Source organism: Paenirhizobium cremeum (assembly GCF_022884085.1).
In the GTDB taxonomy this organism is placed as follows: Bacteria; Pseudomonadota; Alphaproteobacteria; order Rhizobiales; family Rhizobiaceae; genus Allorhizobium; species Allorhizobium cremeum.
In genome coordinates this window covers 57,672-113,080 of sequence record NZ_JAGGCS010000007.1, presented here as the reverse complement: position 1 = coordinate 113,080, position 55,409 = coordinate 57,672, and the positions used below count along the sequence as shown (strand labels likewise).

General features: G+C 63.6%; 57 protein-coding genes and 1 pseudogene (2 of these 58 cut by a window edge). 21 read left to right on the top strand and 37 right to left on the bottom strand.

Annotated features, from left to right (window positions below; translation table 11 throughout):
• From J5N58_RS14365 to J5N58_RS14355, 3 genes and pseudogenes are all read right to left on the bottom strand, one after another.
• Positions 1-1,648, bottom strand: partial view of a sensor histidine kinase gene (locus J5N58_RS14365; RefSeq protein WP_112827090.1) — the 5' portion only. The gene continues 377 nt to the left of window position 1, outside the view; the window shows 1,648 of its 2,025 coding nt (coding positions 1-1,648); it begins with the start codon at positions 1,646-1,648; its stop codon lies beyond the left edge, outside the window.
• Positions 1,641-3,070 (bottom strand): annotated as a pseudogene (locus J5N58_RS14360) (sigma-54-dependent transcriptional regulator). Before J5N58_RS14360 ends, J5N58_RS14365 begins: the two are co-directional and overlap by 8 nt.
• Before the next feature lie 108 nt (positions 3,071-3,178).
• Positions 3,179-4,111, bottom strand: a complete 933-nt coding sequence (locus tag J5N58_RS14355) for a LysR family transcriptional regulator (protein ID WP_113487109.1) — start codon at positions 4,109-4,111, stop codon at positions 3,179-3,181.
• Between the two features lie 94 nt (positions 4,112-4,205).
• On the opposite strand from J5N58_RS14355, the gene J5N58_RS14350 reads away from it, so the two are divergent.
• From J5N58_RS14350 to J5N58_RS14305, 10 genes are all read left to right on the top strand, one after another.
• Positions 4,206-5,357, top strand: coding sequence for a muconate cycloisomerase family protein (locus tag J5N58_RS14350; protein ID WP_113466231.1), 1,152 nt, complete (start codon positions 4,206-4,208; stop codon positions 5,355-5,357).
• A gap of 4 nt (positions 5,358-5,361) precedes the next feature.
• Positions 5,362-5,652: a muconolactone Delta-isomerase gene (catC, locus tag J5N58_RS14345; protein ID WP_113487013.1), complete on the top strand. Its 291-nt coding sequence runs from the start codon at positions 5,362-5,364 to the stop codon at positions 5,650-5,652.
• Positions 5,653-5,726: 74 nt separating this feature from the next.
• Positions 5,727-6,665 carry a catechol 1,2-dioxygenase gene (catA, locus tag J5N58_RS14340; protein ID WP_112827095.1) on the top strand — a complete coding sequence of 313 codons (939 nt, stop codon included), beginning with the start codon at positions 5,727-5,729 and terminating at the stop codon, positions 6,663-6,665.
• 207 nt (positions 6,666-6,872) lie between these two features.
• Positions 6,873-8,231, top strand: coding sequence for a Rieske 2Fe-2S domain-containing protein (locus tag J5N58_RS14335; RefSeq protein WP_113487011.1), 1,359 nt, complete (start codon positions 6,873-6,875; stop codon positions 8,229-8,231).
• Positions 8,228-8,716, top strand: coding sequence for a benzoate 1,2-dioxygenase small subunit (gene benB / locus J5N58_RS14330; RefSeq protein ID WP_112827097.1), 489 nt, complete (start codon positions 8,228-8,230; stop codon positions 8,714-8,716). Before J5N58_RS14335 ends, benB begins: the two co-directional genes overlap by 4 nt.
• A gap of 41 nt (positions 8,717-8,757) precedes the next feature.
• A complete protein-coding gene (gene benC / locus J5N58_RS14325; protein WP_244711329.1) occupies positions 8,758-9,789 on the top strand; it encodes a benzoate 1,2-dioxygenase electron transfer component BenC in 1,032 nt (343 codons plus the stop codon).
• On the top strand, positions 9,786-10,574 hold the full coding sequence (gene benD / locus J5N58_RS14320; protein ID WP_113442493.1) for a benzoate diol dehydrogenase BenD: 789 nt from the start codon (positions 9,786-9,788) through the stop codon (positions 10,572-10,574). The genes benC and benD overlap by 4 nt, the downstream gene beginning before the upstream one ends.
• A gap of 41 nt (positions 10,575-10,615) precedes the next feature.
• Complete coding sequence (locus J5N58_RS14315; protein ID WP_112827100.1) at positions 10,616-11,947, top strand: MFS transporter; 1,332 nt, start codon at positions 10,616-10,618, stop codon at positions 11,945-11,947.
• A 100-nt stretch (positions 11,948-12,047) separates the two neighbouring features.
• Positions 12,048-12,902, top strand: a complete 855-nt coding sequence (gene pcaD / locus J5N58_RS14310) for a 3-oxoadipate enol-lactonase (RefSeq protein ID WP_244711326.1) — start codon at positions 12,048-12,050, stop codon at positions 12,900-12,902.
• A gap of 128 nt (positions 12,903-13,030) precedes the next feature.
• A complete protein-coding gene (locus J5N58_RS14305) occupies positions 13,031-14,446 on the top strand; it encodes an NAD(P)-dependent oxidoreductase (RefSeq protein ID WP_112827101.1) in 1,416 nt (471 codons plus the stop codon).
• A 21-nt stretch (positions 14,447-14,467) separates the two neighbouring features.
• On the opposite strand, the gene J5N58_RS14300 is transcribed toward J5N58_RS14305, so the two are convergent.
• The 3 genes from J5N58_RS14300 to J5N58_RS14290 form a co-directional block, all read right to left on the bottom strand.
• Positions 14,468-14,683, bottom strand: coding sequence for a hypothetical protein (locus tag J5N58_RS14300; protein WP_112827102.1), 216 nt, complete (start codon positions 14,681-14,683; stop codon positions 14,468-14,470).
• A 138-nt stretch (positions 14,684-14,821) separates the two neighbouring features.
• Positions 14,822-15,838 (bottom strand): Ldh family oxidoreductase, encoded by a 1,017-nt coding sequence (locus J5N58_RS14295; protein ID WP_244711450.1) that lies wholly within the window; start codon positions 15,836-15,838, stop codon positions 14,822-14,824.
• 132 nt (positions 15,839-15,970) lie between these two features.
• On the bottom strand, positions 15,971-16,600 hold the full coding sequence (locus J5N58_RS14290) for a TetR/AcrR family transcriptional regulator (RefSeq protein ID WP_113438345.1): 630 nt from the start codon (positions 16,598-16,600) through the stop codon (positions 15,971-15,973).
• Positions 16,601-16,750: 150 nt separating this feature from the next.
• Between J5N58_RS14290 and J5N58_RS14285 the strand changes: the two genes are divergently transcribed.
• Complete coding sequence (locus tag J5N58_RS14285; RefSeq protein WP_113438346.1) at positions 16,751-18,787, top strand: NADH:flavin oxidoreductase; 2,037 nt, start codon at positions 16,751-16,753, stop codon at positions 18,785-18,787.
• 115 nt (positions 18,788-18,902) lie between these two features.
• On the opposite strand, the gene J5N58_RS14280 is transcribed toward J5N58_RS14285, so the two are convergent.
• The gene (locus tag J5N58_RS14280) at positions 18,903-19,391 is read right to left on the bottom strand and encodes a DUF6428 family protein (protein ID WP_112827105.1); all 489 of its coding nucleotides are present in this window, start codon (positions 19,389-19,391) and stop codon (positions 18,903-18,905) included.
• Between the two features lie 42 nt (positions 19,392-19,433).
• Here J5N58_RS14280 and J5N58_RS14275 point away from each other — a divergent pair, with 42 nt between their 5' ends.
• Together J5N58_RS14275 and arsK are read left to right on the top strand one after the other, a co-directional pair.
• Positions 19,434-19,802, top strand: coding sequence for an ArsR/SmtB family transcription factor (locus J5N58_RS14275; RefSeq protein WP_112827106.1), 369 nt, complete (start codon positions 19,434-19,436; stop codon positions 19,800-19,802).
• Positions 19,786-21,030: an arsenite efflux MFS transporter ArsK gene (gene arsK, locus J5N58_RS14270; protein WP_244711324.1), complete on the top strand. Its 1,245-nt coding sequence runs from the start codon at positions 19,786-19,788 to the stop codon at positions 21,028-21,030. The genes J5N58_RS14275 and arsK overlap by 17 nt, the downstream gene beginning before the upstream one ends.
• A 14-nt stretch (positions 21,031-21,044) precedes the next feature.
• Here arsK and arsC read toward each other — a convergent pair whose 3' ends face one another.
• The 12 genes from arsC to J5N58_RS14210 form a co-directional block, all read right to left on the bottom strand.
• A complete protein-coding gene (gene arsC / locus J5N58_RS14265) occupies positions 21,045-21,467 on the bottom strand; it encodes an arsenate reductase (glutaredoxin) (protein ID WP_112827108.1) in 423 nt (140 codons plus the stop codon).
• A gap of 2 nt (positions 21,468-21,469) precedes the next feature.
• Positions 21,470-22,528: an ACR3 family arsenite efflux transporter gene (gene arsB, locus J5N58_RS14260; RefSeq protein ID WP_112827109.1), complete on the bottom strand. Its 1,059-nt coding sequence runs from the start codon at positions 22,526-22,528 to the stop codon at positions 21,470-21,472.
• Positions 22,528-23,055, bottom strand: a complete 528-nt coding sequence (locus J5N58_RS14255) for an arsenate reductase ArsC (RefSeq protein ID WP_244711321.1) — start codon at positions 23,053-23,055, stop codon at positions 22,528-22,530. The genes arsB and J5N58_RS14255 overlap by 1 nt, the downstream gene beginning before the upstream one ends.
• Entirely contained in the window at positions 23,036-23,515 is a 480-nt protein-coding gene (gene arsN2, locus J5N58_RS14250) for an arsenic resistance N-acetyltransferase ArsN2 (protein WP_244711319.1), read from the bottom strand. The genes J5N58_RS14255 and arsN2 overlap by 20 nt, the downstream gene beginning before the upstream one ends.
• Positions 23,512-23,865 carry an ArsR/SmtB family transcription factor gene (locus J5N58_RS14245; protein WP_244711317.1) on the bottom strand — a complete coding sequence of 118 codons (354 nt, stop codon included), beginning with the start codon at positions 23,863-23,865 and terminating at the stop codon, positions 23,512-23,514. The genes arsN2 and J5N58_RS14245 overlap by 4 nt, the downstream gene beginning before the upstream one ends.
• 211 nt (positions 23,866-24,076) lie before the next feature.
• Positions 24,077-24,421, bottom strand: a complete 345-nt coding sequence (locus J5N58_RS14240; protein ID WP_113339887.1) for a cupin domain-containing protein — start codon at positions 24,419-24,421, stop codon at positions 24,077-24,079.
• Positions 24,414-25,079: a cysteine hydrolase family protein gene (locus J5N58_RS14235; RefSeq protein ID WP_244711315.1), complete on the bottom strand. Its 666-nt coding sequence runs from the start codon at positions 25,077-25,079 to the stop codon at positions 24,414-24,416. The genes J5N58_RS14240 and J5N58_RS14235 overlap by 8 nt, the downstream gene beginning before the upstream one ends.
• Positions 25,079-26,617: an ABC transporter ATP-binding protein gene (locus J5N58_RS14230; protein ID WP_112827114.1), complete on the bottom strand. Its 1,539-nt coding sequence runs from the start codon at positions 26,615-26,617 to the stop codon at positions 25,079-25,081. Before J5N58_RS14230 ends, J5N58_RS14235 begins: the two co-directional genes overlap by 1 nt.
• Positions 26,614-27,291 carry a biuret amidohydrolase gene (gene biuH / locus J5N58_RS14225; RefSeq protein ID WP_113339890.1) on the bottom strand — a complete coding sequence of 226 codons (678 nt, stop codon included), beginning with the start codon at positions 27,289-27,291 and terminating at the stop codon, positions 26,614-26,616. Before biuH ends, J5N58_RS14230 begins: the two co-directional genes overlap by 4 nt.
• Before the next feature lie 23 nt (positions 27,292-27,314).
• Positions 27,315-28,235, bottom strand: a complete 921-nt coding sequence (locus J5N58_RS14220; RefSeq protein ID WP_112827116.1) for an ABC transporter permease — start codon at positions 28,233-28,235, stop codon at positions 27,315-27,317.
• Complete coding sequence (locus J5N58_RS14215; protein WP_244711313.1) at positions 28,236-29,345, bottom strand: ABC transporter permease; 1,110 nt, start codon at positions 29,343-29,345, stop codon at positions 28,236-28,238.
• Positions 29,346-29,422: 77 nt separating this feature from the next.
• Positions 29,423-30,547, bottom strand: coding sequence for a BMP family ABC transporter substrate-binding protein (locus J5N58_RS14210; protein WP_113339893.1), 1,125 nt, complete (start codon positions 30,545-30,547; stop codon positions 29,423-29,425).
• A gap of 186 nt (positions 30,548-30,733) precedes the next feature.
• Here J5N58_RS14210 and J5N58_RS14205 point away from each other — a divergent pair, with 186 nt between their 5' ends.
• Complete coding sequence (locus tag J5N58_RS14205) at positions 30,734-31,642, top strand: LysR family transcriptional regulator (RefSeq protein ID WP_112827119.1); 909 nt, start codon at positions 30,734-30,736, stop codon at positions 31,640-31,642.
• A gap of 65 nt (positions 31,643-31,707) precedes the next feature.
• On the opposite strand, the gene J5N58_RS14200 is transcribed toward J5N58_RS14205, so the two are convergent.
• The 5 genes from J5N58_RS14200 to J5N58_RS14180 form a co-directional block, all read right to left on the bottom strand.
• Positions 31,708-33,492, bottom strand: a complete 1,785-nt coding sequence (locus tag J5N58_RS14200; protein ID WP_112827153.1) for a chloride channel protein — start codon at positions 33,490-33,492, stop codon at positions 31,708-31,710.
• 403 nt (positions 33,493-33,895) lie between these two features.
• Positions 33,896-36,370, bottom strand: coding sequence for a TonB-dependent siderophore receptor (locus tag J5N58_RS14195; protein ID WP_244711311.1), 2,475 nt, complete (start codon positions 36,368-36,370; stop codon positions 33,896-33,898).
• Between the two features lie 99 nt (positions 36,371-36,469).
• The gene (locus J5N58_RS14190) at positions 36,470-37,402 is read right to left on the bottom strand and encodes a FecR family protein (protein WP_244711309.1); all 933 of its coding nucleotides are present in this window, start codon (positions 37,400-37,402) and stop codon (positions 36,470-36,472) included.
• Between the two features lie 68 nt (positions 37,403-37,470).
• The gene (locus tag J5N58_RS14185) at positions 37,471-37,980 is read right to left on the bottom strand and encodes an RNA polymerase sigma factor (protein WP_244711307.1); all 510 of its coding nucleotides are present in this window, start codon (positions 37,978-37,980) and stop codon (positions 37,471-37,473) included.
• A 213-nt stretch (positions 37,981-38,193) separates the two neighbouring features.
• A complete protein-coding gene (locus J5N58_RS14180) occupies positions 38,194-38,517 on the bottom strand; it encodes a helix-turn-helix domain-containing protein (protein ID WP_244711305.1) in 324 nt (107 codons plus the stop codon).
• Between the two features lie 84 nt (positions 38,518-38,601).
• Between J5N58_RS14180 and J5N58_RS14175 the strand changes: the two genes are divergently transcribed.
• Genes J5N58_RS14175 through mnhG form a run of 6 tightly spaced genes read left to right on the top strand, consistent with a single transcriptional unit; the run spans position 38,602 to position 44,635 of the window.
• A complete protein-coding gene (locus tag J5N58_RS14175; protein WP_112827123.1) occupies positions 38,602-41,523 on the top strand; it encodes a monovalent cation/H+ antiporter subunit A in 2,922 nt (973 codons plus the stop codon).
• The gene (locus J5N58_RS14170; RefSeq protein WP_112827124.1) at positions 41,523-41,861 is read left to right on the top strand and encodes a Na+/H+ antiporter subunit C; all 339 of its coding nucleotides are present in this window, start codon (positions 41,523-41,525) and stop codon (positions 41,859-41,861) included. The genes J5N58_RS14175 and J5N58_RS14170 overlap by 1 nt, the downstream gene beginning before the upstream one ends.
• On the top strand, positions 41,858-43,483 hold the full coding sequence (locus tag J5N58_RS14165) for a monovalent cation/H+ antiporter subunit D (protein WP_113339898.1): 1,626 nt from the start codon (positions 41,858-41,860) through the stop codon (positions 43,481-43,483). The genes J5N58_RS14170 and J5N58_RS14165 overlap by 4 nt, the downstream gene beginning before the upstream one ends.
• Positions 43,483-43,959 carry a Na+/H+ antiporter subunit E gene (locus J5N58_RS14160; protein ID WP_113339899.1) on the top strand — a complete coding sequence of 159 codons (477 nt, stop codon included), beginning with the start codon at positions 43,483-43,485 and terminating at the stop codon, positions 43,957-43,959. The genes J5N58_RS14165 and J5N58_RS14160 overlap by 1 nt, the downstream gene beginning before the upstream one ends.
• Positions 43,956-44,237, top strand: a complete 282-nt coding sequence (locus J5N58_RS14155) for a K+/H+ antiporter subunit F (RefSeq protein ID WP_113442519.1) — start codon at positions 43,956-43,958, stop codon at positions 44,235-44,237. The genes J5N58_RS14160 and J5N58_RS14155 overlap by 4 nt, the downstream gene beginning before the upstream one ends.
• Entirely contained in the window at positions 44,234-44,635 is a 402-nt protein-coding gene (gene mnhG, locus J5N58_RS14150) for a monovalent cation/H(+) antiporter subunit G (protein WP_244711303.1), read from the top strand. Before J5N58_RS14155 ends, mnhG begins: the two co-directional genes overlap by 4 nt.
• A gap of 124 nt (positions 44,636-44,759) precedes the next feature.
• On the opposite strand, the gene J5N58_RS14145 is transcribed toward mnhG, so the two are convergent.
• From J5N58_RS14145 to J5N58_RS14130, 4 genes are all read right to left on the bottom strand, one after another.
• Positions 44,760-45,233, bottom strand: a complete 474-nt coding sequence (locus J5N58_RS14145; RefSeq protein ID WP_113442521.1) for a hypothetical protein — start codon at positions 45,231-45,233, stop codon at positions 44,760-44,762.
• A complete protein-coding gene (locus J5N58_RS14140) occupies positions 45,223-45,645 on the bottom strand; it encodes a helix-turn-helix domain-containing protein (RefSeq protein ID WP_162757342.1) in 423 nt (140 codons plus the stop codon). Before J5N58_RS14140 ends, J5N58_RS14145 begins: the two co-directional genes overlap by 11 nt.
• Entirely contained in the window at positions 45,626-46,162 is a 537-nt protein-coding gene (locus tag J5N58_RS14135; RefSeq protein WP_162757343.1) for a hypothetical protein, read from the bottom strand. The genes J5N58_RS14140 and J5N58_RS14135 overlap by 20 nt, the downstream gene beginning before the upstream one ends.
• Before the next feature lie 207 nt (positions 46,163-46,369).
• A complete protein-coding gene (locus tag J5N58_RS14130) occupies positions 46,370-47,416 on the bottom strand; it encodes an ornithine cyclodeaminase (protein WP_113466240.1) in 1,047 nt (348 codons plus the stop codon).
• Between the two features lie 156 nt (positions 47,417-47,572).
• On the opposite strand from J5N58_RS14130, the gene J5N58_RS14125 reads away from it, so the two are divergent.
• Complete coding sequence (locus J5N58_RS14125) at positions 47,573-48,010, top strand: Lrp/AsnC family transcriptional regulator (RefSeq protein ID WP_112829590.1); 438 nt, start codon at positions 47,573-47,575, stop codon at positions 48,008-48,010.
• Between the two features lie 144 nt (positions 48,011-48,154).
• Here J5N58_RS14125 and J5N58_RS14120 read toward each other — a convergent pair whose 3' ends face one another.
• The 9 genes from J5N58_RS14120 to J5N58_RS14080 all read right to left on the bottom strand — a co-directional run.
• A complete protein-coding gene (locus J5N58_RS14120) occupies positions 48,155-48,868 on the bottom strand; it encodes a Bax inhibitor-1/YccA family protein (RefSeq protein WP_244711301.1) in 714 nt (237 codons plus the stop codon).
• Between the two features lie 20 nt (positions 48,869-48,888).
• A complete protein-coding gene (locus J5N58_RS14115; protein ID WP_113438737.1) occupies positions 48,889-49,659 on the bottom strand; it encodes an anti-sigma factor family protein in 771 nt (256 codons plus the stop codon).
• On the bottom strand, positions 49,652-50,185 hold the full coding sequence (locus tag J5N58_RS14110) for a sigma-70 family RNA polymerase sigma factor (RefSeq protein WP_113339907.1): 534 nt from the start codon (positions 50,183-50,185) through the stop codon (positions 49,652-49,654). The genes J5N58_RS14115 and J5N58_RS14110 overlap by 8 nt, the downstream gene beginning before the upstream one ends.
• A gap of 86 nt (positions 50,186-50,271) precedes the next feature.
• On the bottom strand, positions 50,272-51,159 hold the full coding sequence (locus J5N58_RS14105; RefSeq protein ID WP_113442529.1) for a MurR/RpiR family transcriptional regulator: 888 nt from the start codon (positions 51,157-51,159) through the stop codon (positions 50,272-50,274).
• A 47-nt stretch (positions 51,160-51,206) separates the two neighbouring features.
• Complete coding sequence (locus J5N58_RS14100) at positions 51,207-52,274, bottom strand: ABC transporter ATP-binding protein (RefSeq protein WP_244711299.1); 1,068 nt, start codon at positions 52,272-52,274, stop codon at positions 51,207-51,209.
• Entirely contained in the window at positions 52,271-53,020 is a 750-nt protein-coding gene (locus J5N58_RS14095; RefSeq protein ID WP_112829596.1) for a glycerophosphodiester phosphodiesterase family protein, read from the bottom strand. Before J5N58_RS14095 ends, J5N58_RS14100 begins: the two co-directional genes overlap by 4 nt.
• A gap of 18 nt (positions 53,021-53,038) precedes the next feature.
• On the bottom strand, positions 53,039-53,848 hold the full coding sequence (locus tag J5N58_RS14090; protein ID WP_113442535.1) for a carbohydrate ABC transporter permease: 810 nt from the start codon (positions 53,846-53,848) through the stop codon (positions 53,039-53,041).
• Entirely contained in the window at positions 53,835-54,707 is an 873-nt protein-coding gene (locus J5N58_RS14085) for a carbohydrate ABC transporter permease (protein ID WP_244711296.1), read from the bottom strand. The genes J5N58_RS14090 and J5N58_RS14085 overlap by 14 nt, the downstream gene beginning before the upstream one ends.
• 84 nt (positions 54,708-54,791) lie before the next feature.
• Positions 54,792-55,409: the end of an ABC transporter substrate-binding protein gene (locus J5N58_RS14080; protein ID WP_244711294.1), read on the bottom strand. The gene runs 642 nt beyond the window's last position; the window shows 618 of its 1,260 coding nt (coding positions 643-1,260); the start codon falls outside the window, past its right edge; it ends in the stop codon at positions 54,792-54,794.

Genomic DNA, 55,409 nt, shown 5'->3' with positions numbered 1-55,409 from the left:
GGATATCCGCCTTGTTGAGCAGATACTGGACGAGCGGCAGGCAATCGGAGATGACTTCGGCGGCGGCGTGGCGTTCCAGGAAGCCGGCATATTCCTCCGGCCTCGCGAATTGCAGCAGCTTGTTGACGATCAACGTCATGCGGTGGATCTGTTCGTCGATCAGCCGAAGTTCGGTTGCGACTTCCGTCGCCCGGTCGTCCAGCACGCTGCGAACGACTTCGAGATTGCCCTGCATCACCGCAATCGGGTTGTTCATTTCATGCGCCACCCCGGCGGTGATTTCCCCGATTGCCGCAAGCTTCTCCGACATGATGAGCTGTTTGGTGGTCGCCTCGAGCTGCTGGTTGGCGAGTTCCAGCTCCCGCGTGCGCTCGGCGACGCGATCGTTGAGTTCGTCGTTCCAGGCCCGCAACTCGCGATCCCGGTCCTGGAGCTGATCGAGCAGATGGTCGAGATGGGCCGATACGACGCCGATCTCGTCGCGCGGGTTTTCAAGTCGGGTGCGTGCGCCGAGATCGCCGGACTCCACGGCGGCGATGGTGCCGGTCATGCGCTCCAGCGGTTTGAAAATCGAACGGGCCCAGCGAAGGAATATCGGCACGCTTGCTGCCGTGACCAGCAGAAAGGCGATGGCGATGCCGATGATGGTTTCCATCTTGGCGCGCGAGAACGGCGCTTCGAGGAAGCCGACATAGAGCATCCCGACACGATTGCCGAAACTGTCCCTCACCGGCTCGTAGGCCGAGACGTACCAGTCGTTCACCACGAATGCGCTGTCGAGCCAGACCCGCCCCTCATCGAGGACCGCGGAACGAACGGCGGCGGAAACGCGCGTCCCGAGCGCGCGTTTATCTTCGAACAGGCGCACATTGGTGCTGATGCGAACGTCGTCCAGGAACAGCGTGGCCGTGCCCTGGCTGCCTTCCGGCAGGCTCGCCTTGCGGTAGACCAGATCGTTGATCGTGTCGATGAATTCGAGATTCTGGTTCAGCAGGATACCGCCGACAATGGCCGCGCCTTCCAGGCCCGGCACGTTTACCGGGCTTGCGGAATGCACCACCATGCCCCGCGTTTCCGCGGTGCGGTCCGTCGGGACGGCGTTGGGTGTCGGCACGAGATCGAGACTGGCCCTCTTCGCCAGCGCAGGCGAGATCGCCGCAAGCTCCTCGTGTGAAAGAATATCGATCGCCGTGCTCGGCCTGCCGGCGAAGGCCGAGGCCATCACCGGCCAGTCGGTGCGGATCGCAGTCGAGGAGGGGGTATCGACGGAACCGATGATGCGGCCATCCGGCTCCACGAGAAAAAGGAAATCCAGCTTCAGCCTTTCGCGGCTTTCGCGTAGATAGTTCGCGAGCGAGCCCGTCTCGCGGGAGGAGGATGCGGCGTCGCGAAGGGCAACCGATTCCGAAAGCGCGTTCAGATGCTCGCCTGTGTTTTCAAGGATGCGCAGGAGATACTGGTGGGCGATGGTGAGGTCGCCGTTCACCTTCGAGATCAGCAGGGCGTCGAACTTGCCTTCCCAGCGCGCCATGGTGGCCACGAGCAGCAGCGGCAGAATGACCAGTGTCGGCAGAAGGGCGATGGCGAGAAGCCGGACGCGGATGGAAACGCCCCGGCTGGCGACCTTGTCGGATGCGTGCTCAGCCATTCCAGGCCACAAGCTTGCGATCGATGGTCTTTCGTGAAATCCCGAGCAGGCGGGCTGCCGCGTCCCGGTCGCCGCCCGTTTCGGCGAGCACCGAAAGGATGTGCCGCCGCTCGACGGCTTCCAGCGTATCCTGCGCCGCCTCGGCGCGTGGCGAAACGGGTCCGTGGAAATCCTTGGGGAAGCTGCCGAGGATCAGCGTGCGCTCGATGAGATTGCGCAGTTCGCGCACATTGCCCGGCCAGCCATAGGCCTTCAGCGCCGCCTTCACCGTCGCGTCGATCGGCACCGGCGGCATTCCGAGTTGCTGCGAGAGCTTGCGCATGAAGAGTTCGGCAAGTTCCAGCACATCGTCCGCGCGCTCGCGCAGCGGAGGCAGCGGCAGCTGCATGACATTGATGCGATAGTAGAGATCGGCGCGGAACGCCCCCTGCTGCACCAGCTTTTCCAGATTGGCATTGGTGGCGAAGACGAAGCGCAGATCGATCGGCACTTCGCGTTCGGCGCCAACCGGCCTGACACGCCGGTCCTCGATCACCCGCAACAGCTTGGACTGGATCGGCAGGGGCATTTCGCCGATCTCGTCGAGAAACAGCGTGCCGCCCTGCGCATGCAGGAAGAGACCGTCACGCCGGCTTTCGGCGCCGGTGAAGGCGCCGCGGATATGGCCAAACAGTTCGGACTCGATCACATCGGGCGGAATGGCCGCGCAGTTCACCGGCACGAACGGTTTCGCGGCCCGGTCGGAAAGCGCATGCAGCGAGCGCGCCGCCACCTCCTTGCCGGTGCCGGACTCGCCCGTCAGCAGGACGGTCGTCGGCAGCGGCGCAACGCGCGCGATGGCCTCTCGCACATGCTGCACGGCGGCCGAGCCGCCGATGAGCTTGTCCCGCAGCAGGATATGGTCGGCGGAGGCCTTCAGCTCGTAACGCAGCACGAAATTCTCCCGCTGCAGGCGCATGCGGTCGAGGCAGCGGGCAACCGCATTCAGGATCTGGTTGGACCGGAAGGGTTTCAGCACGAAGTCGACGGCGCCGGCGCGCAGGGCGCGTATCGCGGTTTCGAGGTCGGCATAGGCCGTCATCAGGATCGCATCGGCGAAAAGCCGATGCCGCGCTGCTCGTTCAGCCAGTCGACGCCGTTCTTGCCGGGCATGATATTGTCGAGGATGACGACGTCGAAATGGTTCTGGTCGAGCTTGCGGGAGGCTTCCTCGGTATTGGCAGCCTCCTCGATCAGCTTGCATCGCGGCTCCAGCGTGCGCACGAGAAAATTGCGCATGCCGGGTTCGTCGTCGACGATCAGGATCGAGGCCTGCGCGAGCCACGGGCCGAATTCCGGATCCCTCTGGCTGGCCAAAACTCTCCGTCCCGGTTCGATCCTCACCGCGTCGCGTCCCCCCTCGTTCAACGTCGAACCATTCATAACAGAGCCGGCCCGAAACGCCAAAACGGAGCGATGCGGCCGTTCTGGCGTCCACAGGATGCCGCAAACGCCTCATCGTCGGCGCGGCCCTCAACGCGGACGGAGAGCTCAGCCGCCGTCGAGCTGCACATTTGAAAGCTGCAGCCAGGGCGGGTTGTCGGCGTACATTTCACGAATGAGCTGCTTGATCTCCTCGATCCTGCCTTTCGCATCGTCGCGCCGGAAACTCATGATGATCGGCGACGTCGCCTTCTCGTCCTTTATCATCCGGTAACAGACGTCGTCGGGCCGTTGCCTTTGCGATGCCGCGGGAATGATGCACGAACTCACCCCGGCTGCCACGATGCCGAGCGCCGTCTGTATTTCCCTGACCTCTTCCACATTGCCGGGGGAAATCCCCTGCTCGGTCAGCATGTTGAGGATCTCGTCGGCGAAGCTGGGGCGCGGCGTCGACGGGTAGACGATGAGGGGTTCTCCCTCGAGTTCGGCAAGCGCGATCGGCTCGGAGGACAGCGATTTCGGATGGCCCTTGGGGAAAGCGACGACCAGCCGCTCCTCGCGCAACGTCAATCTCTCGATTTCCCTGTCGTTGAAGCGAACCCTGCCGAAGCCGACATCGATCCGCCGCTCCTTGAGGGCGGTGATCTGCTCGGTCGACATCAGTTCCCGGATTTCGATGTCGAGGTCCGGCCAGCGCCGGCGCATGCGGCGGACGAGATCCGGGATACCGCCGTAAAGGGTGGAGCCGACGCAGCCGATGACGTAGCGCTCCCGTTTCGACATGCCGATCTTGCGGGTCTGTTCGCGCATGTGTTCGGTCCGGGCGAGGATCTGGCCGGCCTGTTCATAGAAGAAACGTCCGGCCTCCGTCAGGTCGAGAGGACGGCTCGACCGGTCGATCAGCAGGACGCCCAGTTCCTCTTCCAGTTGCTGGATCTGCCGGCTGAGGGGCGGCTGGGCGATATGCAGGACTTCCGCGGCGCGCGAGAAGTTCCGTTCACGCGCCACGGCGAGGAAATAGCGCAGCTGCCTTAGCTCCATCGTCATACCTTTCAGGTATAAAATCCAACCTTTATAGTTTTGGACCGATTTCAAATTGGACGCTAGTTTCCTTGTAATCAAGGGAGAAGGCTCGGTGTCTATCGAAATCCGCATCAGTGCGATCGAAACGATTATACTCGATCTGCCCACCATTCGGCCCCATCGGCTCTCGATGGTGACCATGAACCGGCAGAGCATGACCATCGTCCGCATCCGCTGCTCCGACGGTTTCGAGGGGCTGGGGGAGGGAACGACCATCGGCGGTCTCGCCTATGGGCCGGAAAGCCCGGAAGGCATAAAGCTGACGATCGACGAATATATCGCGCCGCTGCTTATCGGTCGCGACGCGACCCGCGTCCAGTCCGCCATGGACCTTGTCGCCAAGGCGGTGAAGGGCAATCACTTCGCCAAATGCGCCGTCGAGGCTGCCCTGCTCGATTGCCATGCGCGCCGTCTGGGGCTGCCGATGTCGGAGCTTCTCGGAGGCCGCCGCCGCGACAGCCTGCCGATTGCCTGGACCCTCGCCTCCGGCGATACGGCCAGGGATATCGACGAGGCGCAGGCCATGCTCGATCAGCGGCGACACAAGGATTTCAAGCTGAAGATCGGCGTGAAGTCGATTGAAGAGGACATTCGCCACGTGGGCGCGATCCGCAAGGCGCTGCCGGACCTGGCCTCCATCCGGGTGGATGTCAACATGGCGTGGCGGGAGCGGGAGGCGCGCGGCGCGATTGCGGCTTTGGCCGATGCCGGCTGCGTGCTGGTCGAACAGCCGGTGGAGGGGATTTCGTCGCTCGCGCGGCTGCGGCGGACGTCTCCGGTTGCCATCATGGCCGACGAGGCTCTGGTCGGGCCTGAAAGCGCCCTTGAGGCCGCGAGCGCGCGGGCGGCCGATGTGTTCTCGATCAAGATCGAGCAGGCTGGAGGATTGTTTGCCGCCGCACGGGTGATCGCCATCGCCGAAGCCGCGGGCATCGGGATTTACGGCGGCACCATGCTGGAGGGGCCGATCGGCACCATCGCAGCATCTCAGTTGATGGCGACGGTCAGGGAACTGGAATGGGGCACCGAGTTCTTCGGCCCCCTGCTTCTCACCGAGGAACTGCTTGAGGAGCCGTTGCGCTTCGAGAATTTCGAGCTGCAATTGCCGAAAGGGCCGGGGCTCGGCGTGGCCCTTGCGGAAGAAGCCGTCGATCGTTTCCGCAGGGGCGGCAAGCACGCCTCGACCCTGCGTGTGGTGGGGTGAGATCATGCTGTTTCATGTTCGGATGGACGTTCGCCTGCCCCACGATCTGCCCCAGGAAGAGGCGGTGGAGATTATCGCCCGGGAAAAGGCCTATTCGCAGGAACTGCAGCGCAGCGGCAAGTGGCGGCACATCTGGCGCATTGCCGGCGAATACGCGAACTTCAGTGTTTTCGACGTGAAGGACAATACGGAGCTGCACGAGATCCTCTCGGGCCTGCCATTGTTCAAGTTCATGCATATCGAGGTCGCGCCGCTGCTGCGGCATCCGTCCTCGATCCGCGGCGACGACACCTGACGCCGCCGCCGGCGGAGGGGCCCGGGAGGACGGGCCCGCCTGATTTACCAAGCTATCCAAGAGGAGGAGTGACCATGAACGTTAAGATTTTCGACAGGCCGGATATTCAGGCATTTCTGAAGGTCCTGAGCGGTCTCGACAATACTGGCGGCAATCCGCGCATGAAGGAGATCGTGCACCGGATCATGTCGGATCTTTTCAAGGCGATCGACGACCTGAACGTCACGCCTGATGAATACTGGACCGGCATCGCCTGGCTCAACGAACTCGGCGCCGCCGGACAGGCCGGCCTGATCTCGCCCGGCCTCGGCCTCGATCACTTCCTCGACGAGCGTCTCGACGCCATCGACGCGGCGCTCGGGATCGAGAACCCCACGCCGCGCACCATCGAAGGCCCGCTCTACGTGGCCGGCGCCCCGGTGTCCAAGGGCTTCGCCCGCCTCGACGACGGGACCGACGAGAACGGCCACACGCTCATCATGCACGGTACGGTCTACGGCTCCGATGGAAAGCCGCTGCCGGGGGCGAAGGTCGAGGTCTGGCACTGCGACACGCGCGGTTTCTATTCGCATTTCGATCCGACCGGCAAGCAGGCGCCGTTCAACATGCGCCGCACGATCATCGCCGACGACAAGGGCTGTTACAAGTTTCAGAGCATCGTGCCGCATGGCTACGGCGTGCCGCCGGGCAGCCCGACCGAGAAACTGCTGTCGGCCCTTGGCCGCCACGGCCAGCGTCCGGCCCATATCCACTTTTTCATCAGCGCCGACGGTCACCGTAAGCTGACGACGCAGATCAACATCGAAGGCGATCCGTTGATTAACGACGATTTTGCCTATGCGACTCGCGACGGTCTGGTGCCCTCGGTCATCGAACGGACGGACGAGGCGAGCATCCACGCCAATGGGTTGAACGGCCCCTTCGCCGAGATCGTGTTCGATATCCGCCTGACCGCGCTTGTCGATGGCGTCGACAACCAGGTCAACGAACAGCGCCAGCGCGCCGCTGCCTGAAGCGTGTCGCGATCCTTCGGGTTCGCGTCTTAAGCTTCAAGTCCGGTCTTTGGCATGCCGCAACCGCAGAACCGATACACACTTCTGCGAGACATGCCTTGGCCGGCGGCAAGACCGGCGGCCCGAAGTGGCCGCCGCCAACCCAACGTTATCACCGACATTGTGGCAAGGGCCGCGCCACCGGCGCGCCCCTGCGGGAGAACGCTCATGTCCGCAATCATCGACAAGGCCCGGGACCTCGACCAGCTGCTTGCCAGCGCCGTTCAGGACGACAAGGAGGCAGGCGTATTCCGCTGCCGCCGCGACATCTTCACCGACGAAGACCTGTTCGAACTGGAGATGAAGCACATCTTCGAGAGCAACTGGGTCTATCTGGCCCATGAAAGCCAGGTTCCGGAAAACAACGACTATTACACCACCTATATCGGCCGGCAGCCGGTGGTCGTCACGCGCGACAAGAACGGCGAGCTGCATGCGGTCATCAACGCCTGCGCCCATCGCGGCGCGATGCTGTGCCGGCGCAAGCACGGCAACAAGGGCAGCTTCACCTGTCCGTTCCACGGCTGGACCTTTTCCAACACCGGCAAGCTTCTGAAGGTCAAGGACGAGAAGACGACGCAGTATCCGCCGCAGTTCGGCAAGAACGGCTCGCACGATCTGACCCCCGTCGCCCGCTTCGAAAGCTATCGCGGCTTCCTGTTCGGCAGCCTCAAGGAAGACGTGGCGCCGCTTGCGGAATATCTCGGCGAGACCAGGGTCATCATCGACCAGATCGTCGATCAGGCGCCGAACGGGCTCGAGGTCTTGAGGGGCAATTCCTCCTACATCTATGACGGTAACTGGAAGCTCCAGATGGAAAACGGCTGCGACGGTTACCACGTCAGCTCCGTGCACTGGAACTATGCCGCCACCATGGGCCGGCGCAAGGAGGAGGGCACGAAGGCGGTGGACGCCAACAGCTGGAGCCGCTCCGTCGCGGGTGTCTACGGCTTCGAGAACGGCCATATCCTGCTCTGGACCAACACGATGAACCCCGAGGTGCGGCCGGTCTATCGCCACCGGGACGAAATCCGGGCGCGGGTCGGAGACAACAAGGCGGATTTCATCGTCAACCAGACCCGTAACCTCTGCATCTACCCGAACGTGTTCCTGATGGACCAGTTCAGCACCCAGATCCGCGTGACCCGCCCGATCAGCGTCGACAAGACCGAGATCAGCATCTTCTGCTTCGCGCCGAAGGGCGAAAGCGAGGCGGACCGGACCCTGCGCATCCGCCAGTACGAGGATTTCTTCAACGTGTCCGGCATGGGTACGGCGGACGATCTGGAGGAGTTTCGCGCCTGCCAGGCAGGCTATGCCGGTACGGCGGCGTTGTGGAACGACCTGTCGCGTGGTGCGCCGCTCTGGATCGACGGTCCCGATGACAACGCCAGGCGCATGGGCCTCAACCCGCTGCTCTCCGGCGAGCGCAGCGAGGACGAGGGGCTGTTCGTCCGCCAGCACGAATACTGGGCGAATGTGATGCGCGAAGCGCTTGCCACCGAGAAGACGGGAGCGAAAGCATGAGCATTTCCTTAGACGCCATTTGTGCCTTCCTGTATCGCGAGGCACGTCTTCTCGATGACCGCGAATGGGATGCGTGGCTGACCTGCTACGCTCCGGACGTCACCTATTGGATGCCGGCCTGGGATGACGACGACCGGATCACCGAGGACCCGCAGTCGCAGATCTCCCTGATCTACTACCCGAACCGCGACGGATTGGAAGACCGGGTGTTCCGCATCAAGACCGAACGTTCCGGCGCCTCGACGCCGGAGCCGCGCACCAGCCACAATGTGACGAATGTGGAAGTGCTGGAGATGCGGGGCGACGAGGTCGACGTGCGCTACAACTTCCACACGCTGAACCATCGCTACAAAGTCACCGACCATTTCTTCGGCACCATGTTCGTCACGCTGCGCAAAGACGGCGACGGTCTGCTGATCTCGAACAAGAAGATCGTCCTGAAGAACGATTACATCCGCCAGGTCATCGACGTCTATCACATCTGACCTGTGTCACCGGGCTTTCACGAACTGATGAGGAGGGTTCCATGGCCTGCTACAAGATTGCATTGAACTTCGAGGACGGGGTGACCCGCTTCATCGATTGCAAGGCGGGGGAGAAGGTGCTCGATGCCGCATTCCGCAACAGGATCAATCTGCCGATGGACTGTTCCGACGGGGTCTGCGGCACCTGCAAGTGCCGGGCGGAAAGCGGCGCCTACGATCTCGGCAGCGATTATATCGAGGATGCGCTGAGCGAGGACGAGGCTGGGAAGGGCCTTGTCCTGACCTGCCAGATGGTCCCGTCGAGCGATTGCGTTCTTTCGGTGCCGACGACGTCCTTCGCCTGCAAGACGGGCCAGCAGTCGTTTGCCGCCACGGTGGCGGGCATAACGCCGCACAACGATGCCACGATCGTGCTGGAACTGGATGTCGACGCAGCGGCGCAGGCGCCCGTCTTCCTGCCGGGCCAGTATGTCAACATCGACGTCCCCGGCAGCGGTCTGACCCGCTCATACTCCTTCAGCAGCGCGCCGGGCGAACGGCGCATCGGCTTTCTCATAAAAAAGATCCCGGGCGGCGTGATGAGCAGCTGGCTTGCAAGGGCAAGAACCGGAGACAGGCTCGATATCACCGGTCCTCTCGGCAGCTTCTATCTGCGCAACGACGAGCGGCCGCTTCTCATGCTGGCCGGCGGCACCGGGCTTGCGCCGTTCCTGTCGATGCTGGAAGTGCTCGCCCGCGCCGGCTCGCAGCAGAAGGTCCATCTGATCTACGGCGTCACGCGCGATCTCGACCTTGTGCTCGTCGAGGAACTGGAACGCTATGCGACCCGCCTGCCGAATTTCAGCTTTGCGACCGTGGTGGCCGACCGAGCATCCTCGCATCCGCGCAAGGGCTGGGTGACCGAGCACATGCCGGCGGACATGCCGGCCAATGGCGGTTTCGATGTCTATCTCTGCGGTCCGCCGCCGATGGTCGATGCGGTGCGGCGCCATTTCGACGAGACCGGCGTCAGGCCGGCGAACTTCCACTACGAGAAGTTCACGCCGAACGCCGTGCTGAAGGAAAGCGCATGAACGCGCCGGTCTTTGAGAACCGCTTCGCCGGCAAGGTGCTCGTGGTGACCGGAGCGGCACAGGGCATCGGGCGCGCCGTCGCCCTGCGCGCGGTGCAGGAGGGCGGACAGGTGGTTTTTGTCGACCGGGCCGATTTCATCGGCGAGGTCGTCGCGGAGGCCGCAAGCCCCAATGCCGCAGCCTTCAACACCGATCTGGAGACACATGACGGGGCGGAAGCCGCGATGCGGTTTGCGGCGGAAAGGTTCGGCGGCATCGACATTCTCGTCAACAATGTCGGCGGCGCCATCCGCATGCGACCGTTTGCGGAATTCAAGCCACAGCAGATCGATGCGGAAATCCGCCGCTCGCTGATGCCGACGCTTTACTGCTGCCATGCGGTCATTCCGCATCTTTTTGCCCGCGGCGGCGGCGTGATCGTCAATGTTTCGTCGAATGCGACGCGCGGCATTCACCGCGTCCCCTATTCGGCGGCGAAGGGCGGCGTGAACGCGATCACCCAGTCGCTCGCCATGGAACTCGCCGGTCGCAATATCCGCGTGGTGGCGACGGCACCCGGCGGCACGGAGGCGCCCGCCCGCCGCGTTCCTCGCAATGCCGAGGGCGACACGGCCGAGGAACGGGGCTGGATGTCGGAAGTGGTCGATCAGGTGAAGCAGTCGAGCTTCATGAAACGCTACGGGACCATCGGGGAACAGGCCGCGCCGATCCTTTTCCTCGCCTCCGACGAGGCGTCCTACATCACCGGCAGCGTGCTGCCGGTCGCAGGCGGCGATCTCGGATAGTCCACCTTATTTCCATGCGTGACAACTCGGGGAGGAGTGATATGCGCAATATCGATGTGAATGAAGCAATAGACAGCCATCCCTTCGGAGGGTTCCAGTGGACGGTGGTGGCGCTCTGCGCGCTATTGCTCATCGTCGACGGATACGACGTCTTCGTCGCCGGCACGGTGTTGCCGACGCTGATTGCGGAATGGGGCCTGAGCAAGCCGCAGGCCGGCGCTCTCCAGGCCTGGGCGCTGTTCGGCATGATGTTCGGCGCGTTGGTCTTCGGGCCGCTGGCCGACAGGATCGGCCGCAAGAAGGGTATCGCCATCAGCTTCATGCTGTTCACGGTGTCGACGCTCTTCACCGGTTTCGCCGCCTCGCCGGACCAGTTCAAGGTCTTTCGCTTCATCGCCGGTCTCGGCTGCGGCGGACTGATGCCGAACGCGGTCGCGCTGATGAACGAATATGCGCCGAAGCGCCTGCGCGGCACCATGGTGGCGTTGATGTTCTCCGGCTACTCGGTCGGCGGCATGGTGGCGGCGGGCCTCGGCATCGGTCTCATTCCGCAATACGGATGGCAGCCGATGTTCTTCATTGCCGCCGTACCGCTCGTCATGCTGCCCTTCATCCTGTGGCAGCTGCCGGAATCGCTCGGTTTCCTCATCCGCCAGGGCGATCAGGCAAAGGCAAAGCGCATCTATGCCAAGATCGATCCCGCCGCGCGCCTCGGTGAAAACGATAGGCTGGTCTTCAGCGAAACCAAGGGTGCATCCGCCTCGGTCGCGGAACTCTTCCGTCACCAGCGCAGCCTGCGCACCCTCATGCTGTGGGTTGCCTTCTTCTGCTGCCTGCTGCTGGTCTATCTGCTGTCGTCCTGGCTGCCGAAGGTGCTGCAGGAAGCCGGCTATGCGGAAAAGGCGAGCCTTCTCAGTCTTTTCTCGCTGAACTTCGGCGGCATGGTCGGCGCGATTGCCGGCGGCCGGCTCGGGGATCGCTTCGGCCTGCCGAAAGTCGTGGTCGGCTTCTTCCTCGCAGCCGCCGTCTCGATCGCGCTCATCGGCTACAATCCGCCGGCCGGCATCCTTTTCCTCATGGTCTTCGTTGCCGGGGCGACCACCATCGGCACGCAGATCCTGCTCTATGCCAGCGTGGCGCAGCTCTATAACCTCTCCGTCCGTTCGACGGGGCTGGGCTGGGCCTCCGGTGTCGGGCGCATCGGCGCCATCGTCGGACCGACGCTCGGCGGCGTATTGCTCGCCCAGCAGTTGCCGCTGCAGCAGAACTTCCTGATTTTCGCCGTACCGGCGGCGGTTTCCGCTCTCGCGATGGCGGTCTTCGCCGTCAGCAACGCCCGGCGCGAGAGCGCCGTCCAGCTGGCGATGGTATGAGAAACGGGGTAGCCGGCGGGTGGACATGCCGGCTACCCTATCGGTCGTCATCCGTTCCATCGACCTGTCCCGCGCTGGAGCCGCTGCCGGGACAGGCCCGATGAACCCCATAATCCACGGCCTGAAGAGTTCCGGTAAAATGCCCCATCTCGATCTCTCCACCCATCGCCTCCATTATCGCATCGACGGCGACATCTCGGACGAAGTCAGGCCATGGCTGCTCTTCTGCAATTCGCTCGGCACCGACCTGCACATGTGGGACGCTCAGGCAGAAGCATTGTCGGAGCGTTACCGCGTGCTGCGCTATGACAGGCGCGGTCACGGCCTGTCCTCGGCACCGCCCGCGCCGTACTCGCTTTCCGATCTCGGCGGCGACGTGCTCAGGCTGCTCGATGCCCTCGATATCGGGCAGACGCATTTTTGCGGCCTCTCCATCGGCGGGCTGACGGGGCAGTGGCTCGGTATCCATGCGGGCCGCCGGCTCGGAAAAATCGTGCTTTGCGCCACGGCGGCTAGGATAGGAACGGCGGAGAGCTGGAGCGCCCGCATCCAGGCGGTGCGGAAAGACGGACTGGAGGGCCTTCGCGCTGCAACCGGCGAAAGATGGTTCACCCCGGAATTCAGGGAGGCGGAGCCTGGCATCGTGGGGGATATTCTCGACCGTTTCGCCGCGACCTCGGTCGAGGGCTATGTGGGCTGTTGCGCGGCGCTGGCTGACGCCGATCTTCGCACTGAAATCGGAGGGATCGCCAACCCGGTTCTCGCCATATCCGGCGCTGCCGATCCGGTATGTCCTCCCTCCGATCTCGAGCAGATCGCAAGCGGCGTGCAACGGGGAAGCCATCTCTCTCTTCCAGGACGGCACATCGTCAACATCGAGGCGGCCGACCTGTTCAATGCGGCAGTCAGAGACTTTCTCGATCAGCAGCCGGCAGCTATCCGCCCGGCAGAATGACCGATGATCCGGCCTGGTCCGGCGGTCGAACCCCTCCCGCCGGCTTGACACCCTTCCGCGTTGATCGTTTCTGACTGGGACGGACGGCAGGCCGCCGCCCGCCCGACAAAAAAACCGGAGGAGACCTCATGACCAGCAGCGGCGCCAATATCCTCATCTGCGACCTGGTGGGCCTCAAGCTGCTCTCCGACGGCCGTCCCGACCACAGCGAGATCGCGCGCTACGTGGCGGAAAAGGGCGGTGTCTTCCATGAAGGCAGCATGAGCGCTCCCGCCACCGTCTCCGACGGACGCCTGCATTTCCATTACCTGCCCGATCTCAGCACCCGCGAGGAGCTTCTCGCCGTTGCCGGAAACGGCCAGTATGACGCCGTGATCGCCGCCGCCACCTTCCTTCCGGCGGAAACCGTGTTTCCGCTCGGAGGCGTGCGGATCGGTGCCGGCACCGGCAATATGGGTTCCGCCTCCTGGGGCGGCGGCAGCGGCGCGGGCGGAACGGCGCCGCTGATGAACACGCCGGGCACCAACAGTCGCGCCACCGCGCAGATGGTGCTGAAGGCACTGTTGAAGGTCGTGCCCGACCTGCCGGTGGACGAACTCCACGCGCGCGTCGCCGCAGGCCAATTCGATACCGGTCGCGAGCTTCGCGACTATCCGACCCAAAAGCTGGAAGGCAAGTGTCTCGCGGTGATCGGCTACGGCAATATCGGCCGCGAGGTTGCAAGGCTTGGCCAGGCCTTCGGCATGGATGTCGTGGTGCATGCCCGCGCCCGCCACCGGGAATGGATCGAGGCCGAAGGTTTCATCTATGCGGAAGATCCGGTTCGGGCGGCGGCCGGTGCGGATGCGCTGAGCGTCCATGTCGGCCTCGGCCAGCCCGTTGCGGAAACCGGCACATGGAGCAATTCCGGCCTGATCGGCGACGCCGTGCTGTCGGCGCTGAACGATGGCGCGATCCTCATCAACTACGACCGCGGCGAGCTGGTCGATGTTCCGGCGCTTGCACGCGCGCTCGCTGCGGGCAAGGTGCGCCATGCGGCGATCGACGCCGACCTTTTCCGCAATCTTGAGACCGGCGCGCTTTCCGGGCCGATGCTGCCTTATCTGGCGCTCGTCGAAACCTATCGCGACCGGCTGGAGCTTCTGCCGCATGCCGCAGCCGATACCGATCATCCCTCTCGCGTCGCAGGCGCGAAGCAGGCGGTCGACCAGATCTTTTCGGCCATCGTCGAAAAGCGTGTCATCAACCTCAAGGGCACGCTGCCCGAGGGTTATACCGACGGCGGCCCGCAGGTTCCGACCGGCATCGGCGGTCTTTCGGCAGGCGGTCTTGCCCGCTTTGCTGCCAACGAAACCATGCTGAAATCCCTCGAAGCCGCCGCCCGCAACATCGCCGAACTCGCCGCTTCGCTCGGCGCGGCCCGCGCCGAAGGCCGCCTCGGCGAAGCCGCAACCGCCTCACTCGAAGCCATGCTTCTGAACACGAACCGGCTCGCGAGCCTCATCCGCACCAACGGCCTTCAGGGCCCGCCGGCGAGGGCTTGAGCGGCGGATGGCCGCTTTCTGCTATTCGCCCGCTTCGCCCAGAAGGCCGTCATAAACCTCCATGAGGGCGTCGGTAATGGCCTGACCGAGGGCATTGCCCGCCGCGCGGACATCGTCTTCCGATCCGTCGCGGGCAGCCTTGGCGAGCGCAAAACCCTGCTCGCTGACGATCAGCTTTGAAACCTCGATCGCCCAGAGGCCGAAATCGCCGCGATTTTCGATTCTGATCGTGTCCATTGGGTCCTCCGAATGCCTTGGGCGGGTCTGTCTTCCTGCGCCGGACGGGGCCGGACGCACCTGCGTATAGGCCCAAGCCGGGGCGGAAGCGAGCGCTTTGATGAAAGACATACAAGGTTGTCTTCGGGCGCTTTCGGTTCAGGTCGCTGTCCCGCCTCCGGATGCGAAGGCGAAAACCGCATCGTAAACACCGCGCGGCATCTTCAGGAACTTCGAAAATGCCTGCGCGACATCGGTCCTCTCCACGCCCGGAATATATACGCCGTACTCCTGCAGGCGATGGGCATGGTCGCGTGCTCGCGCGATCCGTCCTTCGCCGGCTGTTCCCGGCATGATCGCGATCACCGTCAGTCCCACGGCCGGGGAGGCGTTGCCGGATCGGAAGTCCGGCACGTCAAGCGACCAGGGCCCACCCGTCAGGCCGGCGGAAAGCATCTCCACGAGAAGCGCCACATTGGCGCCCTTGCGGCCGCCGAAGGGCAGCAGCGCGCCTTCAAGCGCCTCTTCCGCGTTGCGGGTCTGCCGGCCGCCGGCATCCACCGCCCAGCCCTCCGGAATGGGCCGTCCCTCGGCCGCCGCTGCGACGATGTTGACGAAGGCCGTCGCGCTTGAAGACTGGTCGATGACCAGCGGCGGCACCCCATCGCCGAGCGGAAAGCCGAAGGCCAGAGGGTTGGTGCTGTAGACGGCCGGGCCTCCGGGCCTGATTACGACCATGGCGTTGGCGTTTGTCGCCGCGAGGCCGACCAGGCCTTCGGCCGCAAGCCGGCGCACGTAATATCCGAGCTCTCCAGTGGTGTAGCTGTTCGTCTGGGTAAGGATGGCAATCCCCAGGTCGCGCGCCGTAGCGACGAAATCGCCGAATGCGAGGTCGAAGCCGAGCTGCGCTATGCCGCCATCGGCATCGGAGGCGAGAAATGCGGGGAAGGGGCGCGTGAGGCCGGGGGCGGGATCGCCGTTGATGCGTCCCTCGCGAAAGCCGTTCAGGTAATCCAGCATATGCGGAAAACCGAGCGTCGCCGGACCGAAGCGCGCCGCCGAAAGCGTGGCGGCGACGAGCGACCGCGCGCTGTCGGGATTTGCGCCGGCGTTCAGGCAGGCGCGCATCGCGAGCGCTTCCGCTTCCGCCTGATCGAGTTCGATTTCGTCGGACATCATGCGCCCTGCATTCTGCGACAGCATGGCGAGAGGCCCCGAGGCTCGACGATCCCGGCGTTCAACACCGCGTTCGCGATGGCTGCGCCGATCAGGCCGATCCTCAAGCCTTTGCCTGTTCCCACCTTGCCTTCACTCCGTTCTGTATCCATGCCGCGCGAAAAAGCGGTCGAGTTCCCGCTGCTGCGGGATCTGGCCGGTATAGATTGCGATGTATTCCGGGATGCGCTTCATGCGCAGCGCAAGATCCTCGCTGGATTGCATCGAGATATATCCGATCTGGACCAGATAGGTCGTGCGTGCGCGAACGTCCGCCGGCCCCTCGGCGTAGCCGAACCGGGAGAACATGCGGCACAGCGCCTCCATTCTCGTCTGGTCGGCCCGCTGCACTTCCGTAAGGATTTCCGGCGATTGCAGGGCCCAGCTGCGGACCGCGAACTCGAACTGGGAATCGAAGAGATCCTTGTTCAGCCAGCAATCGAAGACGTTCAGCATCGCCTCCGCGATGGATTCGGCATAGGCCTCGGTTTGTCTGACCAGATTGCCGGTATTCTTCTCCCTCCAGCGCGAAACGAGCGCGCCCAGAAGCTCCTCCCGATCCTTGAAGAACCAGTAGAAGCTGGTTCGCGAAAGATTGAGCCGCTTGGCCAGCGGCAGGATCTTTACCGAATCCACGCCGGATTCGAGCAGGGTTTCGTAGGCGGCCTCAAGCCATCCTTCGTGCGAGCCTCGCCATCCGCTGTCAGCCGTCGCCTGTTCCATGACCGTCTCCTAACAAATCCCGCTCGCTGTCACAAGCAAAATGTACACATACGTCGATTTGCCAGACGACGGTGTTTTTGATTGTTGACACCTATGTACATTCCCGCTTACCGTCGGAAACAAAGCCCCCCAAAAGACGGAGCCCGTCGCATGTCGAACGATCCCCTGCTTCAGCCCTATCAGCTGAAGCACCTGACCCTGCGCAACCGCATCATCGTCACCTCGCACGAACCCGCCTATCCCGAAGACGGCATGCCGAAGGGCCGCTACCGGGTCTATACGGTGGAGCGGGCGAGGGGCGGGGTGGCCTTGACCATGACCGCCGGTTCCGCCGCCGTCTCGAAGGACAGTCCCCCGGTCTTCAACAATCTGCTTGCCTACAAGGACGAGATCGTTCCCTGGGTTCGGGAAATGACCGATGCGGTGCATGAAGCGGGAGCCGCGATCATGATCCAGCTCACCCATCTCGGCCGCCGTACCCGCTGGGACAAGGGAGACTGGCTGCCCGTGCTTGCCCCCTCCCATCATCGCGAGGCGGCCCACCGGGCATTTCCCAAGAAGCTCGAGGACTGGGATATCGAGCGCATCATCAAGGATTTCGCCGATGCGGCCGAACGCATGAAGGCGGGCGGCATGGACGGCATCGAGCTGGAAGCCTACGGCCATCTCATCGATCAGTTCGTCTCGCCGCTCACCAACGAACTCGACGGTCCCTATGGCGGCTCGCTCGACAACCGCATGCGCTTCTGTTTCGACGTCCTGAAGGCGATCCGCAAGCGGGTCGGCGACGACTTCATCTTAGGCTTGCGCTATACGGCGGACGAATGTCTTCCCGGCGGGACCGGAAAGGCCGAAGGCCTTGAAATCTCCCGCCGCCTCAAGGAAAGCGGCCTGATCGACTACCTGAACATCATTCGCGGCCATATCGATACCGACCCGGGCCTGACCGACGTTATCCCGATCCAGGGCATGGCAAGCGCCCCCCATCTCGATTTTGCCGGCGAAATCCGCGCGGCGACGCATTTCCCGACCTTCCATGCGGCGAAAATTCAGGACGTCGCCACCGCGCGCCATGCGATTGCCGCCGGCAAGGTCGACATGATCGGCATGACCCGCGCCCACATGACCGACCCGCATATCGTGCGCAAGATCCTCGAAAGGCGCGAGGAGGACATCCGTCCCTGCGTCGGCGCGAATTACTGTCTCGACCGCATCTACCAGGGCGGCCTTGCCTTCTGCATCCACAATGCGGCGACGGGCCGCGAGGAGACGATGCCGCACGATATCCCGAAGGCGGCGGTGCGCAAGAAGGTGGTGATCGTCGGCGCCGGCCCGGCCGGCCTCGAGGCGGCGCGCGTTTCGGCCGAGCGCGGCCACGAGGTCGTGGTCTTCGAGGCGGCGAACGATCCCGGCGGACAGATCCGGCTCACCGCCCAGAGCGAGCGCCGGCGGGAAATGATCGGCATCATCGACTGGCGCATGAGCCAGTGCGAGAAGCTCGGCGTCACCTTTCATTTCAACACATGGGCGGAAGCCGGCATGGTTGCGGCGGAAAATCCCGATGTCGTGATTGTCGCGACCGGCGGCCTGCCGCATACCGATGTGCTGACCCATGGCAATGAGCTGGTCGTCTCCTCCTGGGACATCATTTCCGGTGACGTGAAGCCGGGTGCTAACGTGCTCGTTTATGACGACGCCGGCGATCATGCCGGCCTGCAGGCCGCCGAGATCATCGCCAGAGCGGGCGGCAAGGTGGAAATCATGACCCCGGACCGGTCCTTCGCACCGGAGGTGATGGCCATGAACCTCGTCCCCTACATGCGCTCCCTGCAGAAGCTCGATGCGACGTTCACCGTCACCTACCGGCTGGAGGCCGCGGAAAAGAGCGGCAACCAGCTCATCGCCCATGTCGGCAGCGATTACGGCGGGGTCGCGAAGCAGCGCACGGTCGACCAGATCGTCGTCAACCACGGCACTATTCCGCTGGATGACCTTTATTTCGAGCTGAAACCCGGTTCGAGGAACCTTGGCGAAGTCTCGTATGACGAATTGCTGTCCGGGGCGCCACAGACGGTCGAACGCAATCCGGACGGAGCCTACCAGCTCTTCCGCATCGGCGATGCGGTCGCAGCGCGCAACACCCACGCCGCCATCTATGATGCGCTGCGCCTCGCCAAGGATATCTGACGACGGCGCGGGGCATGCGCCGCACGGAGCATCCTCGGTATCGTCCTCCTTCGCCGCGAGAGGAAGGAGGCGTCCCGACCGGCTGCCGGTCCGGGGCGCTTCCGGCGAAGGCCTGTCACCTGCCGCAGCAGGCCGGCTCCGCCTTCTGTTCCGCCAGCCAGCGGTCGCGCGGCTTGCAACTGGATGGGCGGGCGGAAAGCGTGACCTCGAACCGGCCTTCGTTCATTTGCGGCGGCGAGGCGCTGTAAAGCGCCATGGGCCGCATTCCATCGCTGACCTCGAAGGTCAGCCTTGCCGATGGCTGCAGACGAACATGATCGGAAACCTTGCGAATAATGGCGGAAAACTTGCCCGCCGGCATATGGGAGCGGCCATCCTCCTCGATATCCCAGAGCTGGATGAATATTTCCGACCAGCTTTCCGGATTGGCGCCGCAGTCGAGGGCGGAGAAATCGCCTGCCTTGACCTCGGTGACGTGATAACCGGGCTTTACCGGCCGACCCTCGTAGAGAAATATCAGGGATGCCTCGGGTACGTCGGCGAGCGCATCGAGAAGATGGCCGAGCGTTATGTCTGTCAAAGGGGGCTTGTCGATCGTCGTCATGTGCGCTACTCCTCTATTCAATATTTCAAGGATTATTTGAATATGGACGAACGTCAAGCTCTAATATCGTTCGCGGCCCTTTCCCAGGAGACGCGCCTCGCCATCGTCCGCCTTTTGGTCGTGGCCGGACCGGATGGGCTTGCTGCGGGCGTGATTGCGGAGCGCATGGGCGTTTCGGCCTCCAATGTTTCCTTCCATCTGAAGGAGCTGGAGCGGTCCGGCCTTATCTCGCAGAGACGGGAATCGCGCTCTATCGTCTACAGCGCCAGTTATGAGACCCTTGCAGCTCTCCTGACCTTCCTGATGGAGGATTGCTGCTCGGGGCATCCCAGTATCCGCGAGGGAATGAAGCGATCCGATGGCTGCTGCGCGGAGGAAGACGTTTCCGGCGGGGATGACGTCCTTGCCTGAAGCAAAAGTTCCGGTCGGCATCGTATCCGCCCTCGGCCTCACCCAGATCATCGGCTATGGCAGCCTCTATTACAGCTTCAGTATCCTGGCGCCGGAAATGGCCGGCGATCTCGATCTCACGCTCGCGCAGGTCTTCGCCATCTTCTCGGTGTCGCTGTTCGCCGGGGGGCTGTCAGCCCCCTATATCGGCCGGCAGATGGATCGCATCGGGGCCGCAACCGTGATGGCGCTCGGTTCGGCCCTGTCCGCGCTGACCCTCATCCTGTGCGCCTGGTCGTCGTCCGTCGCGACCTTTGCCTGCGCAATCGTCCTTTTGGAAATGGCTTCCGGAATGGTCCAGTACCAGGCCGCCTTCGCGGCTCTGGTGGAAGCCGATCCCCGGTCCGCATCGCGAAGCATCACCTATCTCACGCTTGTCGCCGGTTTTGCCTCGACGATCTTCTGGCCGATCTCGACCGCGCTGATGGGGCATCTTTCCTGGCGCGAGATCTATCTGCTTTATGCCGCGCTGAACCTTGTCGTGTGCATGCCGCTGCATATCTGGATCGTGAGAAAGGGAAAGGCTGCGGCGGCCAACGGATCGGGATTTGTCCGCGAGCATTTGACCGGCACAATTCCCCGTGAACGCCGACGCGGCGCCGTGTTTGTCGTTTCTGCCGCCTTCGCGCTTCTGGGCTTCACCCTGGGAGCGATGCTCGCCCATATGGTGCCGATGCTCTCTGCGCTGGGGCTTGGAAGCGCCGCTGTCTTCATCGGTGCGCTGTTCGGCCCGGCACAGGTGCTGAGCCGATTGGTCAACATGATTTTCGGCACGAGGCTCGCCCCGCCGGGGCTCGCCCTCCTGTCGGCGCTGCTCATGGTGATCGGTGTCGTCGTTCTGGCGCTCTCCGGCGACTGGCTGCCGGGTGCGGTCGCCTTTTCCATATGCCTCGGCCTCGGATCGGGCATCAACAGCATCGCCCAGGGCAGCTTGCCGCTCTATCTGTTCGGCTCGGACGGGTACGGCGCCCTGACCGGCAAGATGGCGGCGGCGCGGCTGGTTTCAGGCGCGGCCGCTCCCTTTGCCTTCGCCGTGGTGATGGAGCGGTACGGCACAGGCGTCTCGCTCATGATGAGCGCCGCTCTCGGCTCCATCGGCATCGCCGCCTATGCCGTTGTCGCCCTGGCGGCGAGACAGAGCCCCGCCGCCCACTCCGACATGCCTGCCGGAGGAGACCTCAAGTCTTGAAATGCAGGCGTTGCTCAGGCGATGCGTTTTCCTTCCCGATCGAGAACCTGCTCGCCGTCTTCCTTGGAGAACGGGCCTTTGAACGTATCGGGCAGGATATCGAGCACCACCTCCGAGGGGCGGGCAAGCCGGGTGCCGAGCGGGGTCACCACGAAGGGCCGGTTGATGAGGATCGGCGTGCCGATCATCGCATCGAGCAACTGGTCGTCGGTCAGGTCGGGATTGTCGAGACCGAGTTCGGCATAGGGTGTGCCCTTTTCCCTGATGGCCTGGCGAACCGTCAGTCCGGCATCCGCGATCATCTTAACGAGCCGCTCGCGCGTCGGCGGTTCCTTCAGATATTCGATGACGGTCGGTTCGATCCCCGCTGCACGGATCAGCGCAAGCGTGTTGCGGGAGGTTCCGCAGGCCGGGTTATGGTAGATCGTGGCATCCATGCTTATTGCCTTTCGGTGACGGTGGAGCGGGAAACGGCGGGCGCTGCCTCATACCAGTCCTTCGAGCGGTTCACGATCCAGACGACCGAAAGCATCACCGGGACCTCGATGAGCACGCCCACCACGGTCGCCAGCGCAGCCCCGGACTGAAAGCCGAACAGGCTGATGGCGGCTGCGACCGCGAGTTCGAAGAAGTTGCTGGCTCCGATGAGGGCCGAGGGGCCGGCCACGCAATGCCGTTCGCCGGCGAGCCGGTTCAGGAAATAGGCGAGCCCCGAGTTCAGGTAAACCTGGATCAGGATCGGAACGGCCAGGAGGGCGATGACGGCCGGTTGGGCGATGATCTCTTCTCCCTGGAAGGCGAAGAGAAGAACCAGCGTCGCAAGCAGAGCCACCAGCGAGATCGGCTGCAGCGTTGCAAGCATGCGGTCCAGCGCCCGTGTCGTTCCGTCGGCCGTGAGCCGGCGCCTGACGATCTGTGCGATGATGACCGGCACGACGATGTAGAGGGCGACCGAGAGGACAAGCGTGTCCCAGGGAACGGTGATTGCGGAGAGACCGAGCAGAAGGCCGACGATAGGGGCGAAGGCGACGACCATGATCGTATCGTTCAGCGCGACCTGGGACAGCGTGAACAGCGGCTCGCCGCGCGTCAGATTGCTCCAGACGAACACCATGGCCGTGCAGGGGGCCGCTGCAAGGATGATAAGCCCGGCGATGTAGGAGTCGATCTGGTCCGCGGGAAGGTAGGGGCGGAACAGCCATCCGACGAAGAGCCAGCCCAGCACCGCCATGGAAAACGGCTTGACGGCCCAGTTGATGAACAGGGTCACGCCGATGCCGCGCCAGAATGTGGAAACCTTGGCGAGCGACCGGAAATCGATCTTCAGCAGCATCGGAATAATCATCAGCCAGATCAGGATGGCGACCGGAATGTTCACCTTGGCGATCTCGGCCGCGCCGATATACCGGAAGACCCCCGGCATGAGATGTCCGAGAGCAACGCCGACGATGATGCAGAGGAAGACCCAGAGGGTGAGATAACGTTCGAACCTGGACATTAGGCGGACTTTCCGGCGGGGGTGGTCGAACCTTCCATCGTGCCGATCTGCCGCAGCCGTGTCTCGAGCGCCAGCCGGTCGATGGAGGAGAGCGGCAGGCTGATGAAGGCGGTGATCCGGTTCTTGAGGAAGCGTGCCGCCTGTGCGAAGGCACGCTGGATCTCGACTTCGGACCCGACGGCGGCGGCAGGGTCCTCGACGCCCCAGTGCGCGGTCATCGGATGGCCGATCCACACCGGGCAGGCCTCTCCGGCGGCGCTGTCGCAGACGGTGAAGATGAAATCCATCTCCGGGGCGCCGGGTTGGGCGAACACATCCCAGCTCTTCGAGGAGAAGCCGGTCGAGGGATAGCCCAGCGCCTCGAGCTCCCTGAGGGCGTGCGGATTGACTTCGCCCTTCGGATGGCTGCCGGCCGAATATGCATTGAAACGCCCGCCGCCTTCCCTTTTCAGGATGGACTCGGCGAGAATCGAGCGGGCGGAATTGCCCGTGCACAGGAAGAGCACGTTATAGGTCTTGTCGGTCATGGTCGTGATCCGTGGCTGTATGGGATTGTCTGGCGAGTTTCATGATGGTCGCCGAGGATGGGCAGATGGAAGAAAGCTGGCGGGTCGCCAGCACGGCGCCCGGCACGCTTTGCCGTTGAACTTCCACAAAGCCGAGCCCGGCGAAAAACGGCGCCGCGTGTGTCGTTGCGAGAAAGACGTCGCCGTCGTCCTCGATGTTTGCAAGGGTCGCTTTCACAAGGGCGCGTCCGAGACCGCCGCGCCTGCGATCCGCAGGCACCACGACCGATCGGAGAAGATAGTCGGAGCCGCAGCGTTCGAGGCCGGAAAAGCCGGCGATTTGGTCGTCCTCCCCGACCACGGCCCTGAAGAACGCCCGTCCGTCGTCTTCAATGTCATCGGTCGGCAGATCCGCAGCCGTCAGGGCCTGCCTGAGGCGGGCATCGCTGCCCGTGATCTGTTCCAGGCGAACGGCGCTCATGACGGTGTCGTCTCCGGGCTGCAGCAGGGCGTGAGCTCCGCGATGAGCGGAGCGCAAAGCTCGGTCGAGCCGCCGCAGCAATCCTTGAGGAGGAAGAGCGTCAGTTCCCGCAGCCCATCGAGATCGGCCCTGTAGATGATCGATCGGCTCTGCCGCTCGCTCTTGACCAGTCCCGCACGCGCAAGCGTCGCAAGATGGGCCGACATCGTGTTCTGGGGCACGGCGATCAGCCGGGCAAGCTCGCCGGCCGGAATGCCGTCGGGCTCGTGCCGCACAAGCAGCCGGAACGTTTCGAGGCGGGTGGTTTGGGCCAGGGCGCCAAGCGCCGCTATCGCTAGGTTATTTTCCATATATCCAGATTAATGGATATATTGTGGTTGTCAAGCCACGGAAATGGCCATGCAAGACGGATGCGATGGTGTGGCAGCCGGCGAGAGGTCACCCGGCTGCGGCTTCGATGCGGCGATAGACTTCCTGGATCACGGCCGCGGGGGTCATGCCGCCGGCATAGGCGGCTGCAAAACCGGGGAGGGTGAAAGGCAGGGCAGGTTCTGCATGACGTCATTCCGCATTATCGAGAATTTGCACGGGCTTCGTCCACTGGATCAGGACGATGCAGCCCTCTTCGGAAGACACCGAATGGATGCTGCCCTGCGGATTGGCGACGAAGGAGCCCGGCCCGTAATGGCCGAACTCGTCGCTTTGCGAGCCGTGGAGGACGAGGATCGTCTCGAGCCCCGCGTGAAGATGCCGGGGTACGCTCGCGCCCGGCGCATAGCGCAGCAGCGCCACCTCCGGTTCGCCCGTGACGAGCCGGCAGATATCGACGCCGTCCCGGAAGAATTCGAAATCGCAATGACGCCAGCCGCCTTGCAGGAGATCGGTCAGCGTGAAGGCCTCAGTCATTGAGTGCCTCCGCGATCTGGTCGACGCTTGCGGCCCAGCCGACGATGGCGCCCTGGGCGGTAATCATGTCGATGGCCGCCTGCTTGAAGGCGGGGAAGTAGCTCTCCGTCGCATCGACGGCCAGCAGGCATTCGTAGCCCCGGTCGTTGGCCTCGCGCATGGTGGTCTGGACGCAGACCTCGGTGGTCACCCCGGCGAATACGAGCTGGCGGATGTCCTTCTCCTGCAATATCTCGCCGAGCCCGGTAGCATAAAAGGCGCCTTTGCCGGGCTTGTCGATGACGATTTCGCCCGGGATGGGATAGAGTTGCGGCACGATGTCCGCGCCGTCCTCGCCTGCGATCAGGATGCGGCCTATCGGGCCGGCATCGCCGATCCTGAGCGTTGGACTGCCCCGTTCGCGCTTGGCCGGCGGGCAGTCGGAGAGGTCGGGCGCATGGCATTCGCGCGTATGGATCACTGTCAGGCCCGCCCTGCGGAAGCTGCCGATCAGCCGGGCGGTGGCCGGCACGATCGCCTGCAGCCGCGATACGTCGTTGCCGAGCGTCTCGCCGAAACCGCCGGGCTCGATGAAATCGCGCTGCATGTCGATGACGATCAGCGCCGTTCGCGCGGGATCGAGGGTGAAGTCGAAGGGGCGGGCCTTGATCGTCGCCATCAGTGATGTCCTGCCATGTGCTTGCCGATTTCGCCGATATTGGCGGCAGAGGCCGGCGTTTCATAGACGATGCCGCCCTCCGACATGACCAGAATGCGGTCTGAAAGTTCGAGGATCTCGTCGAGGTCCTCGCTGATGAGCAGGACCGCCGCGCCCTCGTTGCGCGCCTTGACGATGCGGGCGCGGATCTCGGCCACCGCCGAAAAATCGAGCCCGAAGCACGGATTGGCGATGATGAGCAGGTCGACCTCGCCGTTCAGTTCGCGGGAGAGCACGGCGCGCTGCACATTGCCGCCGGAGAGCGAGGCGATGGGGGCGGAAAGCCCGGCGGTCTTCACCTTGTATTCGCTGACGCGTGCGGCGGCCTCGGCTTTCATCCGGCGGCCTTCCAGCCAGAAACGCGGCCTGCCCTCGGCGAAATCGAAATCGCGGAAGAAGATGTTTTCGGCCACCGTCATCTTCGGCGCGCAGGCATTGCGCAGGGGCTCTTCCGGCAGGTAGCGGATGTTGAACCTGCGCGCCTCGCCGCGGGTGGCGCGGAACGGCATGTCCTTCACCCGTATCTCCCCTTCTTTCAGCGGTCTCTGTCCCGCCAGCATTTCCATCAGCTCCATCTGGCCGTTGCCGGATATGCCGGCAATGCCGACGATCTCGCCGGATTTCACCTTGAGATCGGCAATCTCGATGGTCTTCAGGCCGGAGCGGTCCGGGGCCCTCGCGCCTGAGACCGAAAGCACGGTTCCGCCGTTCACGGCGAGGCGCGCGGCGGGGCGAACCAGTTCCTTCTCGCCGATCATCATCGCCGCCATGTCGGCAGTCGAAAGCTCCGAGACCTTGCCGCCTCCGACATGTTCGCCGCGCCGGAGCACGGAAACCTCGTCGGCGAAGGCGGTAACCTCGCGGAACTTGTGGGAGATCATCAGGCAGGTGAGCTGTTTCGATGTGGTGAGCCCCCGCACCATGCCCAGCAGTTCGTCCGCCTCCGCCGGCGTCAGCACGGAGGTCGGCTCGTCCAGGATGAGGAAACGGCGACCGAGATAGAGCTGCTTGAGGAGTTCGAGCTTCTGTTTCTCGCCGGCGGCAAGCCGCCCGACCGGTATGTCGAGCGGCACGGAGAAGGGCATGCGCGCCATGAAATCGGCAAGCCCCTTGCGCTCCCTCGCCCAGTCGATACGGGCCGGCACGTCGGCGCGGCTGATGACAAGGTTTTCCGCGGCCGTCAGCGACGGCACCAGCGTGAAGTGCTGGTAGACCATGCCAAGGCCGAGATCGTGGGCGGCGCGGGGATCGGCCACTTCGATTTCGCGACCCTCCACCATCATCTGCCCCGCCGTGGGGCGATAAAAACCCATCATGCATTTGACGAGGGTGGATTTGCCGGCCCCGTTTTCGCCGAGCAGCACGTGAAACGATCCGGCGGCAACGGTAATCGAGACGTTGTCGAGCGCGGTGAAGGAGCCGAAGCGCATGGTCATGCCGAGCGTTGCGACCGCGATCGCCCGGTCCGGGACCTTGTATTCCTCCGGGGGGACCTTCATGGCAGGGCCTCCACGAACTTGCCGCTGTCCGACACCGAGCCGAACACGCCGCCCTGCATCTTCACCATCTTGATTGCCGCGGCGTGATTGCCCGGATCGGTTGCCGCGCAGCAGTCTTCGAGCAGCAGGCATTCGAAGCCGCGATCGTTTGCCTCGCGCATGGTCGTGTGGACGCAGACATCGGTGGTGATGCCGGACAGCACGATATTGTCGATGCCGCGCGTTCTCAGCAGAAGTTCGAGATCGGTGGCGCAGAAGGAGCCCTTCCCGGGCTTGTCGATGATCGGTTCGCCTTCGAGTGGCTTCAGTTCGTCGATGATTTCCCATCCCGGCTCGCCGCGCACCAGGATGCGGCCGCACGGGCCGGGGTCGCCGATCCCCGCGCCGATCTGGCGCGAGCGCCAGCGCTTGTTGGGCGGCAGGTCGGAGAGATCGGGCCGGTGTCCCTCGCGGGTGTGGATGATGTGGTAGCCCTTTTCGCGCATGGCCGAGAGCACCTTGCGGATCGGTTCGATCGGTGCGCGGGTGAGCGCAATGTCATAACCCATCTTGTCGACATAGCCTCCGACACCGCAGAAGTCCGTCTGCATGTCGATGATGATGAGGGCGGTGTTTTCCGGCCTCAGATCGCCGTTATAGGGCCAGAGATAGGGGTCTGCCTGAATGGTGGTCATCTCGTTTTCCTGGCAATCCGTTGTTACTTGACGATGGAGAGTTCGCCGGGGGCGGACGGCATGGCCCGCGTGGTCGAACTGGTGGCGATGAGAAGGGCAAGCGTCAGCACATAGGGCGCGGCGTAGAAGAGGTAGTAGCCGCTGGTCACGCCGACGGATTGCAGCGCCGGCCCAAGCGCGCCGGCACCGCCGAACAGGAGCGAGGCGTAGAGGCAGTTCACCGGGTTCCAGCGGGCGAAGATGACGAGCGCCACCGCCATGAGGCCCTGGCCTGAGGAAATGCCCTCGTTCCAGCTTCCGGGATAATAAAGGGAGAGATAGGCGCCGCCGATGCCGGCAAGGGCGCCGCCTGCCGCGGTGGACCACAGCCGCACCCGGTTGACGTCGATGCCAAGCGCACGGGCGGCGTCCGCGCTGTCGCCGGCCACGCGGATGGTCAGCCCGATGCGGGTGTTCTTCAGCATCCAGGAGGCGGCGAAAGCAAGGACGATGCCCGCGAGAAAGAGGACGTTGACGTTCAGCGCCGCCTGGACCTGGGGAACCTGCGACCAGAAACCGAGCGGTATCGCCGGCAGGTCGGGTGCGACGGGCTGCACATAGGGCTTGCCGAAGAAGAAGGCGAGGCCGGAGCCGAAGATCATCAGGGCGATGCCGATCGCGATGTCGTTCACCTTCGGCAGCTTGCAGACATAGCCGTGGACGAGGCCGAAGACGAGACCGGCGAGGGCGGCGGCCAGCGTGCCGAGCCATGCCGAATTGCTGTGATAGGCAACCGCATAGCCGCTCATGGCGCCGAAAACGAGGGTGCCTTCCAGCCCGAGATTGATCCGGCCCGATCGTTCCGTCAGGCATTCGCCGATGGAGACGAAGATGAACGGGGTGGAGACGCGGATCGCGCCGCCGAGAATGGCAAGGGGCACGCCCCAGAGACCGATATCTTCCATTTAACCCTTGCTCCCCCTGATGAGCCGCTTGCAGCTGAAACGATCCTGGAAGGTTTCCGAAACGAGGATGGCGATGAAGACCATGCCTTCGAAGACGAGCACGGTGGCGTCCGGCAGGGCGAGGCGGCGCTGCACCAGCCCGCTCGACGCCTCGAAGCCGGCAAAGAGAACGGCCGCCGGAATGATCGCAAGCGCGTTATGGCGGGCAAGGAAGGCGATCAGGATGCCGGTATAGCCGTAGCCCGCCGCAAGCGATGCATTCGCCGATCCGTGAACCGCCGCCACTTCGAACATGCCGGCGAGCCCGGCGAATGCGCCGCCGAGAGCGGTGAAGCCGATCATCAGCAGCCCGGCGGGCAGGCCCTGGATTTGCGCGGCGCGGACATTGCCGCCGACGATGCGGGCCGCGAAGCCGAAGGTGGTCTTTTCGATCAACACCCAGCTTGCGACACATGCGACGAGCCCGACGGCAAGTCCCCAGTGGACGCCGATGCCGGGGATCTCGCCGATGCGCCAGAGATCCGGAAGCGGCGCGGTCGACGGTTTGTTGAGGCTTGCCGGATCGCGCAGCACGCCCTCTACCAGATGGTTCATCAGCGCGATGGCGATATAGGCGAGCAGCAGGCTGGCGATGGTCTCGTTGACGCCGCGATAGTGGCGGAGCGCACCGATCCCGCCGATCCAGGCCGCGCCGATCAGCGCGCCGGCGGCCGCCATGAGAGCGATGCCCGCGGCGCCCGGCAGGCCGGGCAGGAGGGTTGCGACCGCGCCGGCGGCGACGCCGCCGAGCACGATCGCTCCTTCGCCGCCGATGATGACGAGGCCGAGCCGCGCCGGCAATGCGACGCAAAGGGCCGCCAGCAGCAGCGGCGCGGCGCGGGAAAGCGTATTCGTCCAGGAAAAGGCGGTCCCGAATCCCGCCTTGTAGACGAGAAGATAGAACTCGACCGGCGACTTGCCGAGGAAGACGAGAAAGATCGCAAAGGCGATCATGCCCGCCAAGAGGGCCGCCAGCGGCAGGATCACCGCGTCGATTCGGCGGATCGCGGCTTCCGAAAGGAAACCGGACCGCCAGGCGGCGCCCGCCGCCAGATCAGCCTGAATGCTCATGGCCTGTCTCCCCTGTCCGTTCGAAGCTTTGCGCAGCGAAGCCGGCGCACCGGCCGCCCCATCCTGTCGCGCACCTGTCAGGAGGTGGAGCCGACGACGCCCTCGACGAGGTAGCCCATGCTTTCCAGCGCCACATCGGTTTCGGCGAAGGACTGGTCGGCGGCGGCGACGACATTGCCCTTGTTGTCCTTGAGAGGTCCCTTGATGACGGCGAAGCCGCCCTTGAGGATTTCGGCCTGCGTCGCCTCGAACTGCTTGCGGGCCTCTTCCGAGACGGCGGGGCCGAGCGGGCTCATCTTGACGAAGCCCTCCGCCAGGCCGCCGCGCACGAAGTTGGCGATCTCGCCGCCGGCAAGCGTGGTCTTGACCATGTCGGTATAGACCTTGCCCCAGTTCCATTCGGCCCCGGTCAGGTATTTTTCCGGTGCGAGCGAACTCTGGTTGGCGTGATAGCCGCAGAGGAACATACCGCGTCCGGCGCCCGTCTCCATCACCACCTTCGGTCCGTCCACATGGCAGGTGATGACATCGACGCCCTGGTCGGCGAGCGCATTGGTGGCTTCCGCCTCCTTGACGGCCAGAGACCATTCGCCGGTGAAGATCACATGGCAGGTGATCGAGGGATCGACGGCGCGTGCGCCGAGCAGGAAGGAGTTGATGTTCAGCAGGACCTGCGGAATGGGCTTGGCGGCGACGAACCCGATCTTCTTCGATTTGGTGGCATGGCCCGCGGCGATGCCGTTCAGATATTGCCCCATACCGATATAGCCGAAGTAGGAGCCCACGTTCTTGGGCTTGTCCGGGGTCCAGAGGCCGCCGCAATGCTCGAAGCGCACATCCGGGTTTTTCGGCGCAAGCGCAAGAATATGCGGGTCGAAATAGCCGAAGGATGTCGGGAAGATGAGCTTTGCGCCGTCGAAGCCGATCATGCTTTCCATGGTCTTCTGGACGTCGACCGTTTCCGGCACCTGCTCTTCCTCGACGACCGTGACGCCCTCGATCTGCTTGACGACGGCGGCGCCCTCGGCATGGGCCTGGTTGTAGCCGTAGTCGTCCTTCGGACCGACGTAGATGAAACCGACGGTAAGTCCCGCCGCACGGGCCGCGCCGGCCGGCACGAGGCCGGAGAGCGCCGCTGCGCCGGCAAAGCCGGCTGTATTTCTGAGGAACTGGCGACGACTGGGCATCAGGATGTTCGACATGGAAAAAGCTCCCCGCTCTTGGTGAATTCCCGGTGAAAGAATGAAGGCGATCGGCGCATCGGCGGCGCCCTTGGCCGGTCGCGCCTGAATTCCGCGGACCAGTAATCCAGATGGAAGCGCTTCTGTCTTGTGCTATGTTTTCGCCGGTCCGCTGCAAAAATTGCAGCAGCCGGAAGGAGGCGAAAAATGCGCTATCTCTCTTCGATCCGCTATATCGACGCGGTGGTGAAGGCAGGTTCGATCCGGGCGGCGGCTGAAACGCTGGCGATCACGTCCACGGCGCTCAACCGGCGGATACTTTCGATGGAGGAGGAGCTTGGCGCGCCAATCTTCGAGCGTCTGCCGCATGGCGTCCGCCTGTCGGCGGCGGGCGAGATCTACATCCATCACATCCGCAACCAGCTTTCGGACATGGAGCGGGTGAAGTCGCAGATCGCCGATCTTTCCGGCGTGCGGCGCGGCCATGTGTCGATCGCCTGTTCGCAGGCGCTTCTGCCCTATTTCCTGCCCACACAGATCGCGCTTTACCGAAGGGAGCATCCGAACGTCACCTTCGCCGTTCATCTGCGCGACCGCGAGGCGGCCGAGCGCGCGCTGGTCGACCACAGCGCCGATCTTGCCATCGTCTTCGAGCCGGTCCGGCTTACCGACTTCATGACGTTGATGCGGGTGCGCCAGCCGGTTCACGTGGTCATGGCGCCCGATCATCCGCTCGCCGACCGCGAAACCGTGCGGCTGGCCGATTGTCTGGCCTTTCCGATCTCCCTGCCGACCACGCCCTACGGTGTGCGCCATCTGATCGACATCGCGGTCAGAACGGCGTCGCTCCGCATCGAGCCGGTCATCCAGTCGGACAATTTCGAGTTCCTGCGCAATCACGCCGTCGCCGAAAACATCCTGTCCTTCCAGATCCCGATCGGCTTTGCCGACCAGACCTCGACCGGCAGCATGACGTCCCGGCCGCTCGACAGCCGCGATGTGCCGGCGGGCATTCTCTATCTCGGACAGTTGAAGGGGCGGACGCTGCCGGTCGCCGCCGCGCGCTTTGCGGCCCAGTTGACGAGCGCGCTCGCGGCACAGTTCGAACTGTCCTGAGGAGGCTTTTTCCGGCGGATCGGCGGCGCGTCACCGCTGCCGCCCGCAAGCAGAAAATTTCCCGTTCAGAGTTCCCCGGAGACTTCCCGCCTGTTGCGGTCCAGTTCCTCGCTGTAGCGGCGCAGCGTATGGCTTTCCGTCAGCAGGCCGATCACCTTCTGGCCGATGAGGTCCTCGACGACGGCGAGCGCTTCGCTTTCCGTCTGGTCGAAAAAGCCCACCGCCTGCCTGGCATTCATGGTCGGCAGGAGGACGTCGTTCTTGTGGGCTGCGAAACTTCTGACCGGGGCCGCCGAATTCTGTCCCTCGACGAGATTGCCGTGAACCTCCGGCACGAGGACGATACCGGCATATTTGCCGTTTTCCTCGACGAGGATGACACGCTGGGTGGACCCGACGGGAAACTGCTTCCTGAATTCCTGGACGGGCATGTCGGCTGGCACGGTCCTGACATCGGCGCGCATCAGCTTTTCGACCGTCAGGTTGCGGATCCAGCCGACATCGTGCGCGCTGCGGATCGTCTCGCCGCGAAGATGGAAACGCCAGGTCGCGAACGAATAGCCGAACAGCGTGCGGACGATAAAGGACGACGTGATGACCGAGGCGAGCACCAGCGCCGTCATCGGAAAATCGCCGGTGATTTCGAGGGCGAGAAAAGTCATGGTCAACGGCCCGCCGATGACCGCGACGGCGAGCGAGCTCATGCCGACGACCGCGTAACTCGAAGGCGCCAGCGTGGCATGCCCGAGATAAGGTGCGCCGAAAGCGAAGAGCTTGCCGAGCAGTGCCCCCATCAGCAGCGACGCGAAGAACAGACCGCCGCGGAAGCCGGAGCCGATGGAGATCGTCGAAGCCGCCGCCTTGAGCAGAAACAGGCCGAGCAGACCGATGACCGTGACATCGGTCTCCAGGTTGACATGCAGCGCGCCGTGCCCGCCGGACAGAACCTGCGGGCTGACGATGGCCAGCAGGCCGACGATGACGCCGCCGAGCGCCGGACGCATGAAATCGGGTATCGGGCTCTTGCGGGCGGTTTCCTCGACGAAGGCGACGCTCTGCATGAGCAGGATGCCGACGACGCCGCAGAGGGCGCCGAGCAGCATCGCGGGGACGTAGTCGGCCGGCAATACGGTGCCGACGCTTCCAACGTCGATGCCGGCATCGCTGGTGGCAAGCAGGCGGGCCACCAGATTTGCGCTGAGCGCCGATACCACGACCGGTGTCAGCGAGACGATCGTATAGGCCCCGATGATAAGTTCGAAAGCATAGAAGGCGCCGGTCAGCGGGGCGTTGAAGGCGGCGGCAATGGCGCCGGCGGCGCCGCAGCCGACGAGGATGCGCATGTCGGAACGGCGCAGCTTCAGCTTGCTGCCGAATTTCGAAGCGATGCCCGATGCCACCTGGGTATAGCCGGCTTCCAGCCCGACGGATGCGCCGAAGCCGTTGGAAATGATATTCTGTCCGGCGACGATCAGGCTGTCCGTCAGCGACAGCCGGCCGCCGTGGAGCGCATTGGCCTCGATGGGGTCGACCAGCGGCCGTTTTCGCCACCTCGCCAGCGCGAAGATAAGCATGCCGAGCAGGATTCCCCCGGCGACAGGAGAGGCAAGCAGCAGGATTTTCTCATCGACCGCCGCCCCGCTCAGCCGCTCGCCCGGCTCCAGCCGGAAGATCCGGGCATGCATGGTCTTCGTGATGAACGTCATGACCGAGACGGCAAGGCCTGCCGCCACGCCGACCAGCGCGCCCGCAAGCACGAGGCCGAACTCGCTGCGGCGCGGAAGCGTGCGCATCAGTTCCAGGCTGAGAAACCGGTAGAGCACGGAGGGGCTCAACCTGCGCAAACGCATGATGGGGCCGGGAAAGCGGAGGTTGCTCTGGGTCATTTCAATTCCGGCTGAACAGACGATTTCAGGACGCGGGCAGGAGCGTACTCTCGTAAGGGCATTTAATCCCGCGCCACCGCCGGTCAAGACTTTTTATCGCCGATGCCGATCCGGGCCTGACGCGGGGCGTAGCCGGGCGTCATCGAGCCGGCCTGCATGGCGCACCGTTGTCCCGTTCAAGCGCTCCGGCGGCGGCGGGAATGCGGAGTTGAAAGGCCTGTTTCGAAGAGCCCCCCTGGATTTCCGTATCATTGTCGCAGGATCGCGTACGAGCCTCATCGGATCGCGTTGAGGAAAGTTTCGCCGCCCGCAGAAAGGCAAAGGCCGCCGGGTTTCCCCGGCGGCCCTCGTCCTGAGCGAATGGTGCTTACCAGGTGTAGCTGAGATTTGCCTTCACTGCCCTGCGGTTTCCAAACAGCACGGTGTCGGAATAGAAACCGGGCGTGAAATACTTCTCGTCCGTCAGGTTGGTGCCGGAGAGGGTGAGCTTCAATCCGTCGAGATCCGGCGTGCGCGCCCCGAAATCATATGTGAGCGCGGCGTCGAGCAGCGTGTATCCCGCCACCTTGACCTGCGAGCCGGTGGAGGTGTCCATCACCGCCATGGAACTGCCGACATAACGAAGGCCGCCGCCGATGGTGAGACCCGCGAAGGCTTCCTGCTGGAAGGCGTAATCGAGCCAGAGCGATGCCTGGTGGTATGGAACCGCTGCCATGCGCGTGCCGACCTTGCTGATGCCGGTGCTGTCGGGATTGTCCTCGGTCACCCGCGCGTCGGTGTAGGAATAGGCGGCCGTCAGGGCCCAGGCGTCGGATAGCTCCGCTTTTGCCTCCACTTCGAAGCCGCGCGAGCGAACCTCGCCCTCCTGGACCTGGTAGCCGGGATTGAGCGGGTCCGCGGTGGTGACGTTCTGCTGGGTGATCTGGAAGACCGAGGCGGTAATCATGCCGTTCCAGTCGAGCGGCTGGTACTTGACGCCCGCCTCCCACTGCTCGCCCGTCGTCGGCTTGAAGGCCCGGCCCTGGAAATCCGTGCCGGTCTCCGGCTGGAAGGACGTGGAATAGCTGACATAGGGGGCGATGCCGTTGTCGAAGAGATATCCGATGCCGATCCTGCCGGTGAAGGCGTGATCCCGGACGTCGTCGCTGCTGTCGGCCAGATGGTTCTCCACGCGCGTCCCGACCCAGTCGTAACGTCCGGCGAGCGAGACGATCCAGTTGTCGATCTTGATCTGGTCCTGGGCATAGAGGCCAAGCTGCGACTGGCTGAGGGTTTCATCCGCCCATGGATCGCCGAAGGTCAGTCCCGAGGCGTCGTAGACCGGATCGAAGATGTCGACCGTCACGTAGCTGGTCGAATTCGTTCGCCGCTCGTGGCCCTTGTAGTAGCCGTAGTCGAGACCGAAGAGCAGGTTGTGCTCGGTCGGGCCGAGATCGACGGTGCCGCCGATATTGTTGTCGACGAGGAAGCTGTCCGTGGTCTTCGGGCGCTTCTGCGCGCCGATGCGGGCGTAGTGATCGTCGTAAAGCGCCGTCGGCCAATCCCAGATCCAGCCCGAGGTGTAGTCCACCTCGGCATGGCTGTAGCGAAGGTTCTGGTTGAAGGTCCAGCCACCGTCGAATTCGTGCTTCAATTCGTAGCCGACGGAAGTGTTGACGGTGTTCCACTCCGTCACGCCGGGAATGCCGAGATAAAGGCTGGAGGGGATGCGCGGCCCGTTGTCGAAGATGGTGTTGTCCATCGGCAGGCTCTGTTCGGCGCCGCCCTTTTCTACCCGGTGATGGCTGGCAAGAAGCGTGAAGGATGTTCCCTCATCCGGCTTCCAGGTGAAGGCGGGGGCGATATAAAGCGCGTCGTCAGGCGAATGGTCGATCTGCGTGCCGCTGTCGCGAAGAAGGGCGGTGAAACGGTAGAGGAATGCATCGTCCCCGGATACGGGCCCGCCGAAATCGGCCGCGACCTGCTTGCGCCCGAAGCTGCCGTATTCCACCTGCACCTCGCGGTAGGGAGCCTCGGTCGGCCGCTTGGAGGTGGCGTTGATGAGGCCGCCCGGGGTTGACTGGCCGAAGAGCACCGAGGATGGCCCCTTGAGCACGTCGAGCCGTTCGAGGCCGTACATTTCGATGTCGTTGTCATAGGCGTTGAACCCGCCGCGAATGCCGTCGCGGTAATTGGCGTACTGCCCGATCGCCCGGAAGCCGCGCATGTAGAGGTCCGGCATGCCCTGGCCGCCCGGATAGTCGATCGCGCGCAGGCCCGGCGTATAGGCGACGGCGGCGTTGAAATCGGCGACCCCGCGCGCATCCATCTCCTTGCGGGTCACGACATTGACGGTCTGCGGCACTTCCAGGATCGGCGTGTCGGTCTTGGTGGCGATACGGCTGCCCTTGGCGACGATGCCGTTCGCCTGGCTTGCCGTGCCGCTCACGACGATCGGAGCAAGCTCCGTGGAGCGGTCGCCGCCAATGCCGCCGGTCTGCGAGGGGCCGATCAGCGTCACGGTCTTCTCGCCGCTGAAGCGCCAGGAAAGCCCGCTGCCGCTCAGAAGCCTCGTCAGTGCGGCAGCGGCGGAAAGCGTGCCGGTCACGCCCGGCGAACGGATACGGGCCGGGACGGCGCCGTTGAAGACGATATCTATGCCGGTTGTGGAGGAAAAGCGCACCAGAGCATCGGGAAGCGGCTGGGCGGCTATGGAAAAGGCGTAGGATTGCCCGGCAACCTGCGCTGCCGCGGGCGGTGCGGCGGCCTGCGCGAGCGTCCAGGCGGCGCCTGCCGCCAGCACCACGCGCATCACCGCGAACCCCTTGCCCCGTCTCGATATCTTCCGATGAAATGAACGCACCACGAACCCCCTTGGATCATCATGAAACCGGCCGTCGCTACGGCCTCGAAAGACATGACGAACGGGCTTTCTGAAAACCTGAGTTATTTTACAGGTTTTTTAGCGGGTATAGACGAGGGCGAGCCATGGCGAGACGGTGACGATACGGACCGGCAGGCCGAGCTGCAGCGTGTCGAGGATGCGATCGGAACGTTTGACGTCAACGATCAGCGTCACAGGACGGTCGGCCAGCTCCGGGTCCATCAGGACGATCTTGCCGCGGCGCCAGCGTTCGATATCGGCGATCACCTTGCCGAACGGCGCGGAAAGGAAGACGAGCTTGCCGCTGCGCCAGGCGAGGCGGGTCTCGATGTCCGTCTCCACCGGGTCGGAAAGCCGGCCCTTTCGATAGGAGAGGCTCTGGCCCTCGTTCAGGATCTCGCGCCGGCCGGCGGCTGTCACCTCGACGGCATGCTGGGTAACGAAGACCGACGTTCCCTCCGGCTCAATGGCGACGGAATATTGCGTGCCGAGCGCAGTGGCCCTGAGATCGTCGGTCTCGACCGCGAAGGGCCGCGACGGATCGGCGACCACGGACACGAAGATCTCGCCCCGCATCAGCCGCACGCGGCGAGCCTTTTCGCTGAAATCGATGGAGAAGGCCGTTTGCGGGGAAAGTTCGATCCGCGTGCCATCGGGCAGCGTCACCGTTTTCGTCTCCCCGGTACCGGTCGAATAGTCGCCGAAGGAGCGAAGAAGCGTCAGTCCGGCGAAACCGGCTCCGCCGGCGACGATGACGAGCCCGCCGCCCTTCAGCATGGTTCGCCGGGATAGCGACGATGCGCGTCCGCTTTCCCCGACAAGCCCCGCTCCGCTCCAGAGCCGTTCGAATTCGGCATAGGCCCGCGCATGGCGCTCGTCCTCCAGCAGCCAGGCGCGGAACTGCTGGTGTGCTGCCGGGTTCGGCTCGTCGAGAAGCCGCGCGAACCATTCCGCCGCGGCTCTCGATATGTCCGTTTCGTCTGTACTGGATCTCCGGGGAGTTTTTTTCATTCTGCACTCGTCACGACGATGCTCGCTCCTTCACTTCCAAGGACGTCGCAGGCGGGCGAAAATCTGGGTCAAGGCCGCATCATTTCCGTTTTCAGGCGCTCCAGCGCCGTGACCATGTGGCTGAACACCGTCTTGGGCGAGATGTTGAGGCGAATGCCGATCTCGGCATAGGTCAGCCCGTCCAGCCGGGATAGCAGGAAGACCTCCCGGCATTTCGGCGGCAGCGCGTCGATGGCCTTCTGCAGGCGGCGAAGCTCGTCGCGGCCCATGACGACGTCTTCCGCCGAAGGCGCCGGATCGGCGATGCGTTCCAGCCCGTCGACGCCGAGGATGAAAGGCGCGATCCGGCGTCGCCGTTCGTAGTCGGCGGCGAGATTGCGCCCCGTCGCCACCAGATAGCCGGCGAGATCAGCGACATCGGTGAGGAGGCTGCGGCGCTCCCAAAGCTTGAGGAAGGTGTCCTGGGTCAGGTCGGCCGTCGTCGCGCGGCAGCCGACGCGGCGGTAGATCGTGGCCATCATCCGTTCCCTCACCGAAAGAAAGGCATGAAGCAGGGGAGGATGACGATTTTCGCTCATGCCGCTCGGCATATTCTCATCACGGTTCAGGGGGCAGACGAAATGCCCATAAATATGACTGTAAAAATCATCTTATGCGACGGATCGCCGCTTTGCAACGCCGGCCCACTCACCATCCCGCAAGGGATACGCTTTCCGGAGGTCCTGCATGGTCTGCCGAAGCGTAAGCGGCGGGACGTCACGAAAAGGAAGAGGCCGAGGCAAAGTCCCGGCTCATTCCGCAGGCTTTTCGCTGTCAGGGCTGCTCCTGGGGCAAATGCCCACGGTGTCGCCCTCAAGGCATACGAAGGCGATGCCGCCATTCTCGAATGCCAGGCGCAACTGGGCTTCCGTCGCGCGGTGAACGCTGTGGCGCTCCCCTTCGTAATCGCGGATCGTGCCCCTGGAGACCCCCGAACGATTGGCCAGTTCGCTCTGGGTCCAGTCCAGGAAACCCCGCGCCGCGCGACAGAGGGCAGGGCTCAAAAACTTCTGCCGGTCTGCTTGACCCACCATGCGATCCTGACCATAATGACCAATATAGATCATATATGACATTTTTCTCCGCATTGCTAGTGGTCCAGGCGGCGCCCTGTTCCCGGCATCGCGGAGAGGGAACAAGCAAAGGAACGCGGCATTGGGATAACGCTGGATTCGCATTTCCTCCTTGTCCTGTTGATGCTGCCTTTCGCCGGAAGCCTGATTTCGGTCTTTCTTCTGAACACGTCTTCGCGGGTGCTGCCGTCCTGGGTGGCCGGCGTCGTGGCGTTTTCTTCCCTCCTGATCGTGCTTCTCGCCTATCCCGCCATATCGGGCGGCGAACCGCTTCGTTTCGAGGCGGAATGGGTTCCCCAGCTCGGACTTGCCTTCAAGCTCAGGATGGACGGCTTTGCCTGGATGTTCTGCGTGCTGATTACCGGCATCGGCCTGCTCGTCATCGTCTATGCGCGCTACTACATGTCGGAGGACGACCCGGTTCCGCGGTTCTTTTCCTTCCTGCTGGCTTTCATGGGGGCGATGCTCGGCATCGTCATCTCGGGCAATGTCATCCTGCTGTCGGTCTTCTGGGAGCTGACCAGCATCTTTTCCTTCCTGCTCATCAGCTACTGGCACAACGCCGCGGCGGCGCGCGACGGCGCCCGCATGGCGCTGACGATCACCGGCATCGGCGGCTTCTGCCTGCTGATCGGCCTGCTTCTGATCGGCAACATCGTCGGCAGCTACGATCTCGACAAGATCCTGCGCTCCGGCGATCTCATCCGCGGCCACGCGCTCTATGTGCCGGCGCTGGTTTTCATCCTGCTCGGCGCCCTGACCAAGAGCGCCCAGTTCCCGTTCCATTTCTGGCTGCCCAACGCCATGGCGGCTCCCACCCCCGTTTCGGCGTTCCTGCATTCGGCGACCATGGTCAAGGCCGGCGTCTTCCTGCTTGCGCGCTTCTGGCCGGCCCTGGCGGGAACCTATGAATGGTTCTGGCTCGTTGGCGCCGCCGGAATCGTCACGCTGTTGCTCGGTGCCTATTTCGCCATGTTCCAGCAGGATATGAAGGGCCTGCTCGCCTATTCGACGATCAGCCATCTCGGCCTGATTACCACCTTGCTCAGCCTCGGAAGCCCGCTCGCCACCGTTGCGGCGATCTTCCACATGCTGAACCACGCGACGTTCAAGGCTTCGCTCTTCATGGCCGCCGGCATCATCGACCACGAGACCGGCACGCGCGATATCCGCAAGCTCTCCGGCCTCTACCGCTTCATGCCGATAACGGCGCGGCTCGCCATGGTGGCGAGCGCCGCGATGGCGGGCGTGCCGCTGTTGAACGGCTTCCTCTCCAAGGAAATGTTCTTCGCAGAAGCGGTGCAGACCCATGCCGATTCCATTCTCGACCGCATCCTTCCCTATGTGGCAACGCTTGCGAGCGCGTTTTCCGTCGCCTATTCGCTGCGCTTCATCCACACCGTCTTCTTCGGGCCGCCGCCGGTCGGTCTGCCCAAGGAAAAGCCGCACGAGCCCCCGCGCTGGATGCGTTTCCCGATAGAATTTCTGGTGCTGATCTGCCTCGTCGTCGGCATTGCGCCCGCCATCTCCGTCGGGCCGTTTCTCCTGACCGCCGTCTCCAGCGTGCTCGGGCCGCAGACGCCGGAATACGACCTTGCGGTCTGGCATGGTTTCAACCTGCCGCTGGCGATGAGCGTCGTCGCGCTCGTCGGCGGCACCCTCCTTTATGTCGTGTTCCGGAACTATCTGGCGCGCTGCGAGGACGGGCCGCCGCTGTTGCGGCGATTGCATGGCCAGCGCATCTTCGAGCGCGTGCTCGTCGAGGTGTCGTGGCACTGGGCGCGGCAGGCCGAAAAGCGCATCGGCACGCGCAATCTCCAGCCGCAGCTGCGCTGGGTGGTGGCCATGGGCTTCTTCGCCGGCCTCCTGCCGCTCTACCTTTCCTCCTTCGAGCCTCGCCCCTTCGCATTTTCCGGCGTCGATCCCACCTTCGCCGCGCTCTGGCTGATCGGCGTCTGCCTTGCGATAGGCACGGCTTACCTTGCCAAATACCACCGTCTCGCGGCGCTCGTCATGCTCGGCGGCGTCGGACTGATCGTCTGCGTCACCTTCGTCTGGCTTTCCGCGCCGGATCTGGCGATCACCCAGCTTCTCGTCGAGATCGTGACGACGGTTCTCATCCTGCTCGGCCTGCGCTGGTTGCCGAAGCGTTCCGAAAACGTCGACGAGATGATTACGCTGCGCGCTCGCTTCCGCCGCTTCCGCGATCTCGCGCTGGCGGTCGCCTGCGGCATCGGCATGACCTTCATCGCCTATGCCGTGATGACGATGCCGGTGCCCGACGCCATCGCCAACTACTTCCTCACCAATGCCTATTCGCAGGGCGGCGGGCGCAATGTCGTCAACGTCATCCTGGTGGATTTCCGCGGCTTCGACACGCTCGGAGAGATCACCGTCCTCGGCGTCGTGGCGCTCACCGTCTTTGCCCTGCTCAGGCGTTTCCGTCCCGCCGCCGACAGCATGGCAATGCCGGAACAGCAGCAGATCCAGAACCGTCTGGACGAGGAGCGGCCGGGACGCTCGGCGGGCGATACGGTGAAGGACTACCTGTTCGTGCCCTCGGTCATCATGCAGTGGCTGTTCCCGGTCATCATCACCTTCTCCGTCTACATCTTCATGCGTGGCCACGACCTGCCGGGTGGCGGCTTTTCGGCCGGGCTGACGCTGTCGATCGCCTTCCTGCTGCAATATCTCGCCGGCGGCACGCGCTGGGCCGAGGATCGCCTGCGCATCCTGCCGCTGCGCTGGATGGGCATCGGTCTCCTGACCGCAACCGCCACCGGCGCGGGCGCATGGCTCTTCGGCTATCCGTTCCTCACCTCGCATTTCCGCTACATAGAGCTTCCGCTGATAGGCAAGATGCCGGCCGCGACCGCGCTTCTGTTCGACCTCGGCGTCTTCTCGCTAGTCGTCGGCTCCACCGTCCTCATCCTCGTGGCACTCGCGCACCAGTCCATCCGTATCAACCGCCTTCACGCGGCTGAAATGGAAAAGGCGAAGGAGGCCTGATGGAGATCATTCTCTCGATCGCAATCGGCGTCATGACCAGCTGCGGCGTCTGGCTGATCCTGCGCCCGCGCACCTATCAGGTCATCATCGGCCTTTCGCTGCTCTCCTACGCGGTGAACCTGTTCATCTTCGGCGTGGGCGGGGTGAAATCGAACCTGCCGCCCATTCTCGAGGAAGGCGCATCGACCTCGATGATCGCCGACCCCGTGCCGCAGGCGCTGGTCTTGACCGCCATCGTCATCGGTTTCGCCACCACGGCGCTCTTCCTCGTCGTGCTGCTCGCCTCGCGCGGGCTGACCGGCACCGACCATGTCGACGGCAAGGGGGGCTCCCGATGAGCGGCTGGTCCCACCACCTCATCATCGCGCCGATCCTCGTTCCGCTCGTGGCGGCCGCCGTCCTGCTGTTCGTCAACGAGCGCCAGCGCGTGACGAAGGCGATGATAAGCCTCGTTGCAACGCTGCTGCTCGTAGCCGTGGCGCTTGCGCTCTTCGGGATCGAGAACAGGCATGAGGCTTTCGAGGGCGTCTATCTGCTCGGCAACTGGGCAGCGCCCTTCGGCATCGTGCTGGTGCTGGACGGGCTTTCCGCGCTGATGCTGCTTTTGACGGCCGTCGTCGCCATTGCGGCGCTCGTCTATTCGCTTGCCCGCTGGCATGCCGTGGGCGCCCATTTCCACACCATGTTCCAGCTTTTGCTGATGGGGGTCAACGGCGCCTTCCTCACCGGCGACCTGTTCAATCTCTTCGTCTTCTTCGAGGTGATGCTGGCGGCTTCCTACGGCCTGCTGCTGCATGGCTCGGGCCCGCTGAGGGTGAAGGCCGGCCTGCATTACATCGCGGTCAACCTTGCGGCAGCGCTCCTTTTCCTGATCGGCGTCAGCCTGATCTACGGCACCGCCGGCACGCTCAACATGGCCGATCTCGCCGCCCGCATTCCGCAGATCGAACCGGACCGCCGCATGCTGATGGAGGCGGGTGCCGCCGTGCTCGGCATCGCCTTCCTCATCAAGGCCGGCATGTGGCCGCTCTGCTTCTGGCTGCCGACCGCCTATAGCGCGGCGTCTGCCCCGGTCGCCGGCGTCTTCGCCATCCTCAGCAAGCTCGGCATCTATGTCATTCTCAGGCTCACCATGCTGCTGTTCGGCAGCGGACCGTCGGCGGGCTTCGGCGCGAGTTTCCTCGTCTTCGGCGGCATCGCGACGCTGATCTTCGGCATCATCGGCGTGCTCGCCTCCCAGGCGCTCGGACGTCTCGCCGGCTTTTCGGTGCTTGTCTCCTCCGGCACGCTCTTGATGGTGCTCGGCATCAATGACGGCGCGGTGTCCTCCGGCGCGCTTCTCTATCTCGTCTCCTCGACGCTGACGATCAGCGCCTTCTTCATGCTGATCGAACTCGTCGAACGCGGACAGGATGCGGGCGCCGCCGTTCTCGCCGTCACCATGGAGGCCTATGGCGAGGGCGAGGAGGGCGAACCGGAGGAGGGGGAGGGCGTGACCATGCCGGGCACCATGGCGATCCTCGGCACCTGCTTTGCGGCCTGCGCCATCCTTCTGTCCGGCCTGCCGCCGCTGTCGGGCTTCATCGCCAAATTCGCCATGCTCTCGGCGATGATGGGCACGGGCGCCATCGGCGTGCCGCCGACCGCCGCCGTCTGGACGCTGATTATCCTGGTCATCCTGTCGGGCCTCGCGGCGCTGATTTCCATGACCCGCGCCGGCATCCGCACCTTCTGGACGTCGATCGAGGGAACCGTGCCGCGCGTTCTCGTGATCGAGATCGTGCCGGTGATGTTCCTGCTGGCGCTCACCCTTGCGCTGACGGTGCGCGCGGGACCTGCCATGCACTATATGGACAAGACGATCCGCACGCTCGGCAATCCGGATATCTATATCGACGCCGTGAGGAATGCGGCCGTGCTGCCGGGTGTCGGCAAACGGCCCGGAACGGAGGGCGATTGATGTTTCCCTATCCCGTTCTCACCGTCTTTCTCGTCGTCATGTGGCTGCTGCTCAACGGCTTCACGCCCGGCCACCTCCTTCTCGGCCTGATCGTCGCGACCTTCGCCTCTTGGGGCATGGCGTCGCTCCGGCCCGACAAGCCGAGGCTGAAGAAATGGTATCTGCTGCCGAAGCTTGCGGCGATCGTTCTCTACGATGTCCTCCTTTCCAACATCGCGGTCGCCATGGTCATCCTCAAAGGCCGCAGGAAAGGGCATGCCCCCGCCTTCGTCACCCTGCCGCTGGAGCTGGAAAACCGGACCGGCCTTGCGTTTCTGGCCATCATCCTCACGAGCACGCCGGGTTCGGCATGGCTGGAATACAATTCCCACGACCGGACGGTCCTCCTGCATGTGCTCGACGTCGCAGACGAGGCCGCCTGGGTGGATATGGTCAAGAACCGCTATGAAAAGCTGCTGATGGAGATATTCGCATGAGCGCCATCATAATCTTCACTGCGGTTGCGATCGCCCAGTCGATGCTGGCGGTGGCGATGGCGATCGCGTCCATCCGCATGTTTCGCGGACCGCGCGCCCAGGACAGGATCATCGGGCTCGATGCGCTCTACATCAACGCCATGCTGATGCTCGTCACCTTCGGGATCGGAACGGGGCGGGTGGTCTATTTCGAGGCGGCGCTGGTCATCGGCATGCTCGGCTTCGTCGCCACGGTGGCGCTCGCCAAGTTCCTGATGCGCGGCGAGGTGATCGAATGATACAGCCCGCAGCCGATATTCCGCTTGCCGTCGCGGTCGCGGTCGCCTTCTTCCTGCTGTTCGGCGCGTCGCTGGCGCTGATCGGCGCCATTGGCTTCCTGCGGCTCGGAACCTTCTACGAGCGCATCCACGCGCCCACGCTCGGAACGAGCTGGGGCATCGGCGGCGTGATGATCGCCTCCATGCTCTATTTCAGCTTCTCCCTGCAGAAGCCGGTGCTGCACGAACTCCTGATCGGCCTGTTCGTCACCGTCACCACCCCGGTCACCTTCCTGCTCCTCGCCCGCGCCGCCCTCTACCGCGACCGCACCGAAGGCAAGAACGGCGTGCCGGGCGGGATCGGCAAGGCTGCCGGGGACAGGAGCGAAAGCGAGGTGATGCCGGTGGAGAGGCTCTGAAGGGGATTTGGTCTAACTACCGTCGAGACCTTGGACAGATCCCCGCCGACTGAATAGTTAAAGAGAAACCGATAAAGGCTGTGAACCATCAAGACTTCCCGAGCAGTCTAGCGTAACAGAATGATTATTTCTTGTTTCTCACGTCATCCGTCAGCGGGGCTATCGCCAGAGAACCTAAAGGTACAAAATTCCCATTCCAATCTGCGGCGACACGGATACGGCCATATTGCTTGATTTCCGGCGGAGTTCCGACCATTTTCAAGACTACATGCGCGCGAGGGCGTTTGGGCATGTCGCCTATGTCAGGCAGGTCCAGAAGTTCAAAATTTGGGGTCACCTCGAAAGAAAAAGTCGGTTTTTCGATGTCTTCGCCAGGCTGAGCTATCTTTATGATAAGTTTTGAAGGTGATGCCTGAGGTTCATCGAAAAGATGCACCGCCATGCACAATTGGCGGAGTGTAAATGGCAGCGGTTCATCAGTGAACATGGCGTCGCCGTACACACCCACATACGTCGTCTGCCCTGACAATTCTTCACGCAAGTCCTCACAGAAGATGGTGAATCCGTGAGGCTTGAACGTCTCAATATTAGGCGACAATCTTGGCCCCCTGAGATTCTATCGACTCTCCAGTCGTGCTGGACCTAAATTTGGGGCCACCGTTTATCCTAAGAACGTTCGACTTCGTTCTGATGGCCATGCCGGAGGATCTCACGTCGCCAGAGCATGTGAAAACCTGCCCAGTCTTACGGTGGACAGCTTCGATCCGGATATCCAGATCGAGTGCGCCTGCAATATCAGCGATTGTGTTAAGCTCCCAATTGGGATTTTTCCCAGAAAACCATCTCGAAACGGCGGACTTATCAATCGATAGCTTATCGGCAAGTTCCTTCATGCTTCCGCCGTTTTTCTTCCGATGGGAAATGACTGACCAGAAGAGGCTGACGAATGCCGATTTCAGCATTTCCCTCTTGTATTCTTTAGCGATCTTGTCAGATTTGTTCATCGACATCGCGGCACACTCCACCAAAATATTCATCTACAGAGCCTGCCTCATATCGAACGCATGTCCCGAGAACATCGTTCCAGAGAGCCGGCACCTCAGAAGCTTTAGCATTGTAGTTTTCACGTATTCCGAGCACGACGCGCTCATGAAAGCCAAACGCGACAAAGCAGCCTTTGGAGATAAATCTCCCGAAAATGCGGACCTGCCACATTCTCGGCTTTCTTGCGCAGATCGCCCAAACTTCATCCAGTCCTTGGAGCTTCTCGAAATCAGGCTTTAATTCCGAATTTCCCTGAAGGCTGGCAGTTATGAAGTGGCCGGCGCAAAAACGCCCAATGATGGTTTCAGTTTCGACCATAGGTAGGTTCTTGAAAGCAGCATCATTACCGTCCAGAATTTCGTTTATCTCCGGCGTGACGAAAAGCCTTCGCACGGAGGCGCTCGTCTCCAATGGATACCTCTGCACAAGTTGGCCAGTATCCACGGCTTGATACAATATGCGATCAGTTGCGTTATAAGTCAACTATTTGCGCCTCAAATAGTTAACATTTCGATAATTCTGGATATCATGTTGCAGAGGCTCAGGAGTGCAGCGTGAAAAGAGGGAACTGCCTTCAGTCCTACTCTAGTCTGGCAAAGCACCGACCACGAATCGCAACTAAGGGCTGAACGCCCACTAAGAATGGCGCGCATGGCGCTGTGGCGTCAAGCCGGTGCCAGCACTGCCCCCTTACCGCGCCCGCTGCAACATCCCGAACAGATCGCGCGGGTCGTCGGGGTCGGCGATGATGTCGATTTCCTGATAGAAATCGGTGCCCTTGAGCTTTTCGCGGACATAGCGGAGCGCGGAGAAATCCTCGGTGGCGAAGCCGACCGAGTCGAAAAGGGTGATCTGGCTTGCGTCGCGCCGTCCCTCGGCTTCGCCGCGCACCACGCGCCAGAGTTCGGTCACCGGATAATCCGGCGCCATCTGCTGGATCTCGCCCTCGATGCGGGTCTGCGGCGGATATTCGACGAAGGTGTCGGCGCGGAGAAGAATGTCGCGGTGCAGTTCCGTCTTGCCGGGGCAGTCGCCGCCGATGGCGTTGATGTGCACGCCGGCGCCGACCATGTTGTCGGTGAGAATGGTGGCGAACTGCTTGTCGGCGGTGCAGGTGGTGATGATCGCCGCGCCCTCGATGGCCGACTGCGCCGAGGTGCAGGCGGTGACGCGCAGGCCGGACCCTTCGAGATTGCGGACCGTCTTTTCCGTCGCCCGGCGGTCGATATCGTAGAGCCTGACTTCTTCGATGCCGAGCACGACCTTCATCGCCAGCGCCTGGAATTCGGCCTGCGCCCCGTTGCCGATCATCGCCATGACCTTCGCCCCCTTCGGCGCGAGGTGCCGCGCCGCCATGGCCGAGGTCGCCGCGGTGCGTAGCGCCGTCAGCAGGGTCATTTCGGTCAAAAGCACCGGATAGCCGGTCGAAACCTTCGCCAGCAGGCCGAAGGCCGTCACCGTCTGCAGCCCCTCGGCCATGTTCTTCGGATGGCCGTTCACATATTTGAAGCCGTAGAGCTCGCCGTCGGAGGTCGGCATCAGCTCGATCACGCCCTCGCGCGAATGGGAGGCGACGCGCGGCGTCTTGTCGAAGCTCTCCCAGCGGCGGAAATCCTCCTCGATCACATCCGTCAGCTCGACAAGCATCGTCTCGATGCCGACGTGATGGACGAGGCGCATCATATTCTCGACGCTGACGAAGGGAATGAGAGCCTTTTCGGAGGGCGATTGCGGCATGGACGGTTCCTTGGCTTGGTCAAAGCCCAGGTTAGCAAGATGCCTCCGCTAACCGAAATCGCAAAACCATGTTGTTTTCGCCAGAAATATGGGCAAATTGTATAGCAGATTTGTCAATATTGCCAAAATGCCATCCGTAAAGCCGGGAGCGAACCCATGAGCGTCGCCAAATACATCCCCGACGAACTCGACCGGCGCATCATCGCCCATCTGCGCATCGACGGGCGCGCGTCGCTCGCCAAGCTTTCCGATGCGCTCGGCGTGGCCCGCGGCACGGTGCAGAACCGGCTGGACCGTCTGACGGAGACGGGCACGCTGCTCGGCTTCACCGTCCGGGTGCGGGAGGATTACGACGACCGCTCGGTGCATGCGGTGATGATGATCGAGGTGATCGGCAAGTCGACGACCCAGGTCATCCGCAAGCTGCACGGCATCCCCGAGATTTCCTCGCTGCACACCACCAACGGCAACTGGGACCTGATCGCCAATATCCGCGCCGGCAGCCTCTCCGATTTCGACCGGGTGCTGCGCGAGGTGCGCATGATCGATGGTGTCTCGAACAGCGAGACGAGCCTGCTGCTCAGTTCCGTGTGAGACCGTACCGGCGGACCGGACGGGCCCGTCTTCGGCTGGAAGCGGCTTGTGAAGAGGCTTGGGACGGCTCTCTTTGCGACGATGGCGGCAGGCCGTCGTGGGCCCGCCGCCATCCTCATGTTCCGTATGGGTTTGCTGCCGGCCCTATTCGCGTTCGCCGGTGAAGTTCAGCAGCAGCTGGAAGATGTTGACGAAGTTCAGGTAGAGCGACAGCGCGCCGAAGACGGCAAGCTTCTGCTGCGATTCCTGGTCGAAGTTCTCGGCATACTGTTCCTTGATGTTCTGCGTATCCCAGGCGGTGAGGCCGACGAAGACGGCGATGCCGATCACCGAGATGGCGAATTGCAGGGCAGTCGAGCCGAGGAAGATGTTGACGATCGAGGCGATCATCACGCCGATCAGGCCCATGATGAGGAAGGAGCCGAACTGCGACAGGTCACGCTTGGTGACATAGCCGTAGAGGCTGGTCGCGCCGAACATGGTGGCGGCGATGAAGAAGGTGCGGGCGATGCTGGCGCCGGTGAACACGAGGAAGACCGAAGCGAGCGACAGGCCCATCACGGCGCAGAAGGCCCAGAAGGTCAGTTGCGCGGTCGAGGCCGACATCGAGTGGATGCGGAACGAGAAGAAGAAGACGAAGGCGAGCGGCGCCAGCATCACCATCCACTTCAGCGGCGTGGAGAAGATCGGCACGTAGAGCGCCGGCGTCGAGCCGACGACGAATGCGACGATGCCCGTCAGCACGAGGCCGAGGCCCATGTAGTTGTAGACGCGCAGCATGTGCTGGCGCAGGCCCTCGTCGAAGGCGGCGGCCGATGTCTGGCTGAGGCCGCCGAAGCGATTCTGGTTGGGGTACATATCGTGATCTCCGTTGTGGATCAGTGAAGGGATTTCATGAGGCGGCCGGCCTTGTCGTCGAGACCGGCGTCGGGCGTGCTGGAAACGATGGCATAGGCGACCTCGCCGATCTGCCACCAGGCGACCGTCGCATTCGACAGCGCCAGATGGGTGACCGGCTCGACGGCGAAATAGCCGGGCCTGACCGCAAAGAGTGACAGGCGACCGCTTTGCGGCGTCTTAATGCCCATTTCGACGCTTGGGCCGAAGGGCGAGGGGAAGACCTGCACGTCGGTCACCGTCCAGTCTCCCGGAAGCTCGGGAAGCCCGATCGCCGTGGCCGCCCGGATATCGCTGCGGTCGAGCAGGCGGGTCTCGGGCTGGGAGGGCATGGTTTCGCGCACGAGCGAGGTCTGGTGGGCCTGCACGGCCTGTTCGACGAAGGATGGCGGATGCACCGAGGCCACCACCTCCCTGGCGCCGAAGGGATGGACGGTGGCATTGGCAAACCAGCCGGCGGCGAATAGGCCGGCGACCGCCGCGACGCGCCGCACCGCCTGCCACATGCGCTGACCGGCAAGGCCGGAGGCGAGCCTTCTCGCCGCCTCGCGCGTCTCGGGTCTGGCGAAAGGCGCGGCCTCCGCAAGCGCCAGGCGAAGCGTCGTCTGGAGGCCGATATCCTCCATCACGCGGGCGGCGGTTTCGGGATGCCGTGCAAGCCACATCTCGACCCGCAGACGGCCTGCGGCATCGAGCTGGTTGTCGATATAGGCGTCGAGATCGCTGTCGAGAACGGGGGTCTCGTCACTCATTTCCGCCTCCTACAAGTCTCAGATGGTTGGGTTGTCTGCCGTCCTCGAAGGACCGTAATGCGGCGCGGGCGCGCGACACGCGCGACATCAGGGTGCCCACGGGAATGCCGAGCGTATCGGCGGCTTCCTGATAGGAAAGCTCCTCGATGGCGACGAGATGCAGCGCCTCCCGCTGTTCTTCGGGCAGCGTCATGAAGGCCTCGCGCACCTGCCGAAGCCTGACGGCGTGTTCCTGCTGTGCGGGAAAGGACGTCGGCTCGCCCAGCGCGTCCCCGTCCTCGCCCTCGTGCCGCCTGCGGCTGATCGACGAGCGCAGGCGGTCGACATGGGCGTTGTGGACGATGGAGAGCAGCCAGTTGCGCAGGTTGGAGCCGGGCCTGAAGGTGGCGCGGCGCTCATAGGCGCGCACCAGCGCATCGTGCACGAGATCTTCGGCATCGCCGGAATTGCGCGTGAGCGAGCGCGCATACCGCCTCAGGGAGGCGAGCTGGCCTATCACGTCGAACGATCTCTTGTTGCTGTCCATACCCCTGTATACGGACTGGCCCGGTTTTTATTCCAGCCGGTCCGAGATTTTTTCAAGGCCCGGCCGTATGAGCGTCGAACGCCCGTCTAGACCAGCGCCCGCGACAGGCCGCAATCCTCCCGGAAGGATTTGAAGCCGGCGAGCGACCGGAGAGAGCGGCCGTCGTCGATGGCGGCCAGATCGAGGATCACTGCGTTGGCGATCGTCATCGGCACCACCAGCGATTGCGAATCCCCGGCCTTGCCGCGCGAAACGAGGATCTGGTGATCGGGGGCCGGATCGAGGCGGGCGTTCAGGACATCGGTGAGCATCAGGACTTCCGCGCCCCTTTGCCGGGCGATCGTGCGCATTTCCTGGATGAGGGGAGAGACCTTGCGGAAGGCGAGCAGCCAGACGACGTCGCCTGCGGCAAGCGTGTTCAGCGTTTCGGGAAGCTGGTTCATCCGGGCCGCGAGATCGACGGTCTCATAGCCCGAACGGTTGAGGCGAAGGGAGACCAGCGCGGAAAGCGACGAGAAATGCCCCTGGCCGAACAGGAAGATGCGGCGGCTCTTGCGCAGGCATTCGGAGAAGGCCCTGATATCGGCGTCGGAAACCGTGTTGCGGAGGCGCTCCAGCGCGGCGATCTCGCTGTCCAGCACGGAAGACAGCACGCCGCCGTCTTCCGCCCGCACCAGCCGGGCGGCAATGCGCGCTGCGGGATTGTCGAAATCGCCGCCGCCCTCCAGCAGATTGGCCTGGAGAAAGCTGCGGAACTCGGGATAGCCCTTGAACCCCAGGCGGCGGGCGAGCCGCACGGCCGATGCCGGATGCACCCCGGCTCGGGAGGAGACCTCCTTGCCGTTGTCCATCGCCGCCCGGACCGGGTCCTGCATCAGGACGTCCAGCAATCGGGTGTCGGCCTCCGTCAGCCGGGTCGAATTGCGATTGATGAGGTCGCCGAGCGCCTGCGGAACTTCGCTTTGTCTGTCCATTGCTTCCCGTCTGTTTGTCAGCCCTGACGTTTCCGGGGTGTCCGGGTTCAATACCCGATTCCGGCAGCATGCGCGGGCGTGTCGTCCGGCGCAAGCTCGATGCGGTTCTCGCTCTTGTCGTCGAAATAGAGCGCCCGGCCGAAATCGCAGACCGCCCAAAGCCTTTCGGTATTTTGCGGCATCGTCTCGCGCGGGCAGGTCAGCGTCAGGCGGCCAGCATCGCTGTCGCAATGCAGGATGATGTCGGAACCGGTCATTTCGGAAAGCAGAAGCCGCATGGGCAGCGCCGGTCCCGCGGGCTCCTCCGACCGGACCGCGATATGTTCGGGGCGAAAGCCGATGGTGATGTCCTGCCGGCCCCGCCAGCCGGGGATCTTGGCCGCCGGCAGGAAGTTCATCGCCGGCGCGCCGAGGAAACCGGCGACGAAGCGGTTGGCGGGACGGTCGTAGATCGCCTCGGGCGTATCGAACTGCTGGAGATGGCCGCCCTTCATCACCGCGATGCGGTTGGCGAGCGAGAGAGCCTCCGTCTGGTCGTGCGTGACGTAGACGATGGTCGCTCCGAGCGCCCGGTGCAGTTCCTTGATCTCGGTGCGCATGGCGACGCGCAGCGCATTGTCGAGGTTCGACAGCGGCTCGTCCATCAGGAAGGTCGAGGTGTTGCGGGCCATGGCGCGGCCCATCGCCACGCGCTGCCGCTGGCCGCCGGAGAGCGCGCCGGGCTTGCGGTCGAGATAGGCTTCGAGCTGCAGCGTCTTCGCCACGCTTTCGGCCCGCGCATTGCGCTCCGCCTTCGGCATGCCGCGCAGTTCGAGCCCGAAGGCGATGTTCTGGCGCACCGTCATGTGCGGATAGAGCGCGTAGTTCTGGAAGATCATGGCGATGTCGCGATCCTGCGGCGCCAGATCGTTCGCCCGCCTGCCGCCGATTTCGATCTCGCCTTCGTCGACGCGCTCCAGCCCGGCGATGAGCCGCAGCAGCGTGGACTTGCCGCAACCCGAGGGGCCGACGATGACGACGAATTCGCCGGGGCGGATGTCCATCGAAACGCCGTGGAGGATCTGCGGCCCGCCGGCATAGGACTTCCGGATGGAACGAAGGGAAATGCCGCTCATCGGTTTGTCTCCCGGTTTTTCTCGTTGCGAATGGCGATGGCGAGGCTCGGTCGGTCGGTGGTGAAAACCTTGACGCCGAGCGAAAGCGCCTTTTCGATCTGCGGCGCGGTGTGGGCGGCCCAGCAGCCGAAATCGAGGCCGGCGGCCCTGATTTCGGCCATCAGCTCTGTGTCGGCCGTGTCGATATGGACGCCGATCTCCGGGATCTCATGGGCGTGGGCAAGCTCGATCACGGCGGACGTTCCGAGCTGGCGGAGTACCGGCGGGCTGACCAGCCAGAGCCTGGGCCGGTCCGTCGCCGCCGCGACCTCGTCCAGCGCCTCGATCAGGAAGGAGGAGAAGGTGGTGCGTTCCAGCATGCCGTTGCTGGCAAGGGTCTCGACCACGCGCGGCACGAAATCGCGGTAGGGGCGGCCATCGGCGCCCGGCTTGATTTCGCAGCGGAAATCGACGCGGCTTTTCGAGAAGATGATGCAGAGTTCCTCGAGCGTGAGCGGATGGCCGCCCTCGCCGTAATTGATGGTGGCGGCGCGGACCTCTGACACAGTCAGGCCGGCGATTGCGCCGGTGCGGTCCGTGCTAGCGTCGAGCGTGGCGTCGTGATGCACGATGATGGCGCCGTCGGCGGTCGGGTGTACATCGAATTCCACCTCCTCCAGCGCCATGATCGCGGTTGCCGAAAAGCCGCGGGGCGTGCTGTCGCCGAATTCGAGCGTTCCGCCGCGATGGGATGCGATATGTGTCATTTTCTGTTCCATGTTGAATTACTTGACCGCGCCCATGGTGATGCCGCGCACCAGATGCCGCTCGACCAGCAGGAAGCCCAGGAGCACCGGCAGGATGGTGATGGTCGATGCGGCCATGACCAGCGGCCAGTCGATCAGGCCTTCGCCGGGATTGGTGCGGTAGAGCCGAGCCAGGCCGATCTGTAGCGTGAAGAGGTCTTCCTTGCCGACGGCGACCAGCGGCCAGATGTAGTTGTTCCATTCGGTGAGGAAGATATAGAGCCCCATCGAGAAGATGGCGGGCTTCGAGATCGGCACGATGATCCGCCAGAGCACCTGCAAAGGTGTGGCGCCATCCATGTAGGCGGCCTCGTCCAGCGCCCTCGGAATGCCCTTGATGTATTGCCGCAGGAAGAAGGCGGCGAAACCGTTGGAGATCGCCGGCAGGATCAGCCCGGCATAGGTGTCGAGCAGTCCCGCCTTGGCGAGCGTCAGGTAGTTGGGAATGAGGCTGATATGGCTCGGAATCATCAGCGTCGCGACGGTTGCGCCGAACAGCAGGTTGCCGCCGCGAAACTCGTAGCGGGCGAAGGCGAAGGCGGCCATGGTGGCGACGGTCAGCCCGATGATCGTCACCAGCCCGGAGACGAGGATGCTGTTCATGAGATAACGGGCGAAATTGTATTGCCCGACCGCGCGGGCGTAATTGCCGAGCGTGAACTCCACCGTGCCGGTGTAATAGGCGTGCGCCGTCTGGAACGACATCCAGATCGAATAGAGCACCGGCACGAGGAAAATCGTCCCGGCAGCCAGCGCAAGCAGGGTGAGGAGGCGGTTAACAGGCTTCATAATGCACCTTCCTGCCGACGACGAAGGACTTGACCAGCGCCAGCACGATGAGAAGGACGAAGAGCAGCACGGCGAGCGCCGAGCCCTGGCCGATGTCGAACAGCACGAAACCGACGCGGTAGAGCATATTGACCAGCATGTCGGTCGCGCCCGCCGGTCCGCCATGGGTCATGACGTTGACGATGGTGAAGACCTGGAAGGCCTCGATCACCGAGATGACCAGCAGGAAATAGGTAGTCGGCATGACCAGCGGCACGGTGACCCGGCGGAACACGTGGAACCGGCGGCCGCCATCGACGGCAGCGGCATCGTAAAGCTCCTGCGGCACGGCCTGCAGGCCGGCGATGTAGATGACGATGTCGTAGCCGAGCTGTTTCCAGGTATTGACCGCGATCAGCACCCAGAGCGCCAGTGACGGGTCCTGCAGCCACGGCACCTTGCCCAGCCCGAGGTTTGCCAGCAGCGCGTTGACCATGCCGTAATCGGTGGCAAACACCCAGGAGAAGACGACGGCAATGGAGACGGTGGAGGTGACCGAGGGCAAAAACAGCGCGCCGCGCAGCAGCCGCGAGGGCAGTGTTTCGCGCACCAGGTAGCTGGCGATGGCGAGCGCCAGAACGAGCCTCAGCGGCACGGAAAGCACGGCAAACAGCGCCGTGACCTTCAGCGCGTTCCAGAAATCGCGCGAGGCAAAAAGGGCGCGGTAATTGTCGAGCCCGACGAAGGGCATGTCCGGCGACAGGAAATCCCAGTGGCGGAAGCTCAGGTTGAGGCTCGACACGATGGGGATATAGGTGAACACCGCGATGAAGGCGATCAGCGGGCCGACGAACAGATAGGGTGTGAGGGTGCGAAGCATGGGACCCAAATCGAGCGGAAGAAAGGGTGAGGGACCGGCAGCCGCCAGAAGGTCGACCGCCGGTCCCGCTGTTTTGGCGGAGGATTACTCGCCGTTGCGTTCCGTTTCCTTGCGGGTCTGGGCGGCGAAGTCCTTCATGGTCTCGGTCGCGTCGCGCTGGCCGAAGGCCATGGCTTCCCACATTTTGTATTCGGTGGTGCGCATCCAGGTGACGACGGGTGCGCGCGAACGGCCATGGGCGAAGTCGAGCTGCTTGATGGCGACATCGATGCCCGGCTGGGTGGCGAGCGCTTCGACCGCGACCGGCAGGGCCGCGCTCTTCTTGTTGATCGGCAGATAGCCGGTTTCGGCAAACCAGATGGCGTTGGCCTCAGGCGATGCGGCGTAGCTCACGAACTTGTAGGCCGCGTCCTGAACCGCCTTTTCGGAGGTCGAGAGAATGCCGATTCCGGCGCCGCCGATCGGCACCGAGCAGGTCTTGTTGCAGGGCATCGGGCGCGTTTCGAGCTTGTCGCCGAGCGCCTTCCTGGCGCCGCCGTAATTGCCGGTCGAATTCAGCATGATGCCGACCTTGCCGGCGAGGAATGCGTCGCGACCGTTGTCTTCCTCGGTCACGCCGTCCGGCGAGGAGACCTTTTCCTTGTGCACCAGCGAGGCCATCCATTGATAGGCTTCGATGGTGTTCGGGCTGTCGAGCAGCAC

Bases quoted from the DNA above. Each gene is read 5' to 3' on its own strand.
- J5N58_RS14355 (WP_113487109.1), bottom strand. From the start codon at position 4,111: ATGGAGCTAAGGCAGCTGCGCTATTTCCTCGCCGTGGCGCGTGAACGG.
- catC (WP_113487013.1), top strand. From the start codon at position 5,362: ATGCTGTTTCATGTTCGGATGGACGTTCGCCTGCCCCACGATCTGCCC.
- catA (WP_112827095.1), top strand. From the start codon at position 5,727: ATGAACGTTAAGATTTTCGACAGGCCGGATATTCAGGCATTTCTGAAG.
- J5N58_RS14335 (WP_113487011.1), top strand. From the start codon at position 6,873: ATGTCCGCAATCATCGACAAGGCCCGGGACCTCGACCAGCTGCTTGCC.
- benB (WP_112827097.1), top strand. From the start codon at position 8,228: ATGAGCATTTCCTTAGACGCCATTTGTGCCTTCCTGTATCGCGAGGCA.
- benC (WP_244711329.1), top strand. From the start codon at position 8,758: ATGGCCTGCTACAAGATTGCATTGAACTTCGAGGACGGGGTGACCCGC.
- benD (WP_113442493.1), top strand. From the start codon at position 9,786: ATGAACGCGCCGGTCTTTGAGAACCGCTTCGCCGGCAAGGTGCTCGTG.
- J5N58_RS14315 (WP_112827100.1), top strand. From the start codon at position 10,616: ATGCGCAATATCGATGTGAATGAAGCAATAGACAGCCATCCCTTCGGA.
- pcaD (WP_244711326.1), top strand. From the start codon at position 12,048: ATGAACCCCATAATCCACGGCCTGAAGAGTTCCGGTAAAATGCCCCAT.
- J5N58_RS14305 (WP_112827101.1), top strand. From the start codon at position 13,031: ATGACCAGCAGCGGCGCCAATATCCTCATCTGCGACCTGGTGGGCCTC.
- J5N58_RS14300 (WP_112827102.1), bottom strand. From the start codon at position 14,683: ATGGACACGATCAGAATCGAAAATCGCGGCGATTTCGGCCTCTGGGCG.
- J5N58_RS14295 (WP_244711450.1), bottom strand. From the start codon at position 15,838: ATGTCCGACGAAATCGAACTCGATCAGGCGGAAGCGGAAGCGCTCGCG.
- J5N58_RS14290 (WP_113438345.1), bottom strand. From the start codon at position 16,600: ATGGAACAGGCGACGGCTGACAGCGGATGGCGAGGCTCGCACGAAGGA.
- J5N58_RS14285 (WP_113438346.1), top strand. From the start codon at position 16,751: ATGTCGAACGATCCCCTGCTTCAGCCCTATCAGCTGAAGCACCTGACC.
- J5N58_RS14280 (WP_112827105.1), bottom strand. From the start codon at position 19,391: ATGACGACGATCGACAAGCCCCCTTTGACAGACATAACGCTCGGCCAT.
- J5N58_RS14275 (WP_112827106.1), top strand. From the start codon at position 19,434: ATGGACGAACGTCAAGCTCTAATATCGTTCGCGGCCCTTTCCCAGGAG.
- arsK (WP_244711324.1), top strand. From the start codon at position 19,786: ATGACGTCCTTGCCTGAAGCAAAAGTTCCGGTCGGCATCGTATCCGCC.
- arsC (WP_112827108.1), bottom strand. From the start codon at position 21,467: ATGGATGCCACGATCTACCATAACCCGGCCTGCGGAACCTCCCGCAAC.
- arsB (WP_112827109.1), bottom strand. From the start codon at position 22,528: ATGTCCAGGTTCGAACGTTATCTCACCCTCTGGGTCTTCCTCTGCATC.
- J5N58_RS14255 (WP_244711321.1), bottom strand. From the start codon at position 23,055: ATGACCGACAAGACCTATAACGTGCTCTTCCTGTGCACGGGCAATTCC.
- arsN2 (WP_244711319.1), bottom strand. From the start codon at position 23,515: ATGAGCGCCGTTCGCCTGGAACAGATCACGGGCAGCGATGCCCGCCTC.
- J5N58_RS14245 (WP_244711317.1), bottom strand. From the start codon at position 23,865: ATGGAAAATAACCTAGCGATAGCGGCGCTTGGCGCCCTGGCCCAAACC.
- J5N58_RS14240 (WP_113339887.1), bottom strand. From the start codon at position 24,421: ATGACTGAGGCCTTCACGCTGACCGATCTCCTGCAAGGCGGCTGGCGT.
- J5N58_RS14235 (WP_244711315.1), bottom strand. From the start codon at position 25,079: ATGGCGACGATCAAGGCCCGCCCCTTCGACTTCACCCTCGATCCCGCG.
- J5N58_RS14230 (WP_112827114.1), bottom strand. From the start codon at position 26,617: ATGAAGGTCCCCCCGGAGGAATACAAGGTCCCGGACCGGGCGATCGCG.
- biuH (WP_113339890.1), bottom strand. From the start codon at position 27,291: ATGACCACCATTCAGGCAGACCCCTATCTCTGGCCCTATAACGGCGAT.
- J5N58_RS14220 (WP_112827116.1), bottom strand. From the start codon at position 28,235: ATGGAAGATATCGGTCTCTGGGGCGTGCCCCTTGCCATTCTCGGCGGC.
- J5N58_RS14215 (WP_244711313.1), bottom strand. From the start codon at position 29,345: ATGAGCATTCAGGCTGATCTGGCGGCGGGCGCCGCCTGGCGGTCCGGT.
- J5N58_RS14210 (WP_113339893.1), bottom strand. From the start codon at position 30,547: ATGTCGAACATCCTGATGCCCAGTCGTCGCCAGTTCCTCAGAAATACA.
- J5N58_RS14205 (WP_112827119.1), top strand. From the start codon at position 30,734: ATGCGCTATCTCTCTTCGATCCGCTATATCGACGCGGTGGTGAAGGCA.
- J5N58_RS14200 (WP_112827153.1), bottom strand. From the start codon at position 33,492: ATGCGTTTGCGCAGGTTGAGCCCCTCCGTGCTCTACCGGTTTCTCAGC.
- J5N58_RS14190 (WP_244711309.1), bottom strand. From the start codon at position 37,402: ATGAAAAAAACTCCCCGGAGATCCAGTACAGACGAAACGGACATATCG.
- J5N58_RS14185 (WP_244711307.1), bottom strand. From the start codon at position 37,980: ATGAGCGAAAATCGTCATCCTCCCCTGCTTCATGCCTTTCTTTCGGTG.
- J5N58_RS14180 (WP_244711305.1), bottom strand. From the start codon at position 38,517: ATGTCATATATGATCTATATTGGTCATTATGGTCAGGATCGCATGGTG.
- J5N58_RS14170 (WP_112827124.1), top strand. From the start codon at position 41,523: ATGGAGATCATTCTCTCGATCGCAATCGGCGTCATGACCAGCTGCGGC.
- J5N58_RS14165 (WP_113339898.1), top strand. From the start codon at position 41,858: ATGAGCGGCTGGTCCCACCACCTCATCATCGCGCCGATCCTCGTTCCG.
- J5N58_RS14160 (WP_113339899.1), top strand. From the start codon at position 43,483: ATGTTTCCCTATCCCGTTCTCACCGTCTTTCTCGTCGTCATGTGGCTG.
- J5N58_RS14155 (WP_113442519.1), top strand. From the start codon at position 43,956: ATGAGCGCCATCATAATCTTCACTGCGGTTGCGATCGCCCAGTCGATG.
- mnhG (WP_244711303.1), top strand. From the start codon at position 44,234: ATGATACAGCCCGCAGCCGATATTCCGCTTGCCGTCGCGGTCGCGGTC.
- J5N58_RS14140 (WP_162757342.1), bottom strand. From the start codon at position 45,645: ATGTCGATGAACAAATCTGACAAGATCGCTAAAGAATACAAGAGGGAA.
- J5N58_RS14130 (WP_113466240.1), bottom strand. From the start codon at position 47,416: ATGCCGCAATCGCCCTCCGAAAAGGCTCTCATTCCCTTCGTCAGCGTC.
- J5N58_RS14125 (WP_112829590.1), top strand. From the start codon at position 47,573: ATGAGCGTCGCCAAATACATCCCCGACGAACTCGACCGGCGCATCATC.
- J5N58_RS14120 (WP_244711301.1), bottom strand. From the start codon at position 48,868: ATGTACCCCAACCAGAATCGCTTCGGCGGCCTCAGCCAGACATCGGCC.
- J5N58_RS14115 (WP_113438737.1), bottom strand. From the start codon at position 49,659: ATGAGTGACGAGACCCCCGTTCTCGACAGCGATCTCGACGCCTATATC.
- J5N58_RS14110 (WP_113339907.1), bottom strand. From the start codon at position 50,185: ATGGACAGCAACAAGAGATCGTTCGACGTGATAGGCCAGCTCGCCTCC.
- J5N58_RS14105 (WP_113442529.1), bottom strand. From the start codon at position 51,159: ATGGACAGACAAAGCGAAGTTCCGCAGGCGCTCGGCGACCTCATCAAT.
- J5N58_RS14100 (WP_244711299.1), bottom strand. From the start codon at position 52,274: ATGAGCGGCATTTCCCTTCGTTCCATCCGGAAGTCCTATGCCGGCGGG.
- J5N58_RS14095 (WP_112829596.1), bottom strand. From the start codon at position 53,020: ATGACACATATCGCATCCCATCGCGGCGGAACGCTCGAATTCGGCGAC.
- J5N58_RS14090 (WP_113442535.1), bottom strand. From the start codon at position 53,848: ATGAAGCCTGTTAACCGCCTCCTCACCCTGCTTGCGCTGGCTGCCGGG.
- J5N58_RS14085 (WP_244711296.1), bottom strand. From the start codon at position 54,707: ATGCTTCGCACCCTCACACCCTATCTGTTCGTCGGCCCGCTGATCGCC.